The sequence below is a fragment of the Nocardia sp. NPDC005366 genome, from assembly GCF_040606855.1.
Taxonomy (GTDB): domain Bacteria; phylum Actinomycetota; class Actinomycetes; order Mycobacteriales; family Mycobacteriaceae; genus Nocardia.
This window is the reverse complement of record NZ_JBEXFQ010000004.1, coordinates 1-57,671: the sequence shown is the minus strand read 5'-3', so window position 1 is coordinate 57,671 and position 57,671 is coordinate 1. Positions and strand designations below refer to the sequence as shown.

At 67.5% G+C, this 57,671-nt stretch carries 32 protein-coding genes and 1 pseudogene (1 of these 33 running past the window's edge); 6 read left to right on the top strand and 27 right to left on the bottom strand.

Going from position 1 to position 57,671, the window contains the following annotated elements; genetic code table 11:
- The 5 genes from ABZS43_RS06205 to ABZS43_RS06185 all read right to left on the bottom strand — a co-directional run.
- On the bottom strand, positions 1-23,341 hold the 5' portion of the coding sequence (locus tag ABZS43_RS06205; RefSeq protein WP_355034742.1) for a C2 family cysteine protease. 16,592 nt of this gene lie to the left of the window's left edge; the window shows 23,341 of its 39,933 coding nt (coding positions 1-23,341); the start codon lies at positions 23,339-23,341; the stop codon falls past the left edge of the window.
- Positions 23,305-24,504 carry a hypothetical protein gene (locus tag ABZS43_RS06200; protein WP_355034741.1) on the bottom strand — a complete coding sequence of 400 codons (1,200 nt, stop codon included), beginning with the start codon at positions 24,502-24,504 and terminating at the stop codon, positions 23,305-23,307. The genes ABZS43_RS06205 and ABZS43_RS06200 overlap by 37 nt, the downstream gene beginning before the upstream one ends.
- A gap of 166 nt (positions 24,505-24,670) precedes the next feature.
- Complete coding sequence (locus tag ABZS43_RS06195) at positions 24,671-26,119, bottom strand: HAMP domain-containing sensor histidine kinase (protein WP_355034740.1); 1,449 nt, start codon at positions 26,117-26,119, stop codon at positions 24,671-24,673.
- 12 nt (positions 26,120-26,131) lie between these two features.
- Entirely contained in the window at positions 26,132-26,791 is a 660-nt protein-coding gene (locus ABZS43_RS06190; protein ID WP_355034739.1) for a response regulator transcription factor, read from the bottom strand.
- Positions 26,792-26,998: 207 nt separating this feature from the next.
- Complete coding sequence (locus ABZS43_RS06185; RefSeq protein ID WP_355034738.1) at positions 26,999-27,259, bottom strand: hypothetical protein; 261 nt, start codon at positions 27,257-27,259, stop codon at positions 26,999-27,001.
- 775 nt (positions 27,260-28,034) lie between these two features.
- Between ABZS43_RS06185 and ABZS43_RS06180 the strand changes: the two genes are divergently transcribed.
- Positions 28,035-28,733 carry an SGNH/GDSL hydrolase family protein gene (locus ABZS43_RS06180; protein WP_355034737.1) on the top strand — a complete coding sequence of 233 codons (699 nt, stop codon included), beginning with the start codon at positions 28,035-28,037 and terminating at the stop codon, positions 28,731-28,733.
- 34 nt (positions 28,734-28,767) lie between these two features.
- On the opposite strand, the gene ABZS43_RS06175 is transcribed toward ABZS43_RS06180, so the two are convergent.
- The 4 genes from ABZS43_RS06175 to ABZS43_RS06160 all read right to left on the bottom strand — a co-directional run bounded on the left by ABZS43_RS06175 (position 28,768) and on the right by ABZS43_RS06160 (position 35,752).
- Positions 28,768-30,378, bottom strand: coding sequence for an MFS transporter (locus tag ABZS43_RS06175; protein WP_355034736.1), 1,611 nt, complete (start codon positions 30,376-30,378; stop codon positions 28,768-28,770).
- A gap of 43 nt (positions 30,379-30,421) precedes the next feature.
- The gene (locus ABZS43_RS06170; protein WP_355034735.1) at positions 30,422-31,840 is read right to left on the bottom strand and encodes an aspartate ammonia-lyase; all 1,419 of its coding nucleotides are present in this window, start codon (positions 31,838-31,840) and stop codon (positions 30,422-30,424) included.
- Positions 31,841-31,919: 79 nt separating this feature from the next.
- Positions 31,920-34,088, bottom strand: coding sequence for a tetratricopeptide repeat protein (locus ABZS43_RS06165; RefSeq protein ID WP_355034734.1), 2,169 nt, complete (start codon positions 34,086-34,088; stop codon positions 31,920-31,922).
- 116 nt (positions 34,089-34,204) lie between these two features.
- A complete protein-coding gene (locus ABZS43_RS06160; RefSeq protein WP_355034733.1) occupies positions 34,205-35,752 on the bottom strand; it encodes an amino acid permease in 1,548 nt (515 codons plus the stop codon).
- 283 nt (positions 35,753-36,035) lie between these two features.
- Between ABZS43_RS06160 and ABZS43_RS06155 the strand changes: the two genes are divergently transcribed.
- The 4 genes from ABZS43_RS06155 to ABZS43_RS06140 all read left to right on the top strand — a co-directional run bounded on the left by ABZS43_RS06155 (position 36,036) and on the right by ABZS43_RS06140 (position 41,608).
- On the top strand, positions 36,036-36,782 hold the full coding sequence (locus ABZS43_RS06155; RefSeq protein ID WP_355034732.1) for a MerR family transcriptional regulator: 747 nt from the start codon (positions 36,036-36,038) through the stop codon (positions 36,780-36,782).
- A gap of 160 nt (positions 36,783-36,942) precedes the next feature.
- Complete coding sequence (locus ABZS43_RS06150; protein WP_355034731.1) at positions 36,943-37,257, top strand: hypothetical protein; 315 nt, start codon at positions 36,943-36,945, stop codon at positions 37,255-37,257.
- Positions 37,258-37,266: 9 nt separating this feature from the next.
- The gene (locus ABZS43_RS06145; RefSeq protein ID WP_355034730.1) at positions 37,267-40,413 is read left to right on the top strand and encodes a hypothetical protein; all 3,147 of its coding nucleotides are present in this window, start codon (positions 37,267-37,269) and stop codon (positions 40,411-40,413) included.
- Positions 40,340-41,608 carry a hypothetical protein gene (locus tag ABZS43_RS06140; RefSeq protein ID WP_355034729.1) on the top strand — a complete coding sequence of 423 codons (1,269 nt, stop codon included), beginning with the start codon at positions 40,340-40,342 and terminating at the stop codon, positions 41,606-41,608. The genes ABZS43_RS06145 and ABZS43_RS06140 overlap by 74 nt, the downstream gene beginning before the upstream one ends.
- 41 nt (positions 41,609-41,649) lie before the next feature.
- Here the strand turns inward: ABZS43_RS06140 and ABZS43_RS06135 are convergent, their stop codons facing one another.
- From ABZS43_RS06135 to eccB, 4 genes are all read right to left on the bottom strand, one after another.
- The gene (locus ABZS43_RS06135; protein WP_355034728.1) at positions 41,650-42,006 is read right to left on the bottom strand and encodes a YbaB/EbfC family nucleoid-associated protein; all 357 of its coding nucleotides are present in this window, start codon (positions 42,004-42,006) and stop codon (positions 41,650-41,652) included.
- A gap of 37 nt (positions 42,007-42,043) precedes the next feature.
- Complete coding sequence (locus ABZS43_RS06130; RefSeq protein WP_355034727.1) at positions 42,044-42,511, bottom strand: YbaB/EbfC family nucleoid-associated protein; 468 nt, start codon at positions 42,509-42,511, stop codon at positions 42,044-42,046.
- A 20-nt stretch (positions 42,512-42,531) separates the two neighbouring features.
- Positions 42,532-43,629, bottom strand: coding sequence for a hypothetical protein (locus ABZS43_RS06125; protein ID WP_355034726.1), 1,098 nt, complete (start codon positions 43,627-43,629; stop codon positions 42,532-42,534).
- 147 nt (positions 43,630-43,776) lie between these two features.
- A complete protein-coding gene (gene eccB, locus ABZS43_RS06120) occupies positions 43,777-45,183 on the bottom strand; it encodes a type VII secretion protein EccB (protein WP_355034725.1) in 1,407 nt (468 codons plus the stop codon).
- A gap of 111 nt (positions 45,184-45,294) precedes the next feature.
- Here eccB and eccE point away from each other — a divergent pair, with 111 nt between their 5' ends.
- A complete protein-coding gene (gene eccE / locus ABZS43_RS06115) occupies positions 45,295-47,154 on the top strand; it encodes a type VII secretion protein EccE (RefSeq protein WP_355034724.1) in 1,860 nt (619 codons plus the stop codon).
- 70 nt (positions 47,155-47,224) lie between these two features.
- On the opposite strand, the gene ABZS43_RS06110 is transcribed toward eccE, so the two are convergent.
- From ABZS43_RS06110 to ABZS43_RS06045, 14 genes and pseudogenes are all read right to left on the bottom strand, one after another.
- On the bottom strand, positions 47,225-47,521 hold the full coding sequence (locus ABZS43_RS06110; protein ID WP_355034723.1) for a hypothetical protein: 297 nt from the start codon (positions 47,519-47,521) through the stop codon (positions 47,225-47,227).
- Between the two features lie 76 nt (positions 47,522-47,597).
- Positions 47,598-47,921 carry a WXG100 family type VII secretion target gene (locus ABZS43_RS06105; RefSeq protein ID WP_355034722.1) on the bottom strand — a complete coding sequence of 108 codons (324 nt, stop codon included), beginning with the start codon at positions 47,919-47,921 and terminating at the stop codon, positions 47,598-47,600.
- Between the two features lie 102 nt (positions 47,922-48,023).
- Positions 48,024-48,809 carry an ESX secretion-associated protein EspG gene (locus tag ABZS43_RS06100; RefSeq protein WP_355034721.1) on the bottom strand — a complete coding sequence of 262 codons (786 nt, stop codon included), beginning with the start codon at positions 48,807-48,809 and terminating at the stop codon, positions 48,024-48,026.
- A gap of 51 nt (positions 48,810-48,860) precedes the next feature.
- A complete protein-coding gene (locus ABZS43_RS06095) occupies positions 48,861-49,862 on the bottom strand; it encodes a PPE domain-containing protein (RefSeq protein WP_355034720.1) in 1,002 nt (333 codons plus the stop codon).
- A 49-nt stretch (positions 49,863-49,911) separates the two neighbouring features.
- Positions 49,912-50,217: a PE domain-containing protein gene (locus ABZS43_RS06090; protein ID WP_355034719.1), complete on the bottom strand. Its 306-nt coding sequence runs from the start codon at positions 50,215-50,217 to the stop codon at positions 49,912-49,914.
- Positions 50,218-50,229: 12 nt separating this feature from the next.
- Positions 50,230-51,540, bottom strand: a complete 1,311-nt coding sequence (locus ABZS43_RS06085) for a hypothetical protein (RefSeq protein WP_355034718.1) — start codon at positions 51,538-51,540, stop codon at positions 50,230-50,232.
- Positions 51,537-51,857 carry a type VII secretion target gene (locus tag ABZS43_RS06080; RefSeq protein WP_355034717.1) on the bottom strand — a complete coding sequence of 107 codons (321 nt, stop codon included), beginning with the start codon at positions 51,855-51,857 and terminating at the stop codon, positions 51,537-51,539. The genes ABZS43_RS06085 and ABZS43_RS06080 overlap by 4 nt, the downstream gene beginning before the upstream one ends.
- Before the next feature lie 249 nt (positions 51,858-52,106).
- Positions 52,107-52,391 (bottom strand): YbaB/EbfC family DNA-binding protein, encoded by a 285-nt coding sequence (locus ABZS43_RS06075; protein WP_355034716.1) that lies wholly within the window; start codon positions 52,389-52,391, stop codon positions 52,107-52,109.
- Positions 52,388-52,990, bottom strand: coding sequence for a hypothetical protein (locus ABZS43_RS06070; RefSeq protein ID WP_355034715.1), 603 nt, complete (start codon positions 52,988-52,990; stop codon positions 52,388-52,390). Before ABZS43_RS06070 ends, ABZS43_RS06075 begins: the two co-directional genes overlap by 4 nt.
- On the bottom strand, positions 52,983-53,762 hold the full coding sequence (locus tag ABZS43_RS06065) for an ESX secretion-associated protein EspG (RefSeq protein WP_355034714.1): 780 nt from the start codon (positions 53,760-53,762) through the stop codon (positions 52,983-52,985). Before ABZS43_RS06065 ends, ABZS43_RS06070 begins: the two co-directional genes overlap by 8 nt.
- Positions 53,759-55,351 (bottom strand): hypothetical protein, encoded by a 1,593-nt coding sequence (locus ABZS43_RS06060; protein WP_355034713.1) that lies wholly within the window; start codon positions 55,349-55,351, stop codon positions 53,759-53,761. Before ABZS43_RS06060 ends, ABZS43_RS06065 begins: the two co-directional genes overlap by 4 nt.
- 40 nt (positions 55,352-55,391) lie before the next feature.
- Complete coding sequence (locus tag ABZS43_RS06055) at positions 55,392-56,237, bottom strand: YbaB/EbfC family nucleoid-associated protein (RefSeq protein ID WP_355034712.1); 846 nt, start codon at positions 56,235-56,237, stop codon at positions 55,392-55,394.
- Positions 56,238-56,258: 21 nt separating this feature from the next.
- Positions 56,259-57,092 (bottom strand): ESX secretion-associated protein EspG, encoded by an 834-nt coding sequence (locus tag ABZS43_RS06050; protein ID WP_355034711.1) that lies wholly within the window; start codon positions 57,090-57,092, stop codon positions 56,259-56,261.
- Positions 57,089-57,671, bottom strand: a pseudogene (locus ABZS43_RS06045) (hypothetical protein); the annotation flags it as partial. The gene ABZS43_RS06050 and the pseudogene ABZS43_RS06045, both read right to left, overlap by 4 nt.

Sequence of the window (57,671 nt, the reverse complement as noted above, 5' to 3'; positions counted from 1 at the left end):
GGTAGCCCATCTCCCCGCCGTAGGCTACGGCCCAGGCCTTCTCGATGACGGCGGGCCACAGCGCCTGTCCCTCGACATGGGCGGCATAGGCCATACCGGTGTCGTAGTGGTAGAACTGCCGGTCCACGGCGACGCGGATCACGCTGCCGTCCGGCCGGGTGAATCGAACCTCGAAATTGCCGTCCGAACGTTCCCGCACCATCCGACGGACCCAGTCCGGATACCGCCGGGCCAGCGATATCAGGCTCGCGAGCAGGTAACACGTACCGACATTGCCCTGCACCACATCCTCGACCCGCGCAACGCCGTCCTCCCGGAAAAGCGCCCCTTCGACCCTCCGCAGACGCGGTACCGCAACACCCAGCGCGTCGGTGGACACCCGGTACCACCGCGCCTTGGTGGCATCCTCGGCCCTCGCGTACACCGACACCACGCCGGAAGCGTTGTCGCGCACATCGATCCCGACCATCGAGCCGCCGACCAGTCGCACGGTGCTCCCGCCGGGCACGTCGAACGTGACGCCGCCGACCGGGACGCTGATCGCTGCCGCGGGCTGGGCCAGTCGATGGTTCAGTGGCCGATCGAGACGGCGCCCGTCTGCGACGCTGCCGCCCTCCGACTCCGATCTCTCGTCGTAGACCTCGACCTTCGGTAGATCGTCCGGCCCGAGCAGGCGCGCGGTGTCGAAGGCGGCCAACGCGTCACGCAAGCGGTCGGCGCCACGGCCGAGCAACGACTCGACCGCCCGGCCGAGTCGTAGGAACGAACCGTTCCCGCGCGTGGCCCCGTCGTCGAGCCAGATGACGGTCGCGACCTGAGCGGAGGGGTCCTGCTGCAACGCGGCCGCATACAGATCCATGCCGCGTACCAGTGCGGTGCGCATCGAGGAGATCGAGGTGTCCAAGCCGGGGACATGCCAGACGACCGAGGTCGCGGAATCGGTACTGCCGAAACTCAATACGACCGAGCCACGCCCCCTGAACGCGTCCGGGTCGTATCTCAGCAGATGAACGGGCGGAACGTCGTTACCCGACAGCGCCGCCACGATACGAGCCTCCAACTCGGCCTCGTACAGGTCGGTCAGCGTCTGCTCCAGCGCGAGCCGCCGCTGGAAGCTGGCGCCACGGGTGACATCCATCAGCGGCAGGAGTTCGCACCGGAGATAACTTCGATTCAGCGTGTCGCGCACTTCGGCGGGAATGCCCTCGGAATCACGCAGCATCGGGAAGTCGGTGATCAAGCGGTGCTGCGCTTCCCGGGACAGGGTCGAGAATCGCAGATCGTTCCACCACTGGCGGCCGTGCTCGTTCCACCACCGCGCCGAACGGGTGACCGCCTCCAGCGCGCCGTCGGTCGACGTAACCGAATCTTGCAGTCTCTCCGGCAGATTCGGCGGCTCGATCCGATTCCACGGTCCACTCGGCCGCGGCCGCGACCAGATGCCGTCGAGCAGCGCCGACGGGCGAACCTGCCCGCGTTGCAGCGTCTTCCACCAGTCGTCGAGATCTTTGCGCTCATCGCGCAGTGCGTGCCGCTCATCGCTGAGTATGGCGCGCACCTGCGCGGTGGCGACGCCGCGCCGCAGGCGGGCGGAGACGGTCGTCTCCCGGTACTGCAGCATCACCCGACGCTCGTCGACCTCGACTCGTTGCCGCGCCAACTCGTCGACCCGCTCCCGCGACGGACCATCGAGTCCCGTCGGTTCGTAGGAATTGTCGTGCGCCCGGCGCTGGAAATCGTTGCCCAGCGCGAGACCGCGCTGTCGGAGCAGGTCGAGGGCGTGATCGTTCATCCTCGGATCGAGCCGGCGATGGGTGGTGTGATCCGACATCACCTGTAGCGTGCCCTGGTCGACGACGAGGTGGCCTGCCGCGCTGACCGGGAGACCCCCCAGGAACGACGTATGACTTGTCACGGTCGGATCGGAGTTGTCGGCGGCGTAGAGGTTTCCGTTGGTGTCCATCACGAACTTCGCATTCGCCGTGTGGACCACCGTGGCGTCTTTCGCGTGATACAGCTTTCCGTCCTCGCCCACGAACAGCCGGTGGGATTCCAGCAATTCGGGCCGCATCGGCACATCCGGTGCGTGGCGAGGGCTCATGAGCAGCGTCCGGTCCAGAAGCCGCAGGACTCCGGTGGACACATCGGTGCGCAGCGGCTGGGGAACCAGAGCGTTCGCCGGGCCGGTGCCGTCGGACGCGATCTCCGGCTCCGGCTCCGGTGCGGGGGTCAGGTCGTGAGTTTCCGGCAGCACGTCGTCGCCATAGGCCCCACGCGCGCCCACACCGGAGGAAACGAGGACGCTGAACCCGTTGAGGTGGCTGGCCGGGACCACGATACGGGTCGACGCGTCGGCCAGGTCGGTATTCGGGTCCGCGACTATCACACCGGTGGTCTTCCCGGTGACGGTGTCGGTCACGAGGTCGAGCAGCGTGTAGCCGTGTGAATCGACCAAGCCGGCCTCGGCGCGGGCCGTAGAGATTCCCTGCGTCGTCAGCAGGCCCATGGCATCGCCGCGGTCGAACAGATAGGTGATGCGTTCGAGAACCCACCGCAGTACGACCGAGCGAAGTCTCAGCGGCTCACCGGATTCCCAGTCGCGCATCTCGGCCCACATCGGCGCCAGATGTCGGTCGAGCCGCTCGAACTCGGTCTCGGACAATGTCGTCTGCAGGAATCGCCGGAAACCCAGCGACGAGCGCGCGTCGTGCTCGAGCATCCACTGGCGGAATTGCCCGCCGCGCTCGACATCCGAAAGATGAGCCAGGGCGTGCCAGGCATCGTCGGCCCTGTTCCAGGTATCCGGATTGTCCCAGCTCGTCATCCACTCACGCCACGCCCCATCGAGTTTCAACAGCTCACGGGCGATCTGGCTACTGCCGAGCAGATCCGTCAGCACGTCGAGACCCAGGGTCATCGGATGCGCGAATATCCGGTCGGCGGAGGTTTGGAACACCTGTTCTCGACCGGTGTTACTCCATATCTCGGCGGGCGTCAGCATGGCTGCCACCGCACCGGCCGAGCCACCGACGATCCCGGCATACCCTTCCTCACGACCGACATGGATCGCGTAGGCCTTCTCGATGATCGCGGGCCACATCGGCTGCCCCGGTAGCTGGGCGGCATACGCGATGGCGTCCGCGCCGAAGGGGCCGCGATAGGCGTAGAAGCGCCGGTCGACGGGAACCCAGACGTAGCCGGACGGCCCGGTGAATCGCACCAGGAATTCATCGTCGCGTTCCCGCACGGACTGTTGGATCCACTCGGGATGCCGCGCCGCCAGACCGCGGAGCATCGCGTGCAGATAGCACGTTCCGAGGCCACCCTGTACGACGTCTTCCGCTTTGGGAATACCGTCACCGTCGAACAGCGGTCCGGAGACCCGCACGAGATGCGGCAGCAATACACCCAGCGACCGCAGTACCGTCGCGCTCCCTCGGTGCCAGCCGGACGTACCCGGCCCGTTGATCTCGATCAGATCGGCGTCGTCGCCCTCGACCCAGCGCATCGCGACCGACGTTCCGCCGACCAGCCGTACGGTCGCGCCGCCCGATTCGAACGTGATGCCGCCGAGCGGGATATCGACATTCGCGGCGGGCACCTCGGCCCCCGGTCCGTCGATCGCCGCAGGGGCGATCGCCGGGACGAAACCGCGTGCGGGCAGCAATGCGGGTTCGATCGGGTCCTCGGCCACCTCGATGGCTTCGAGACCGTCGATCATCGCACGGCCGTCTTCGGGCCTGCCGCCCTCGAACTCGAATGCTCCCTCCTGCGGAACTCCGTCCAACCATTCGGCGACCCGCGTGTGCAGCGCCTGCTGGTCGTCGCCCGACTTCGCGATGGGCACCCACACTCCGGCCTCGGGATCGTATTCCGCGTCTCGCGACGCACGGTGCACATCGCGCCGCTCTTCCTCGTCGCGCAGGGCGGCGTATGCCTCCAGGACGAAGACGGGCCATACCGGATCGTCCTGCGTGCCGAGGAAATCCAGCGAACTGAAGCGACTCACCCGCACCCACTGCGGACGACCGTCCACCATGAGCAGCACGTCGACCCGATCCGGCGACTCGGATTTCACCATCGAGCGGACGGCGCCCGGATCACCGGAGACGAGTTCACGAAGCTGGGCGAGGGCCGAGGAATCGGCCTCGAGGAGTTCGAGGTCATCGACCCGAGGACCGGTCGGGCCGAAAAGCGGTCCCGTCACCGGTCGCCTCGGACGAAGTCCCCAGCTCGCCGCCATCTGTGCGGGCATCGAGATCGTTTGTTCGGCATCGGCTTTGAGCAACAGCACGCCATCGCGATCCCGCGCGTCCGGCATCACACGGACCTGCTCACCCACGCCGAAGTAGACCGGGCCCGCATCGGTGCTCACGCCGAGTCGCAGGACGAAATGTCCGGCGGCCGAGTCCTGGACATAGCTCCCGTCGATCAACGCGCGGCGAGTGACCCAGTCGCTGCCGTTCGCGCCGGTCACGAAATACCAGGTCGTCCCGTGCTCGTCGACACGCTTCATCCCTGGTGCGGTGCCGTACCGGAGCACACCTCCCGGCAGCGGCTCGAGCGGAATTCCTCGATCCGTTTCGACACTGTGGAACGCGCTGTCGCGCAACCGGATTCGGCTGCCCTCGTGTCCGGGTTCGATCAGTAGACGACTCGTCGCGCCGACGGGCGCCAGCGGAATGGGACGAACAATCGCCGGATTCCTGTCTCGGGTCACCGGTTCCCGGCCGTGCGAATCGAGTACCCGTTCCGGATTCAAGTCCTCCTCCAGCCACGAAAGCGCCTCGCTCGGCGTTCCCTCGGCGGCGAGGTAGCCTATGCGCCGGAAATCCGGGTGCAGGGCGAGCCCGATTCCGGGATCGGTGAGATATTCCAGCGCGGCGCCGTTCAGTTCGTCCTCCGCGTCGTACTCCCCGACGAGTTCGGCCATCACCGTGAGCACACCCGCGCGAACCTCGACGACCGCCGCGGATGCGGCGGGCGCTCCGCCGAGAAGTGCTGCGGGAGAAAGGAATTTCTTCAGCCTCTGCGCTATCGATACCGCGTACATATTGCCGTAGATATCCATCGCGAAGATCGCGCGGCGATCGCCCGAATTCTGCGTCCGCTGCCCTCGTAGCTGGTCGAGATCGCCGCCCACCATGCGCCCTTCCCAGGTGGTGTCGAGGAGACTGCCGTCGACGGCGCGGTACAGACGACCGCCCGGACCGACCACGATGCGATATTCCTCGCGCCGGACGAGCGACAGCTCCACGAATTCGGTGAGAGGTTCCAACTGTGCGCCGACGAATTTCGGCTCGGCGGTAGTCAGACGCGCGGGGACCGGAATATCGGTGCCGACGAAAACCGGTCGCGGGTCGGTAGTCCGGAACGCGTCGGCGGCGGCGCGCTGTTCTTCGGTGAGCATGGGGCCGAAATCGGGTGTCTCGCTCGATGAATCGTCGGCGTGCGCCACCACGGCCGGTGCCGGTCCCGTCTCGTCGCTGCCCGGGCCGGGGAGTTCGCTGTGCTGATCGGGCGAGGCCGCCACGCCGCGCGAGTTCAGCGAGTCGGCCACTTCGTCCCGGCCGTACACGAACCGGCCTCCCGGTCCGAACGACGAGAGCAACATGAACTGGTTGAGATGTTTCGCCGGGATGGTGATGCCGCCGGGGAGCTGCTTCCGGTGCGGGTCGGCCAGCCGCAGACCTGTCACCCGCCCGGTGCCCGGCTCGGTGACGACACCGAGGACGTAATACGCGTGTCTCACCATCAGGTCGGTGTGGCGGTGCCGAGTCGACCCGTCGGCGAGCACGCGGGTGCCCAATACCACGGTGTCGCCGCGTTCGAACAACTGCGCGACGCGGTCGAGCACCCACTGGGTCACCACCGAATCGTTCAGCGGTTCGACCGATTCCCACCGGCGCATCTCGGTCAGCATCGGTGCCAGAGCGGCCTCCAGTTCCGCGAAACGGACCGGACCCAGCGTGTGCCGGAGGAATTCGGCGAAACCGGTCGAACGCGCCGGGTCGCGGTCGATCAACCACCGGATGAGTCGGGCACCGCGTTCAGCGCGGGTCAGTGCGAGTCCGGCGAGCCGGACCTTTTCCGCATTGAAGAGAGGCCAGCGCTCCGGCGAACTCCACGTCACGTGCTGTTCGAGCCATGTCGACTGTAGATCCAGCAGCTCACGCGCGATCTCGAGGCTGCCGACCAACTCCGCCAGAGCGTCGATACCGAGCATGATCGGATGCGCGAAGGCAAGGTCGTCCACACCACGTGCGAGCTGTGTCCGACCGGCCGAACCCGAGGGGTCGGCGGGCCACAGTGCGGCCGCGATCACCGCGGGCTTCGCGCTTTCGATCCCCGCGTAGCCGCTGTCCCCGCCCTGGAAGATCGCCCACGCCTTCTCGATCACCGAGGGCCACAACGGCTGCCCCGGTACGTGCAACGCATAGGCCATCCGACCGGCATAGGCGTAGAACCGCGAATCGACCGGCACCCACACCTCACGACGAACCGGCTCGCCGACCTGCACTACACCGTCGGACGAGGTCTTTCGCCCGTTCGCGATCTCCTCGAAGAACCGCACCTCGAGATCACCGTCGGCGCGCTGACGAATCATCTGCCGCACCATGTCCGGATGCTGCTGCGCCAGACCGATCAGATCGGCCAGCAAAGCGCACGTCCCGGCCTCGCCCTGTCGCACATCCATGACGCCAGGCAGGCCCGTCGGCCCGTAGAGCGGGCTTGTCACCCGAACGAGCGCCGGAAGGATCACACCGGCGTCGGTGAACAACCGCCGCGAGACCGTATGCCATCTCGACGCACGCTGCCAGCTCGCGGGGACGAGAACCTGTATCAGGTCGGGTCCGACACCGTCCAGACGTATCGCGACCGTCGTCGCGGCGGCCAGGGTCACCACAGCACCGTCGTCGGCGGTGAACTGGATCGCGGCGGTCCTTGGTATCCGCACCAGCGCCGCCGGGAGCCGCTCGGCCGCGTGCGGCTCATCGGTCACCGATGCTGTCACGGCCGCGACCACCGGCCCGCCCCTGCCGGAACCAGCGCCGAGCGTGTCCACGTTCGACTGCGGGTCCGGATAGCCCTCGAGCCCGAGCACCGGCGCGAACTCCGGGGTCGGCTCGGAGAACACCGTCACCGCCGCGCGCTCGCCCGGTGGGATATCCCGGTATTCCGCCGGGATATCGTCGGCCCAGCCGTGCTCACGCGCGAACCCGTCTTCGGAAATCCCGCGCAACCATTCCTCGACGCCGGTGCTCAGCACTTCGAATCTCTCGCCGGACAGACCCGCGAAAACCCACGCGCCGGTTCGCTCGTCGTAGGTCCTGTCCCGCCGACCCAACCGATAGTCGTGTTGCAGATCGTCGGCCTCCACGGCCGCGGCCGCCGCCAGGATCACCACCGGCCAGATCGGAGTATCCGCGTCCGCCGCGAACGGCAGATCGGTCGATCGACCCACCCGGACCCACCGCGGTCGGTGACGCACCGTCAACAAGATCTCGATCTCGCCGGGCCGTGACTCACGCACCATGCGCCGGATGGTTTCCGCGCCCCTGTCACCACCGACGAGGGCACGCAACTGTGCCTTCTGCGCGGCCCCTGCGAAGGATTCCACCGCAGCCACATCCGCGGGCACCGGCCCGTCCACCCCGAACAGCGGACCCGTCAGCGGACGAGACACCCGCAAGCCGTATCGCTCGGCCACCTCGGCGCTGATCGCCACCGGCGCGGCGCCCGCGCGTCGCACCAGCACCTTCTGCGCGTTGTCGGGATCTTCCGTCACCGCGACCTGCTCGTTCACCTCGAGCGTGAGCGAACCAGGCCCGAGGGGGATTTCGATCCGAAGGACGAAACGGCGATCTTCGTCGCGGAATCGGTATCCGCGAGTTCGCATGCGTTCCTTCAGAACCCACCCGGTTCCGTTCGACCCCGTCACGAAGAACAGGACTCTTTTTCGTTCGTCCAGCCTGCGACCCGCGGGACTGCCGCTGTGCCGCAGGAAACCCCCCGGCAGCGGTGCGAGCCACCGGCCATCGATCGTCGGCACGTGATGCCACCGGGCGGGCATTCGCACCCGCGCCCCCTCCGGCGTCGGCGTCCACACCGAATCACTCGACACGCCGGGCGTGACGACGGGGATCGGGCCGGGCAGGATCGGATTCACGGGACCACGCACGACCGGCCCGGTGTCGGGCTCGAACGCGCCCGCCGCATCGAACGCCCCCACCGGATCGAACGCCCCCACCGGATCGAACGCCCCCACCGGATCGAACGCCCCCGCCGGATCGAACTCAGCGAGCTCCCACTCCGATTCCTCCCGCTCCGATTCCCGCTGCGCGAAACTCACATGCCGGAAATCCCGGTCGACGACCAAACCCGTTGTCCCCGAACGCAAGAACTCCAACGCGTCCGCGTTCATCTCGTGGGTGACCGGGTAGCGCCCGTCGAAATCCGCCAGGGCAGTCGGCACCCCGCCACGCACCTCGATCAACGCCACCGCGGCCGCGGGACCACCGGCGAGCAACGAGCCCGCCGTGATCGACTCGCGACGCCACTGCGATTCCGCCCTGGTGATCGCGTACATGTTGCCGTGCACATCCATCACCAGCAGCGCTCGGCGGTTGTCGGAATTGCGGGCACCGTACCGGTCGCTGTCCGCCGTGTGCTCCCACGCGCTCGCGGCGTCCAAGGTGGTGTCGAACAGCACACCGTCGACAGCCCGGTACAGACGGCCGTCCGGCCCGACCACGATCCGCAACTCCTCGCGCCGAGCCGGGGAGATCGCGGTGTACTGCCAGCCGGGGCCCGCAGTCATCTCGACCCCGACGATCTCCGGCGCACCGGTCGACCGATGCGGCACGGGAATACCGGTACCCGCGAACACCGGGCGATGTTCGGGCATCACCTCTGGTTCGGCATCCCCGAACCACATGTCGGCGAACGCCTCCGCCATATCGGGAACCTCACGGAGCGAGGCCACCCGGTGCGCGTATTCCGCCCGCACGGCGGCCTGCGCCTCCAGGAAATAGACCGGCCACGATGACGTGGCCTCGGACATGATCACGGGGAGATCGGTGAGACCGTCCACCCGCACCCACCGCGGCTGTCCGGCCACCATCAGCAAGACGTCAATGTGCCCCGCGGGGTCGCGGCGCACCATATCCGGTATCGCGGCCGGATGGTCGCGAACCAGTTCGCTCAACTGCCGCAGCGCGTCGTCATGGCCGGTCACGAGTTCGTCGGTGAGCAACGCGATCACATCCGATGGCCGGGGCGCACCCGCTCCGAAGAAGTCCCCCACGATCGGTCCCGCGACATTCGATGCCGACTGTCGCGGGACCGGAACGAATACCTCGTCGGCGCCCTGGAGTCCGATGGGCACCAACGCGAGTGGACCATCGGGCGCGGACATGGGCATCGGCTCGTCGGATTCCATCCCGATCGTGATCGCCGCGTAGTCGCCGAAGGATGACGAGTCCGGCTCGCTCGACATGGAGATATCACCATCCGATATCTCCGATGTCCGCGATCGGTCACCGAGGCGATCCCGGCCGACCCGGTCCGTATCTCCGTTGTCGTCGAAGTCCGGGCGCAACGATCTCGGCGCCGAAACCTCGGTCGACCTGTTCCACGCCGGATCACCGTCCTGTCCCAGTTCGTCGTGCCTGACAAGCACCGACTCGTCCTCGGTCGGAAACTCGTCGCTGTCGGCATCCTCGGATTCGAAAACTCTGACGACGGAGAGATTGTTCGCGATCGCGAAGGCCACGATGCTCTGGCCGAAGAGTTCGACCCGCCGGTCGAGGTGATCGAAGACTTCCAGGTGGGCGCCCGACGCGGATAGGCGGACGACGTAGCGCAGATAGGCGTCGTCGCCCAACAGTACCTCGCTACCGTGTTCGAAATCGCAGCCGCCGATATCGTCGACTGTGATATCACGGAGCGAACCCTGGTAGAAGTTCGGCAGACTCGCGCCGTCCCAGCGGTGCGGCGACATATCCCCACCGGTCACCGCTGCGGGCTCCCCGGTGTCATCCGGATTCGCGGCGAGCGGACCTGGCACGGCGGTGACAGGTAGCGACGTGTTCTCCACCGGCATACTGTTGTCGGAAGGGATTTGGGCCAAACGCGTTCGCAGCGCCGCCACGGCCGCGTTCGTGCCCGACGCCGCGACCGCGGCATGGGCCTCGAGGATCAGGGCAGGCCAGTCGGGCCCGGTCCCGATCCATTCCGACGGCACAGCGGTCGTCACGCCGACCCGCACCCATTGGGGACGTCCCGCCACCACCAGCATGACCTCGTCACCCGCTATATTGCCGTCGGCGCCGATGACCGGGCGAAGCATGTGTTCGAGCGCGCGCGAATCCCCGGCCATCTCGCGCAACTGCCGGACCGCCGGGATATCCGGATAATCCCGCAGATCCGCGACCACGGGCCCATTCGGCCCGAAAGTGTAGCCTCGCAACCTATTCGGGCGATGCAGGCCCAGAATCGACGCCTCGTCCTCGGTGAACCAATGCTGCCCACCCCCGACGTGCACCAACACCCATCCGGCAAAGTCGGTCCGCGGATCGACCACAACCCGCTGATGTTCGAACAACACCGGCCTGTTCGGCAGCGACACCGCCCGCGCCCACCACCCGTTCGCCTGATCCCACACGAACCCGGCTGCCGTCAACGCCGCGCCGGAGACGTAATGATCACCGTTGTGCCCGACGACCCGAGCATTGGCCGGACCCTCGGACGCAGCGCCGAGAGGCAGCAGGATTCCACCGGGATACGGCACGATCGGCTCGCCGCTGTCCGACAGCAGTTCCCGGTGCGGCACGTCGACGCGCACACCCCAGGCGGGCAGTCCGTTCGGCGGCAGCATCACCTCGTCGCTGTGCGCACCGGAGGCGACGACGGGAATCGGTACACCAGAGTCGAACCAGACGGGATGGCCGACCGATTTTCTTCCACTGCCCGTACCGAATTGAGCCGAATGCACATAACGCTGATCGGCCTCCGAAATCGGCTGCACCAGTGTCAGATTCAGTGCCTGTTCGGCGGGCTGCGCGTCGTCCGGGGCCACCGGCGCGGCGCTGGACTCGAGCGGTACGGAATTCGATGCGGCCCAACTGTCGTTCAGTCCCGCGATCAGACCGACCTGGGCGGCCTGACGAGCGACGTTCGTCTGTATCTCCCGCACCGCCGCGTCCCTGTCGAACGCCACGACCGCGGCGTGGGCCTCGAGGATCAGGGTCGGCCAGATGGGCCTGGTCCCGATCCACTCCGACGGCACGACGGCCGTCAAGTCCACCCGTACCCATTGTGGACGCCCCGCCACCACCAACAGGATCTCGGCGCCGGTCATCGTGCCGTCGGCGGCGGTGACCGGGCGAATCATCCGACGGATCGCCCCCGGATCCGTCGAGACCAGTTCGCGCAACTGCCGGACCATCGCCGAATCGCGATGATCCCGCAAATCGTCTTCCACCGGTCCATTCACCCCGAAAACGAAGCCTTGCAAGGTATTCGGACGATGCAATCCCAAACTCGCGGCCTCGTCCTCGGTGAACCAATGCTGCTCACCCCCGACGTGCAGCAACACCCATCCGGGAAAGTCGGTCCGCGGATCGACCACAACCCGCTGATGTTCGAACAACACCGGTCTGTTCGGCAGCGACACCGCCCGCGCCCACCACCCGTTCGCCTGATCCCACACGAACCCGGCTGCCGTCAACGCCGTATCGGGGACGTAATGATTACCGCTGCGCCCGGCTACCGCGGCGATGCCGACGCCCTCTAGGCCGAGATTCCACAGCAGGATTCCGCCGTGATGCGGCACGATCGGCACGTCACTGTTCGACATCAGCACGGTATCGGGCACCTGAATGTAGACACCCCAGCGCGACAGCCCATTCGGCGCCAGCACCACCTCGTCGCCGTGCGCACCGGACGGCGCGATCGAAATGGGCGAACCGGCGGCGATATGGACGGGCAAAGCCTGCGGCCACGGATCCGGATCGGGTGCGAACAATCTCCCGGCGGCGGAGTCGTTCTCGGCGGCCGGAACCGCGACTCCCGTATCCGCCACGTCACCCGAGGCCTCCTCGGGGATCGTCTGCTTCAGGACCGGCTCCACCGCGGTCGCATCGCTCGCGTCCGTCTGCACCCTGGTCAAGCCATCCGCGACCGGCTCCCCGTCGGTCGCGTCCCCGAACGCCGTCACCGATACGGCGACGTCGCTCACTACCGCCTGATCCCTGACGACGGTCTCCTCCACGAATATGGTGACAACGACCTCGTCCGTGTCGATCGTCTCGACCGACGACGCCACCGGGGTCTCGACGACAGCCGTCGGAATCGCCGATACCTCGCGGTACGGGGGCGGGTCCTCCTCCGAGACGGGAGTAGTCGTTTCGACGGACCTTCCCCCGTCGACCTCGACCTCGGTGAGCGGAGTGAGCGGTGGACCGCTGTAGGCGGGCGTGGGCGCTTGCGGCAGGACGGCACCCGCCAATGCCTGTGTGGCGGCGAGCTTCTGCAACGTCCGCGCCCCCGCGATCGCCTCGAGGATCAGAATCGGCCAGACCGGGATCGCCGGGTCGAACGGGACCGGCATCTCGGTGGAGCGCTCGACGCGCACCCACCGCGGCACACCGTCGACGGTCAGCAGCACATCGGCGCCGATGACATTGCTGTTGCCGAAGATCAATTCCCCGGCACTGTTGAACGCGTTACCGAAGGCGTCGAAAGTATTTCCGTCGGTGACCGCCACCTCGCCGCTGAACGTGCGAAGGCCACCGTTCTCGGCGACGACAACGCGCATCATGCTCGCGATGCCCCCCGGCATGGACGCGCGCGCCCGCAACTGGTCGACGACCGGTGAATCCGGAAGATTGCGCAGATCCTCGGGTTTCGGACCGCCGGTCGCGAACAAGGCACCGACCAACTGACGCGCGGGAGACAGACCGACACGTCGAGCCGCGCTCTCCGATATCGAGTGCCGTGCCCCGTCGAAGTACACCGGGACACCCCCCGACCCATCCCGTGTCTGGTCGACGAAGACGTCCCGGTGCTCGGGGTACTCCAGGTGATGGGTCACGGTGATCGACCGCGCGTACCACCCTTTCGCGTCATCCCACACGTACCCGGCCTCGGCCAGGTTCCGAGCGGAAACCAGGTGCTCCCCATCGAGTCCGGAGACCCTGATGTGCGTCGCGTCGATCCGCCGATCGCCATCGGCCTCGGTGAGCAGGATGCCGCCCGGATTCGGCTCGACCACCACATTCCGCGTCGAGATCAGCGGCGGGCCCGCGGCGTCGCGCATGACCCTGCCGCTGGGGCGGAACATGCCACGACGTTGCGCTTCATCCTCCGTCATCTGGATTTGCCGATCGCCGACATCCACGATGACCTGTCCCGGAGGCGCTGATCTCGGGCTGACAATCATCGGCTCGAACTCGAACAGCGTCGCGCCACCGTCCAGCGTGACAGCGCGCGCGTACCAATTGTTCGTGGCGTCCCATACGTACCCGGCGGTGGCGAGCGCCTGGGTGGTCGTCGTCGTGGACATATTGCACCCGCGCAGCTTGACCAGGACTGTTCCGTCCTCGGCACGGATATGCGTCGGCCCCGCGCTGTCATCGAGGTGCAGAATGCCGCCGACGAACGGCTCGAGCACCACTCCCGCCCCGCCGGTGAGATTGGGGTACCCGTGAACCATCCGCGTTCGGCCTTCGGCCACGGTCAGCACGGCCTCATCGCTGGCGGGGCCGAGATACGACTCGTTCCACGGGATGGTGAGGTCGTCGGCGAACCGAGCGGTGAACCAGGACTGCACCCCGGTCACCCGGCGAACCTCACGTCGGCTGGATTCGTGCACGACCAGGGAGGTGAATTGGTTGAAGTGCTTCGCGGGCACGGTGATCGTGCTTCCGTCGCGATCGATCAGTTCGACCGCGATCACATCGCCGTACGCATCGTCCGCGCGCACCGCCGACACCTTGTAGGTGCAGTCGCCGAGCAGTCCGGTATCGGAGGGACTCCAGGGGAACGTCGGTCGAGTACTGACGAACAATGTGCGGCTGTGCTCGAACAGATAGGTGATCTGCGCTCCCACCGAAGCGTGCGACGAGGCATCGTAATTCGGGCGATCGGACTGCCAACCGGCCATTGCCCGCCACAGCCGCGACAGGTCGTCCCGGATGACGCCGTAGCCGGCTCGCCCGATCATCTCCCGCAGGAACGCGTCGAAACCGGTCGGGGTGGCGACATCGTGGCGCCGCATCCATTCCGCGAATCGCTGTCTCGATCCGTCGCTGGAATCGGTCGTTCGCATGCGGTGCATGGTGGGGTACCACACGCGCGACGACCACGCTTGCGACTCGATCAGATGTCGCCGCAGACGCCACAGCGGAGTGGCCAGCCCGTCGTACGTCGGGCCGAGTATGGACTTCAGCAGCCGTTCGAAGCGATCCGCGCCGCGGAAGTTGCCCGCCCTCATCCAGCGGATGAATCGGTCGATGGCGGCGGCGCTGTCGGGTGCGCGCACGAGGGCGTAGCGCGCGCGCTCCCACACCTGGTGATCACCCATTGTCCTCATGCGCGCATACCAGAGACTCCGGCAGGACGACAGCACGCGGGCCGCATCCGGTCCGACCAGTTCGCGCAATTCGACGTCGGTCATATTCATGGGGTGCGCGAGATCGCGGTACTCGTCGCCGCAGATCGCCCGCTGCGCGTGCGCGGGATTCCACCCGCGGGGCGGTCGCACCGCCGCCTCCGCGTCCGTCAGCTCGAAGCCCTGGTAGATCGTCCACGCCTTCTCGATCACCGCGGGCCACAATGGCTGCCCCTGCTGATTCGCCCCGTAGGCCATCCGGCCGTCGTAGGAATAGAAATTCCGGTCGACCGCGACACGCACCGCGGTGCCGTCGGTTTTCGTGAACCGGACCTCGAAATCGCCATCCGCGCGTTCACGCACCATATGACGCACCCAGCCGGGACGCTCCCGCACCAAGGTGAGCAGCACCTCGCGCAGCGGTGGTGGCACGTCCGGATCCACCGTCACATCGCTCGGCCGGGGGAGGCCGTCGTCACCGAACAACGGACCCTCGGCACGTTCCAGGCGCGTCTGGACGTCTGCGCCCAGCCTTGTCGGATCCAGCACCGCGGGTCCACGGTAATGCGGCCGATCGAGACGATGACGCGGGCGCGTGAAGCGATCGTCTCTATCGGCCATCCCCCACATGTCATCGACCACGTCGATACGCAACGGGCGCCCGCGCACTGAACGCGCCGCGCGAAACGAGCGAACAGCGTCCTGGAGTCGTCTGCCGTCCGTCGGCGCTGTCATCCATTTCTTCATCGACTCGGTGGCGACCGTGGGACGGTCCATCCAGATGACGATCGCGTTTTCGGCGTCGAGGTCTTCCTGGGTGGCCGCCGCGTACATCTCGACCGCGGTATCCACCGCGCCGCTCGCGGCCACCGCCGCTCCCGGCACATGCCAGGTGACCGACTTGGCGGTGCTGACATTTCCGATGGCGATCACCACCGAACCGGTTCCTTCGAACGCGTCGGGCTCGAATCTCAGCAGATGAATGGGCGGACTGGCGATTCCGGAGCGCTGCGGAAACAGCCGGGTCTGTGTCTTCGCCGTCGTCAGAGCCTCGCGGACCGACCGCGCGAAAGCGAGCCGCGTGCGGTCACGCGCTTCCAGCGGTTGCCCCTGCTGTTCGGCGGTGGTCAGTCGCTGATACTCGGCATCGAGATAGGTCCGATTCAGCTTGTTCCGGACACTCGGGGAAATACCGTCGACCTTGCGCAGCCGAGGGAAATCGGTCGCCAGTCGCAGCTGCTCACGCGGCGACAACGTCGCGAATTCGAGTTTGTTCCACCATGCTCGTCCGTGGTCGATCCACCACAGTGCCGCGTCCTTGGCCCGTTCCCGACGAATGACGAAAGTACCGCGCACGGTCAGGGAATTCGGGAAATGCGGCGGTGGCGTGTACCGCCGTTCGTCGGCCGTGGCGGACGGGCGATCCGCTTGCCGCGTATTCCTCGGCACGCCGAACAGCTCCGCGGCGCTCGGCCGCGCGCCGGGATCGCCGGACGCGCCGCTGGCGGGCGACGAACCGAAGGCGGACAACGCGCCCGGTCCCGACGAACTGATCGTGGCGAACTGGTTGAGATTCGCCACGGGCACCCGGATCTCGAGGTCGCCCGCGTTCGGGTCGGCGACCACGACGGCGGTCGGCACGCCGAGCCCGGTCGAAGCCATACCCGACCGCGTCGGGATGGAACGCTCCACGCGCACAACGGAATAGGCGTGCCGCGGTGCCAGCTCGACCCCGCCGGGACGATCGGCGCCGAACCGCTGTTTCGTGCCGAGGCTCACCACATCGCCGTGCCCGAGCAGCCGATCGATCCGCTCGGCGATCCACCGCGCGACCGTGGTGTCGGCCAATTCGGCATCGCCGACCCAGGCATCCAACCGGCTTTCGAGTTCGGCGCGCGCGTCGCGCCATTCGGTGTCGAGGAAGCTCAGGAATTTCTGAACGTCATCGGCGTTGGCGTCGGAATCCCACCGGGCCACGACCTCCACCACGGCATCGACCAGTTCGGCACGGCCCTCGAGAAGCGTGGTCAGGTCGGTGCGGCTCAGCCGCTTCAGATCCGACGGGACCAACGACCGGCCACCCGCGTCGGCCGATCCCGAATCGGCCCGGACCAGTTGCCACCCGCGCGGTCCTCCGGCGGAGGTATCGCCCGATTCCGGACCGGTCGCCACCAATCGCCAGTTCTTCAGTCCCGCTTCGACCCGCGCCAGCGCGGAACGCGATTCCTTGTCCAGCACGGCGGCGAATTCCCGGCGGATCGCCGACGCGGAACCGGTGAGTTCGGTTTCCCACGACAGGACCATCCTGGCGAAACCGGTATCTCCCACCACCTCGGTCAAGGTGTCCAGATCCAGCTGGAACGGATGCGCGAACACCGGCTCGTCCAGGCTGCGGGTGGGCTGGACCCGGCCGCCACCCGCCCGCCGCACCGGCGGAACCAACTGCGCGGCCGTCTCCCCCGCACGCCCGAATCCGATACCCCAATAACCGTCCTCGCCGCCACGGAAAACCGCCCACGCCTTCTCCACCACCGCGGGCCACAACGGACACACACCGTCATGCACCGCGTACTTCATCCCACCGCGCTCATCGACATAGAACACGTCGTCCACCGCGACCCACACCCAACGATCACGCGCCGGATCGAAGAACCGCACATCGAACCGACGCACCCCATCGACCACAGACTCCCGGACCATATCCCTGATCAGATCCGGACTCCCCGCCGCCAAACCCCGCAACGTCGACATCAGATAGCAGTCATCGGCACCACCCTGACGCACATCCTCCGGCAACGGACCCTCGGCACCGACCCGATACAGCGGACCGGTCGCCCGCGCGGTGCGGATCCCGGTGCGGCTCGCATCGATCGGCAGCCAATGTCCCGGACTCACCAACATTTGCGCGGTGGCCGCGTCGAGCGGATCGGGGCGGACCAGCGACGTACGCGTCGGCGTGTGCGTGACGGTGCCCGCACCATCGAGATACCACACGCCGGCCCCGGCCGGGACGAGCCGAATCGAACCATCGGGCGAGGTCGAGCGTGTGAACGCCGCGGCGACCAGGTCATCGCGCAATGTCGCGACAGTGTCGTCGGGCAGGCGAACCTCGTGAACGAGCACGCCTCCCTCGACCCGGCTCGCCTGGATGCGACCGGATTTCACGAGGACGAGACGCCCTTCGGCATCGGTCACCAGCAGACCCGAATCCGCAGCGGTGGTCACCGCGACCGGCATGGTGACCACCGTGCCCTCCGGCGCGGCGAATTCCGAGCCGGCTGGCTCGCGCGCGGCCGACTCGAATGCCACCTGCTCCACGGCGACGCCTACCGGTACCGGCTCACCGTGGAACAACAACTCCAACTCGTCACCGGTGAACCGATCCCACAGATCATCGGTTCCGACCGGCTGCTCGAACTGGGACATCCAGTCGTCGGCCGACACCTCGCGCACCGAGTCGTCGGTCGACCCGGTGCGCTGATCAGCCTCGGAATCGGGGTCCTGTGCGTCGGTGTCGGGGGACGGCGGGATTTCCTGTTCGAGATCCGGGAATTCCACCGCCGCCTGAGTATTCGGCGCCAGTGCCGAGAGCAGCGATGGCGCGATACCACCGGAGACCAGACGTTCGGCATTGTGAACCTGCAACCGTGTCGCCAACGACTTCAACTCGGTTTCCGCGTCGGCGCGCGCGGTCCGCGCCAGCTCGAGGTTCTGCTCCGCGGTGCGCAGTTCGACGTCGGCGTTGTCGCGGGTGATCCGCGCGCTGTCGAGCGCGGACCGCGTCGAGTCGCCCGGCTGTTCCTCGTGGGCGTTGCGCGCGGCGTCGAACGCCGTGTCCGCGGTCTCGTAGTCGGTGCGCGCGGTCTGGTGCCGGGTGAGCGCGGTCTCGTGCGCGCCGACCGCCTCGGTATAGCGGATGATGGTCTGGGCGTGTTCGGGCGCGTGGGTGAACAGCGCGTCGTCGGGGGCCAGGTAGTAGCGGACACTGCCTTCCTGGTTGGCGCGCGCGGCGCGATTCTCGGCCTGGATGTCGATATCGCGCAGGTTCGATTTGCTCGTGATACTCACGTGCAGACCGCCGAGTTCACTGACGTCCTCGCTCACCGGGATGTCGACGCCTCGGCCACCTTGCCGGTTGATGACCAGCACGCTGCCCGCTCGGCCTGCCTCGTCGAAGATCTTCTGCAAGCGCACTTCGGCGTGCGTGCCGTTGTCGAGGAACCATCGCGCGTCGACCGCCTGATGTTCGATTCCGGCCTCGGTCAGCAATGCCGACAGCTGCGCGACCTCGCTGTTGCGGTTGGCGATCACCAGTTGCGGGCGCGCGAGAGCGTCACGGGGCGTGTGCGCCGCGACGATATCGTCGGCGATCATCCGGAGTTTTTCGGCCTGGCCGGTCGCGACCGCGGCCTCGTGGGTGATCAGTTTCGAATCGGCGAAACGAGGAATGCGGACAACCTCGTTCAGGCCGAACCGCTCGGTCAGCAGACGCGAGACCCCCTCGGCGGTGCCGGAAGCACCGGTCAGCGATCGGTAGTTGCCTTCCGGGCCGGTCGCACCGGGACCTGGATCGATCGAGAACATCTCACCCGCGGTCAGCGTCCTCGAGTTCGCCGAATCGGCGCGGGCCCGCAGACCGTGCTTGACCTCGATCGCCTGCGCCAGACCGCCGTTCCACCGGCTCTCGGTGGAGGTCTCCGGATCGAACAGCACCTTGTGGGAGGTCTGATCGATGATGAAGACCTTCCCCGTGACCTCGTCGACGATGTAGTGGTCGTTCTCGATGAACTCCCACCGCGCCGTCGCGGCGGAATCCACCAGGCGCACCACCTCGTCGAGCCCGAGGCGGGTCAGCGCCTGCCACTGCGCGCCCTCGGCGGCCCCCTGCGGGGTATGCGGGAGCAAACTCTCCAGCGTGGCGATACCGGCCTCGGTCAATTTCGCGGGGCCGCCGACCTGGTCGTCGGTCCGGCCGAAATGTTCGGGAGTCAGAGTGCCCGCTTCGAGATTGTCCCGCAGGAAGTCCCGAGCGTGGACGACGCTCGCGGCGACATCGGCGGGCGCGTGCTCGGCCGCGCCGTCGGAGATGATCCAGGTGGTGTCCGCGTGGACCAGCGCTTCGTCGATCTCGTCGAGAACAGCCACCCGGCCGGGCACCACCTTGCCGCGCAAGCGTCCGAAGGCCACGTCGTTCGGGGTGCCGATGTAGATCGTCGAATCATCTTCCAGCGGTTCGGCGTACGCGTGTTCCTGGCCCTCGTCCGGGCTCATCCGGATCACCTTGAACCCGTACGGTCCCAGCACCCGCTCGTACAGATCGAAGGCGTCCTTGGCGAGGCTGTCGCGTGTGGTGAACACCTGCACCGGTTCGCCGGACGACGCCTTCAGCATGGCGTCGGCCAGGAATGTGAGTGTCTTGCCCTCACCGGCGTCCATATTGATCGGACCGCCGCGCATCGCCATCGCCGCCATCACCTGCGTCCAGCGCAGCGTCTTGCCGGTCTCCCGCCTGATCACTTCGACCGTGGCTGTCACCGCCTCGTGGTATTCGGCGAGGTGATCGGGATCGCCGTGGAAGGTGCTGCCCTGCAACAGCTCCTTCAGCTCGGTCTTCGGTATACCCGCCCATACCTCGGGGTCGTATCGGTCGAGCAGATCCTTGGCGTCCTGCGCGAGATCGCGCACCACTTCCGCGGCGGGTGGACGCTCGGTCGTGAGCACCGAGTCCGCATCCCCCGCCGAATCATCCCGAACTCCCTCATGATCCGAATCGGACCTCGGGTTCACGGTGGCCGCGTCGTCCTGGGCAGAAACGTCGGCGTCATCGGCTCGGTCCGCGTCGCTCGTTCTCCCTGGGGTGCGCTCGGCCGCCTGGGGCCATTCCCGCTGCTGCTCCGGCGTGTACTTCCGCCCGTGCTGGTCGTAGTGGTCGATACCGTCGTAGTGCTCGCCCAGCGCCTCCTTGACCCGGGCGGGGGCGGGCCGATAAGCGCCCGCGGCATCGAAGACCGCGGTCAGCTTCCCGTCGCGGAACGCGGCCTTGAACGCCGTGTACACCCCGGCGTTATGGAACGCCTCGTGCGGCAGATCGCTGACATACCAGTTGCCCTCGTGGTCGCCGACCACGGTGCGCATGATCGGAGCCGTGCTCGGGGACCACCGTTTCAGGATCGGTCCCATACGCGGCACCGGCGTCTGGGGATCGGAGACCATATCGGTGACCGGACTCGAATCCGCGGTGCCGCGCAGCGTGACGGCATCATCGGACTCGGACCCGCCGCGCACCGACCCGGCACCGTCCTCGGAATCCGCCCCGCCGGATTTCGGCGCGTTCGACGGCTCGTGCCTGGACCACTGACCGTCCGGCGAGATCGTGAACCGATGCTCGGCCCGCTCCGATTCGTTCAGCCGTTTCAGCCCGCGCGAGAACGGCTTGTCGTAACCGGGGACCGGTTCGCTGTTCGCACCACCGTCCGTGGGGCGCTCAGGGGGTTTCTTCTGGCCGAACCCGGAACGCAAGGGCAGATCGTTACCCTCGGGCTGCCGGAACACCTCCCGATCCTCGTGCGGGGATTTGCCGCCTCTGAACAGCTCCACCGTCTGCTGGAAACCGACGATTTCCCGCAGGAATCGGCCCGCGCCCGGCCACACCGGGCCCAGCAGGTTCGCGTCGACCCGACGCCACCGCGCGCCCGAGGACGGCTCCGTGACCGCCGTATCCGCCCGGAAATCGCCGGCCCGCTTCGGGTTTCCCTCGGCTTCGGTGCGCGTACGCGCCGTGACCGAACTGTGTGAGGATTCGCTGTCGGAATCCCGGCGAGCGGCGGGAAGGCTACGATCGGCGACCGGATCGGGTTCGGGCCGCGACGACGGCGAACGGTCGACGCGCGGTCGGACGTTCGCGGTGTCGTTGCGAACGGGTGTTTCGGCCGTCGAAAGTCTCGACGGCTGAGTGGCGTTCGTACTCGTACTCGTACTCGTCGGCGCCGCAGCCGGAGCCGCAGCCGCGGCCGAAGCCGACGATCCGGACACGACGACAGGCTCCGCGTCGCTTCCGCCGGCAGCGGACGGATCGCGCCGAACCTCGTCCGCGGAGGTCCTCGCCTCGACTCCGTCGGGAACATCCTCGTTCGAATTCGACGACGACCGCAGCTGCGAGCGAGTGGTTTCCGGGCTGCCGGGCGCGGACTCGTGCTCCGGGGAGCGGATGGTCTCCGACGACGAAATGTTCTCGTGCACCGCCGTTTCGGCGGCATTGTTCGCGGACGGCCGCCGGTCCGCCGTCCTCGCGGTGTCGACCGCACCGGAACTCGGCCTGCCCGATCCCCTCGCCTCGTTGGGCGCATGGGCTGCGGCAGAAGCATTGCTCGGCTGGTGCCCAGCGACGACGACCGCGCCTTCTTCGCGGATCGAGTTCGCCGACTCGTCGCCGGTGGACACCGGATCACGGTGCGGCAGTATGTCGTTCCGGCTCGATGCATCCCGGTCGCCGACGGTCGAGGGCGAGTCGTCGTCGACGACCACCGACGCATCGAGCTCCGTCCTCAGCCGAACGGGTTCACCGGAATCGATAACCGATCCGTCCTCGCCCGCTCCCGAGTGCTGTTCGGCGTCGAGCCGCACATGGTCCTCGCCCGGGCCCGACGCACCGCCGTTGTGCTCGGGACCATTGCCGGGAACCGGATTCGGACCGTCTCCGTGCTCGGACGGCGGCGGCACCGCACCCTCTGGCAACTTCGTCGCGCCGAGATCGACCTTGTCGGGATCCACGTGAACTTCCACACCGGAACTGCGCCAACCGCGCGCACCACCGCTGAACGCGCCGGCCACACCGGCGCCGAGCTGCCTGGGATCCAGCACGAACGGGCCGCCGTTGACGATCTGATTGGCGACACCACCGCCGACCATACCGCCCACACCACCCGCGCCACCCAGCACGGCGCCGCGCATCACCTGCTGCAACCGGCTGTCGAACTCCGAACGGGTGATCTTTCCGCCGACGAAGTGGAACATATCGCCGGCGATCTTCCCGAACAGATGACCGAACGCACCGCCGAGCGCACCGCCGAGCGCGAACTGCAACAGCTCGTGGCTGTCGAAACCGTCACGGTGGTGGGCGGCCATCTGGCCGAGCTGGATCGCGATGTCCAGGATCACCTGCTGCGCCATGGCGTGCAGCGCGGCCGTCACCGTTTCCATGAGCAGTTTCTTCAACCAGTGGAAGAACAGGCGGTACCACTCGATCAGCACCACCTCTTGGGCGGGAGCGGTCACCGGGGAAAGCCACGCCAGCATGATCTCCCAGACCAGCTGCACCAGCCCGACGATGATCATGATCTTGTTTTCCTGAATCGCGCAGCCGACCTTGTTGCACGATTTCGCCAGCTGTGCCAGCGAATCAGCGATCGACGGCAGCGACGAGGTGCTCGACTCGTCGGTCAGCGCTTTCAGCGTCCGCGCCATCGAGGAGTCCTTGGCCGACGGATACGCCGCCAGCACCTCGGCGATCGCGTCCTCGATACCCTCGACCAGCCCCGACAGCTCCGCCGAGGCGTCCGACCATGCGGTGGCGAGGGCGAACATGCCGTTCTCGCTGCCCTCGGGCCACGCGCCGCCCGCGACGTAACTGACCCAATGCAGTTCGGAGGGCAGACGGATATCGGACTGCGCGACGGCGTCGGGAACGGCCATCACCGGCCCCCGGTGGGCCAGCCGAACCGCTGCCACGGGTCACCGTCGACCGGCTCGCCCTCACGACCTTCCGGGCGAGCGTCGCCCGTGCGCCGCTCCCGACGCTTCCCCTTGCCCTCCGAGGCGCCCGTACCCGCCGCACCACCCGGCATGCTCGGCACGCTCGGGGTCATCGCCCCGCTGCCGAGGGTGCTGCGCGTCCCCGGTCCGGGCTTGGTCGATTTGTCGCCGTCGCCCGCGGTCCGGGTCACCGGCGTACCCAGCCCGTTCGTCGGCGTGCCCGCACCGCTCGCGCCAGTCGGCACCACCGGACCGCCGGTCCTGCCCGGCGATTCACCGGTGCGCGGATCGCCGCCCGAGGGCACGAACCCGTTGGGGCCGAGCGCACCCGGCAGCGCGGAGACCTCCGGATCGGGGATGCCGTCCAAATACGACGTTCCCGGCCCGGTGGTCGTGCTGTACGGGGTATCGGGATTCATATCGGGATTCGACGGATCGATGCCGGAACTCAGCGCCCGCGCCGACGATGGATCCGGTGTCGGCGCCTTGTAGGGGTCGGGTAGCGCGGTCAGGTCATCCGGGCCTGGTGCGCCCGGCACCGATCCCCCCGGATTCGTACCCCCACCACTGTTCTCCCGGTACTGCGGGCTCCCCGTCGGTCCCGTCTTGTCACCGCTGCCACCGCCAGTGCCAGTGCCACTGCCGCTGCCACCGCCGCTGCCACCCTTACCGAACTCCGGATCGGAACTGAGCGGACCCGTGTACGGCCCGGGGTTGCCGTGCGCGTCAGCGTCGATGTAGCTCTTGAGGATCCACTGGGCGTAGAGATCCTCGCCTCCGGCAAACGCCTTACCCGCTTCGGTGATCGTGGTTCCGTAGTTGACCAGCAATTGCGCGTACACCGGAATCGCGCCTGTCGCGTCCGACCCGTGGCTCGCGTTGCCGACCAGCGAGTCCACCGCGGAAAGATAGCCCGACGCGCCCTCTGAGAAGTGTTTCCCGAGTTCGTCATCGCCCCACGGCTGCCCGAGAGACCGCAGGGCGCCGCTCAACTTGTCGAGTATGTCGAACAGGCCGTGCGCCACGCCGGGCAGATCGGCCAACTTCTGCCCCTTGTCGATCAGGGCGTCCGGATCGACCCGCACGGTGGAGCCCCCATTCGACCCGCTGCCACCCTCGTTCGGTGTGGTCGATGTCACGGGTCCTCCTGGTGTCTCGGTTGTCAGCGGCCCGGCCGTTGCTCCGACCAGAGATCCACGACACCGCTACGGCGCGATCCTGCCGTATCCACCCCGCGATCCCGAGTGCCCGCGGCGCAGAGTTCACCCCCTCTTCAGCAGTTCACCGAACCGTAAGGTGGCCGGGTCAAACGATTTCGGGGCCGCCGGATGCCGCCGGGAAACTCACCGTCACGATCAGACCGTGGGGGTCGGCGGATTCGATGAAGAACAGACCGCCGTGCTGTCCGGCCAAGGTCGCCGCGATCGGCAGACCGAGTCCGGAGCCGCCGGGGGCGGCGTTCGCGCCACGGAAGAAACGCGTGGTGAGCCGGTCGATCTCCTCCTCAGGAACACCGACACCGGTGTCACGCACCGATACCACCACCGAGTCGGACTCCCGGTTCACCGCGACCGTCGCCCACGATCCGGTTCCGGCGTAGCGCGAGGAATTGCTCAGCGCGACATCGAGGATCTGCGTCAGGATCTGCCCGGATACCTTCGCAGCGGCGGTGGGGGCCGCCAGTTCGATCGTGAGGTCCATTCCGGCTCGGACGAACGCGGCGCGCCAGGCATCGACCCGGTTGCGTGCCACGCTCACCGCGTCGCACCACGTCGGGGCCGGGGCTGATGTCGAGTCTGGTGTCGAAGCCGACGCGAGAGCCGAACGCGCCGCGCCACCTTCTTTTTCGGCATCGGCGACCGCGACCGCCAACAGACCGTCGAGCATGGCCGTCAGTCGATCGACTTCGCTGACGACGCTGTCGAAGATGACTTCGGCCCCGCCGCCCGCGATCACCGGGTGTAGCGCTTCCAGCCGTACCGCCAAGGCGGCCAACGGATTACGCATGGAATGCGCGGTATCGGCGACATTGCGCCGCTCCGCGGTGGCGAACTCGGCCACCGCGTGGGTCAACGCCTCGACCGCGGCCGCGAGTTCCAGGATCTCTCTCGGCCCATCACCGGTGCTCGGCGTGCGGCGCGGCTGTCCGCCCGACGCGGGCAGTGTCGCGGTCAGCGCGTCGACCGCGCGCAGCAGTCCGGACACCGGTCGCAGGATCCATCCCGACACCAGCAGGGCAAGGCCGCCGAACACCAGCAGCGCGGTGGCCGTCACACACGCCAGTTGTATCCATCCGTCGCTGATCACGGCGGTGGTCTCGAAGGTCGAGACCGCGATGACGACGACGCCCGCGGCCACCGGCGGCGCTCCGACCGGGCGAGCCACCAGCATCGTGCCTCGATGCCACGGGTAGAGCGTTTCGGGCATGGGCGTTGGCTCGAACCGCCGGGCTCGTTCGATGACATCGACGACGGCCGGATCATCACGATTCACGCCGAGATCGCACCGGACAGCGCCTTCGGCATCGATGATCAGGACACCGCTGCGATTGCGCTCGTAATAGCTGCGGACCTCATCGGACAGAGCGGAGGGATCGTCGACGGACAGCGCGGCGAAGCGATCCGCGTCGCCCATCCGGTCGATCATCAATCCGCGGGTCCGGCTGGAGGCGAGCTCGCCGCCGATCCCGACGGCGAATCCGGTCAAGCAGATCGCAGCGAACACCGTGAACGCCATCAGCAGTCGGCTGCGCATCGGAGGTAGTCCTCACCTGTCCCATCTGTAGCCGAAGCCGTGGATGGTGGTGATCAGGCCGGGCCGGTTCAGTTTGGCGCGCAACCCGCCCACGTGTACGTCGAGTGAACGGGAGATGGACGGGTTCTTCTTACCCCAGATCTCCTCCATCAATTCCTCGCGCCCGACCGCGGCGCCCGCGCGTTCGGCCAGCACGCGCGCGACGGCGAATTCCTTCTGGGTCAACGCGATCGGCAGTCCCGCCACCTCCACACTGCGGGCGCGAAGGTCTACTCGCACGTCACCGGCGACGACGACCTCGGGACGGCGATCATCGGCGTGCCGCCTCCGTGTGACCACTTCCAGGCGGGCGGCCAATTCGTTCACCCTGGCCGGCTTGACGACATAGTCGTCGGCCCCCGCTCGTAAACAGGAGACCACGGCGAGTTCATCGTTCTCGGCGGTCAGGACCACCACGGGTACCGAGCTGACCTTGCGCAATTGGCGCAGAACGAGATACCCACTGACGTCGGGCAGACCCAGGTCGAGAATGATGACGTCGTAGTTCTCGTGGGAAGTGAGCAGGTCCAGCCCGTGGGACAGATGATCGACCGAATCGAATCCTCGGATCCGGAGTCCGTCGACGAGGGCGCCGGCCAGCCCCGCATCATCCTCCACCACCACCACACGCACGACCGCGGGCCCCTTCCGTAGCGCAGAGGCTGAATAAACAGAAGGGGAGAATACCGCAAGTCAACGGGGCTTCACTCGCCGCGCCGAACGTGATCATCGTTACTCGTCATCGGGTGCGGAATGACGCGGTTCCCGCAATGATCGCCGCCGACCCGTCTGTCGGCCTTCTCTTGCGGGAAGCGGGGATTCGATGTGACGGCGGGTGCCTCACGCGGTGGCGCGCCCGGAGCCGGGGCGCGGAGCGGCGGCCGGAACCGGCGCGACGCCCATCGGCGGGAAAACCGTCGGCCTCGGCACAGGCGGAAGGCTCGGGAAACGGCGGCGCAGACCGTTCAGATTGCGGTAGACCTCCCGCAACTCTTCGTGTAGGAGCCGCATTTCCTCGTGCAACTGATCCACTTCGTCGATCAGGACGGCGTGGAACACCCGCGCCTGTTCGAGCTGAGCCCGCTCCGCGCGCGAGCGCATCAGCACTTCCTCGGCGGAGGAACGCGATGTCGACGGCCGCGCGGCCGCGCGGCTGATGGGGCGGCAACCGGCCCCGGCGCCATTTTCCGAGTTCCGCATGACTGACATCAGCCTTTCGATCACAGTGCGCTGAATGGATCGATCCAACGGTACAAGGTCGATCTCGCATAAGCGAGACAAAAGGAAGTTTCCAAATTTATCGCCCAATTATCCTCATAAAAAAAGCAAGCTTGCAAGAAATCTTGTCGACCTTGAGGATTTCTTGATATTTCGAGGCTTTCTCGAGGAATGCGAGGAACGCGTGACTATCGCGAAAGATCGCGGATGCCGAGCGGAACGAACCGACCCAGAGGCCAGAAACACGCCCTGAACTGTGCGATGTGTTTCCGACGGTCCGCGCTCACCCCCGCGTGCGAGTCGTCGTGGTCGCGCGACCATCGGCAATCGAATCACCCGGCAATCGGTCGACATTCGGAATTCGAATATAAAGCGATCAAGAATAACTGCGACATGGGTCACATATCGTTTCCGGCAGTCGCACGGACGACTTTTCGAATCTAGCCTTCCATTCTAGGCGCGATCGGCAACAGCCCGATATATCCCCATACGGAAATATTGCGCCGCAAATATTCGATTCCGCAACGCCGCCGTGGAGAACACGAACTCCATACCCGGATTCGTGCGCTCCTGACGCGGCACGACCTTCGCCTGATGTGGCGCCGACGGTGCCGCCACCACCACCTGGCCCCCGGATCATCTCGAAGGAGAACACGAAATGAACATCATCGAACCAACCATGATCGGTCGCGGCGAGAACACCGATCCATTGTGTCTGCCCACCCCGTGGGCAGTGCGCCTGCTATCGCATTCCCCGTGGCGGCGATTCGCCGTCGTCGGCGATTCCCTCGCCGAGGGAATCGGTGACCCGGTGCCCGGTTACCGCCCGCTCGTATGGGGCGACCGTATCGCCGAGGCCTTCGCTACGACGAACACGGAGTTCACCTACTTGAACACCGGCAAGATGTTCGCCACGATCAGCGAGGTCATGGACAACCAACTGCCGGCGGTGCGGGCGTTCGAGCCGGACCTGGTCCACGTCATCTGCGGCGCGAACGACGTACTACGCCCGGGCGCCGACCCGTGCGTGATCGAGGACCAACTCGAGCGGCTGTTCGGTGAGATCCGGGCCACGGGCGCGCAGATTTCGACGTTCACGTTGTCGGACACCTTCGGTGGCCGCAAGAAGCTCGCCGCCGTTCGCGACATGCTCATCGAACTCAACGACATCATCCGCCGGACCGCCGCCCGGCACGACGCGATCACGGTGGAATTGTGGGAGCATCCGGCTCGCTTGCGGCACGACTGGCTCAGCGCCGACCGCATGCACCCGTCGATGAGCGGACAGGCCGTGATCGCCACCGAACTCATCTACGCGCTGTCGCGCCACAGTGTGCCCGCCGCCGTGGCCAGCTGATCCCGTCCCGAAACGACCGGCGTGGGCCACATTCTCACCGGGTGTGGCCCACCCGACCGTGTTCGATGGAACGGCGCGTGAGCGCATAGGAGACCAGTACCGCGACGATCGCCGTCGCGATGATGCCCATGGTGGTGAACAATCCGTGCCGGTACCCGGTCAGGAACGCGCTGCGCACGGCGTCCGCCAGCCGTGTCCCGGTATGCGTGCCCACCGAAGCCGCCACCGCCAGACCTTTACCGAGTGAATCGTTGCCCACCACGGCGCCATCGGCCGAGACGACGACCGACGGCACGAGCAGACGGTCGTGATAGCCCCGATCGACGAAACTGCCCACCACCGCCAGGCCGAGCAGCCCGCCCAGTTGCACGACGGATATGGGTGCGGCCCAAGCCATTCCGAGGCCAGAACTCGGCATGGCCACGCTCAACACGTAGAGTGCGGCACTGGCCACCATGCCGAAACCGATGCTGGCGGCGGTCACCATCATGACGATCGGGGCGAGTTCTCCCCCGGCTCCAGCGGTCAGACCGATGGCCAGACCGTCGAGGATCGCGGTCAACCCCACCGTGAGTGTCGCACCGACGCTGTATCTGGTGCGCACCGCCCGTCCCCATCTCGCGCCGAGCACCGCCGCACCACAGGACGGCAGGAACACGATCGCGCCCGCGACGACCGGCGGACCGGATCGCACCGCCTGCAGATACTGCACGACCAGGAACACGATGCCCGACAGCGCCACCGTTGCCGCCGTCAGCCCGAACATGGCCATCCGCACACACCAGCCCGCGCGGATCAGGCAGTCGTGCGGCAAGGAGCCGCCGCATCGGATGATCGCCGCCGAACACCACAGCACGGCCGCCGCCGCCATCGGCCCGGCGACCGAAGGTGTGGTCCATCCCCACTTCGGTGCCATGATGAGGGCGAACGCCGCCAGACCGGACGCGGTCGCCGCGGTGAGCGTCGCCGGCCACGCCGTCGGCGACATCTCGACCGGTTCGGACGCCACGGGGGGAACGAACAAGACGACCATGATCAGCAGAATCGTTCCGATGAGCCAGACCGCCGCGGCCACCTGGCCCAATCTGGCACCGTTGAGAAATACGCCGCTGATCAACGGAATGATCGTCACACCCGCTCCACAGAAGCCACCCCACAGCGTGACCACCCTGGCCCGCTCGGGTCCGGGCTGGGTCATGGCGACGAGGATCGTCAGACTGGCCGGGATCGCGGCCGCGACGCCGATGCCCATCGTCACCCGGGTGAGACCCAACGGGATCTGGGTGAACGACAGCGGAATATGCGCCAGGAGACCGCCGAGGTACAGCAGGTAGCCGCCGATCAGGACGCGCTTGGCGCCCAGCCGATCGATGAGCATGCCCCCGATCACGAGCATCGCGATGAAGGCGAGCAGATACACCCTCGGAATCCACTGCGTTCTGTGCAGGAATTCGGGGCGCCCGAGTTGCTGCAGCAAGGTTGGCACCGCGATGCTGTGCAGCGAGGTGTCGAAGCTGAGCAGAAAACTCGTGCCGCACAACGCGATCAGTGTCAGGACCCGGTGCCGTGGGCTGACCAGGACGGGCGTGGCGGCCGATCCCGCGTGCTCACCCCCGCGAGCGAGAGAGCCGATCCTGACGGTCATAGTTCGCCTTCAATCACCATTGCCGACCGTCCACACGATCCGCTCAAGACGAAGTTTCTGCTATTGGAGGCAAACCCGCCAACCGACGTGGTGAAAGCAACTCTTCGGCTTGCTCACAATCGAGAACTCGCTCCGCGACCGCTATTTCGGCGACCGACCGACCGGTGGCGAGCGCCTGCGCGGCGATCCGCGCAGAGGCCGGATAGCCGATCCGCGGCACCAGTGCGGTGACGACGCCGACCGAGTGGCGCACCCCGTCCTCCAGGTGGGCTCGATTGGCCGTGATCCCGTCGACGCAATCGGTGGCCAGGGTGCCGACGGCGGCGGTCAGATGGGTGATCGAGCGCAGCAGGCTGTAGACGATGATCGGTTCGAAGGCGTTGAGCTGGAGCTGACCAGCTTCGGCCGCCAGGGTCACGGTCGTATCGTTGCCGATCACCTCGAAGGCCACCTGGTTGACGAGTTCGGGCACCACCGGGTTGACCTTGCTGGGCATGATCGACGAACCGGCCTGCACGGCAGGAAGATTGATCTCGTGCAGACCGACCGTCGGACCGGAGGACAGCAGCCGCAGATCGTTGCAGATCTTGGACAGCACGACCGCCACCCGCTTGACGATCCCCGACACCTGGACGAAATCCCCGCAGTCCTGGGTGGCCGCGATCGGATCGGCGGCCAAGGACATCGGCTCGCCGGAGATCTCCGCCAGGTAGCGGCAGGCCAGTCCCGCGTAGTCGGGATGACCATTGATGCCGGTGCCGATGGCGGTACCACCGATATTGCAGCTCAGCAGTAGCCGAATGCCCTCACCGAGCCGTTCACAGCCCTCGCGCACCATCGTCGAGTAGGTTCCGAACTCCCGGCCCAGCGTCATCGGCACGGCGTCCTGCAGTTGCGTACGCCCCATCTTGATCACGTCGGCGAATTCGACGGATTTCCGGTCGAAGGATGCGCCGAGCCCGCGCAGCGCGTCGATCAGTTCCCGGAGATAGGCGATGAGGCACAGTTTGATCGCGGTCGGATAGACGTCGTTGGTCGACTGGCCGAGATTGACGTGGGCGATCGGACCGAGCCGGGAGTAGTCGCCGCGATCGAAGCCGAGAATCTCCAGCGCGCGGTTGGCGATGACCTCGTTGGCGTTCATATTCGACGAGGTGCCCGCGCCGCCCTGGATGAGATCGATCGGGAACTGGTCGAGCAAGCGCCCCGCCCGTATCTCGGTGCACGCGGTCACGATGGCGTTCGCCCGTTCGTCGTCGAGCAGCCCGAGATCGCGATTCGCTTGACACGCCGCCTGTTTCACGGTCGCGAGCGCGCGGATCAACGCCGGATAGCTGCCCATCACCGATCCGGTCACGCGAAAGTTCGCCATCGCGCGGGCGGTATGGACTCCGTAATAAGCGTGCGCCGCGACAGCGAGTTCGCCCAGCGAATCCCTTTCTGTCCGTAACTCGTCGGCCATGGGAGATCTCCTTTTGTTCTTGCTGTTGTCGAGAGTGTCGGATCTTGGGAGGCGGAACGGAGATGTGGGAGCAGGGATGTCAGAACCAGGAGCGGGGGCGCACCGCATTGGCCCGGTCCACCAACGCGAAACGAACCAGGCTGTCCGGCGTGGCGTAGGCGACCGCCCGCAGCGCCGACTCCAGTCCTTTGCGCAGACCGCGGTCGGTGTAGACACAGCCGAGGATCGTGTCGGCCGGGCTGTCGGGCCGCCCGCCGGCGCAGAACCACCGCAGCGCGCTGTCCAATACGGCGGCGCGCAATTCGAGCACACGCCGTTCCGTCGGCAGCCCGTGCAGCCGGTTCGCCGCCTCGTCCAGCCGGTCCTGGGTCAACTGCGCGGACGGCGGCGATACCAGCAGCAGCGCGAGCGTCATACGAGCGGCGTCGTAGTTGCGCGAGGAGGATCGAACCTGCCGCAAGGTCTCGATCGCCGACGCCGGATCACCCGCGCGGACGAACAGTCGCGCCAAGCCGAACGCCGCGGTGACCACGCCGTGATCGGTCTGCCACACCGCCCGGTAGTGCTGGGCGGCCAACTGCTGCCAGCGATCACGGTCCGCGAGGTCGGTGACATCTCGAGCCAGCATCTCGGCGGTCGCCGCGAGCGCGAGCAACGGCGCGAGTTCCCCCGGAACCACGGCGCTCACCGCGTCGAACCGCTCGTAGGCTCGCTCGAGCCGCCCGGTGATCAGGTCGATGATCGCGTCGAACCAGCCGATTCGCCAGTCGGGAGGCTGCTCGTCGCGGAACCGGTCGAGCACCTCGCACGCGGCGATCAACGTGCCGTGGTCCAGGTACGCCCTGGTCTCGATCAGCGCGCATTCCAGCTCGAAGGATTCGGGCAGGTCGAACGCACCCGTCCGCATGCCCTCGCGCTTGATCCGCAATGCCTCCAGCGCGTGGTCGGGATCGGCGTGGGAGCGGGCGAACAGGAACTCGAAACTGGGATCGTCCGGATCGACCATCGGGATCGGCAGGGCGGCGGCCAGATCGGCCGCGTCCAGTCGCGGTGCGGGGCTGTCGCCGATCGTGAGATCCAGCCGGCTCAGCAGCACATCGGCGCCGAAATCGGCACGCACGGCGCCGAACATCGTCGAGACCTGCGGATGTTCGCGTCCGGTCTGCTCGGCCACCACCATTCGCAGGACACCACCGAGCTGGCGGTACATGGCGGCCGCGGAGGGAAAGCGCGCGGCCGGATCCTCGGCGGTCGCCCGGCGCAGCAGTTTCGCGAAGGCCGGATGTCTGCGCAGGATGGGCTCGTCGTCCGATACCGGGCAACGAGATCCGCCCGGCAGGGCCAGCGCCGCCAGCGTCCGGCCCACGGTGTAGATGTCCGACGCCACCGTCGGGCCGGTCCGGTGCACCTCGGGCGCCTGGTAGCCCGGCGTGCCGTAGAGACTCCCACCGGAACGCAGTGCCGCCACCGCTCCGAGATCGATGAGTTTGACCTCGTCGCGGCTGACCATGATGTTGTCCGGCTTGAGGTCGTTGTAGGCGAGCCCGAGCGAGTGCAGATAGTCCAGCGCCGGCAGGATCTCCAGCATGTAGGCGATCGCCTCCGCCACCGGAATCGGCTCGGGCAGTCGCTGTTCGAGCATGGCGCCCAGCGATCTGCCGCCGAGATACTCCATGACGATGTACCCTGCGGCGCCGCCGTCGGCGGATCGGTGGGTGACGAAATTGAAGATCTTGACGATGGCCGGGTGAATCACCTCCGCCAGGAACTGCCGCTCCGCCAGCGCGGCCACGTGCGCCTCGATGTCATTCGGATTCTGCAGACCCTTCAACACCACCGAGCGCCCGCCGACATGGCGATCACGGGCCAGGAACACCCACCCGATCCCGCCGTAGGCCAGGCACCCTCGGATCTCGTACTGACCGGCGACGACATCGCCCGCGGCGAGCGCGGGGCGGAAATTGAACAGCGCCCGGCAGTTTCCGCAGGCACCCGCGGTCGCGCCCGGTTCGCTCCCGTCGCCGCGCCCTACCGGCACGCGACACTTCCAGCAGAAGCGTTTCTCCTCGGGCACTTCGACTTTCGCCAGTACCGCGGCCTCCGGCTCGATCGGGCGCACCTCGGGTATCGCGACCAGCCCGAAGCCACGGTGCAGCGCATTCCGGCGCGCGGGCCCGGAGCGCCTCGTCACCGACTGCCCCACAGTGGAATCGGATGCGACGGCGACATCCGCAACAGTATTCTTCACACCTACCACGCCTTTTCCTCTGTCGAGACCGGGTCGCCACGCGACCGGCCGGGCATATCGGGCCGGGGGAGGCCGATCCGTACACCGCGCGGTGCGGCTATGGGATCGGCCCGTCGTCACCGTGTGTGCGTCTGCTCGTGGACCTTCTCGTCCGCGACGCTCGGCACGTCGAGGGGCCGGTGTCCCAGCGCCCGCTCGGCCAGGACCGGGAGCTGGCCGGTGTAGCCCTCTCGCGCCTCGGCGATCGCCGAGACCCGACCACGGACCAGGTACCAGCCGACGATCATCAGCGGCACCACGACGACGCCCATCGCGATCACGGCGCCGCGCTGGGTCTCGTCGCGGCCGAACAGCATGATCCCGAGCACCCCCACCAGGAACAGCAGCGAGGCGATGCTGGTGTAGGGCGCGCCCATCAGACGGAACTTCGGTCGCTCGATCCGGCCCTGCTGCGACCACTTCCACAGCTTGAGCTGGCAGATCAGAATCGCGCCCCACGCCGCGATGGTGCCCATCGCCGACATGTTCAACACGATCTCGAAGGCCTTCTCCGGGACGATCGCGTTGAGCCCGACACCGGCGAGCGCGACCGTGGCGGTGGCGAGAATGCCGACGTAGGGCACGCCGCCCTTGGTCATCCGCGCGGCCACGGCGGGGGCGCTGCCGTTCACCGCCATCGAGCGCAGGATGCGCCCGGTCGAGTACAGGCCCGCGTTGAGGCTGGAGAATGCCGCGGTGAGCACGATCAGGTTCATCACCGACCCGGCACCGCCGACACCGAGTGCGGCGAAGAAGGTCACGAACGGGCTGGTGCCGGATTTGAACGCGGTGTAGGGCAGCAGCATCGCCAGCAGCACCAGCGAACCGACGTAGAACAGCGCGATGCGGGCGATGACGGAGTTGATCGCGCGCGGCATGATCTTCTCCGCGTTCTCGGCCTCACCGGCCGCCGTGCCGACGAGTTCCACCGCGGCGTAGGCGAATACGACACCGGTGGTCGTGAGCACCAGGGGCACAACACCGTTCGGGAACAGTCCGCCGTGCGCGGAGATCACGCCGGGACCGGTCGCCTCACCCTGGATCTTGAACCGGCCGAGGAGGAAGACCAGCCCGATGACCAGGAAGGCGACCAGCGCGACCACCTTGATCATCGCGGCCCAGAACTCCATCTCGCCGAACCACTTCACCGACACCATGTTGATCGCCACCACGATCACCAGTGCCGCGAGCGCGATCGTCCACTGCGGTATCACCTTGGTCGCACCCCAGTAGTGCACGTAGGCGGCGATAGCGGTGATATCGACGATGCCGGTCATGCACCAGTGGAAGAAGTACATCCAGCCGACGCCGAAAGCCAGCTTCTCACCGTAGAATTCGCGTGCGTAGGACACGAACGATCCGGAAGACGGACGGTGCAGCACCAGCTCGCCCAGCGCCCGGAGTATGAAGAAGACGAAGACTCCGCAGATCGCGTAGGCGATGAACAGGCCTGCGCCCGCGGTATGCAGTCGCCCGCCCGCACCGAGGAACAGTCCGGTGCCGATGGCGCCGCCGATGGCGATCATCTGTAGCTGACGTGGGCGCAACACCTTGTGATATCCGGCGTCTTCACCGGCGATCCCGGCGGCCGTCGCCGGAGGTTCTTGCGGTCGAATGGTTTTCATGACTCGGCCTTCCTCATTTCGATATGTGCCATTGATTGACGGAATGTACCGTCAATCAATGGCACATAACAAGAGGCGGTCGGGACTGTAACCTGGAGGAAATCTGCCCCGTCGCATCGGCAGGGGACCTCCGGTCTCGAACGCCGCCTCGGCATTCGCGCATCGCAGCGTGGCCGAGTGGATGCCAGGCGGCGATGTTGTGGCGATTGAACCAGCGGCACCCCGGCGTGGATACTGCACGCGAGCGAGTCGGATAACTGTTCATCTGTGGTTTCCTGGAGGCATGGCGGTGGATGCGGAGCTGACGATCAACGACCTGGCCCAGCAGGCGGGCATGACGGTTCGGACACTGCGCGACTACAACGAGCGCGGCCTGCTGCCGCCGCCGAAGATGAAGGGGCGCACCGGGTTCTACGGCGAGGAACACCTGAACCGGATCCGCATCGTCGAGCGACTGCTCGAACGCGGCATCACACTCAACGGAGTGCGCGGGCTACTCGAGGCCTGGGACAGAGGCGAGGACCTCGCCGACGTGCTCGGCGTCGCCGCGACAACAACTCCCCCGCCGTCCCCGCACAGCGCCGACGTCGGCCTGATCACCGCGGCGGACCTGGCGCGACGATTCGACGACCTGCCCGGCGGTTTGGCCAGGGCCGTCACGGCGGGCCTCTACGAGCCGGTGGACGCGACCACCTACCGCGCGCTGGAACCAGCGTTGATCGAGGTCTTCGATCGACTGGTCGAGGCGGGCGTGCCGGTGGCGCGCGCACTCGACGAAATCGACCAACTACGCACCGATTGCGACCACATCGCCCGGCAGTTCACCGACATCTTCCTGCGCACCGCCGTCCGGACCTTCCGCCAATCCGATCGCACACGTCGCGACGTCGATCGCCTGAGCGCGCAACTCGACTCCACCCGCGAGCTGCCCAGCCGGGTGGCCGCGGACGTGATCGACCGATTCGTCGACAGGTATCTCAACGCGATGGTCCGACGGGAACTCGGTGACGTCCTACCCGGCGAGGCGTAACCTCCCCGCGATATACCTGAAAACTCCGGTATACACCGTCAGATTATGGTAGATAAATTCCGAGAGCGACGGCACCACCGAACCGGATCGCCGAGGTGGTTCGTCGTATCGAGGCAGCTCATCTAGCCCGTGACGTGAATATCGACGTGAAACGAGTGTCATGCCGGAACAGATTGTCATCGCGCCGAGCGCGATCGAAGCCGCCGGCCTAGAACTGCACACCGCGGCTTCCATGTTCGAGAGAATCATCGATACGCTCGCGAAATCGGCCTTTTCGAACGGGTCGGAGACGTGGGGAAACGATTCGTACGGGCATCAATTCGCCGACGGATCGAACGGCTACATCAGTTCCCGCGACAACCTCGTACGCGGCGGCCGGGACATGGCGGAGACCATCACCCAGTTCGGCACGGGAATGATCGACGCGTCGATGAAGATGACCGGCACCGAATTCGGCAACGCCGCGGCGTTCTGATCCGCTCCCGTGTCCCTGTATTGGCCGCCGGACCTGCGATTCCTGACCTACGTGGTGGGATCGGTGTGGCCGGACGGCGACGAGGACCGCATGTTCGCGATGGCCCAGGCCTGGCTGGACGCCGCGGACGAACTCGACCGGCAGGTGGTTCCGGTCATCCGCGCGGCGGAGAACCTCGCACTCAGCGGGTACGCATCCGGCGCGGGCCGTGACCGAATCGCCTCGGCCCTGGACGAACTCGTCTCCGGCGAGCACTCGATCGAACAGCTGGCCGAGGACTTCCGTCGCATCGGCACGTCGACCCGGAACGCCGCGGTGACGATCGAAGAGACCAAACTCATGATCATCTTGGCGGTGACGATCCTGGCCGCGCAGATCGCAGGCGCCTGGCTGTGGCCGCCCACCGCTCCGGCGGTCGAAGCCGCCGCGATCGGCGCGACGCGCGCATCGGTCTACCGAATCGCCAACGCCGCGCTGGATGCGCTCGCCCGGATTCCGCATATCGGCGAATACCTGGTCAAGGTACTCCGATATCTCCCGCGTCTGCCGGACGAACCGGGGCGGATCGCACGCCTCGTCGCGCAACCGGTGTCATCGATGATGTCGAAAGCCACGCCCACGCTGTATCGCTCGTTGATCGATGCGGGATTCAGAGACTCCACCGCGCTCATGCTCGCCGAACTGCCGGTGAGCACGGTCGAATTCCTGATCGGGAAAGGCGTCAACAATGTGATCTGGGCGGGCGGCCTCGATCTGATGGTGCAGGAAGTCCAGATCGCGAAAGGCCATCGCGACACCATCGACGGAACGAAAATCGGCATGTCGATATCCGCCTCGGTGGTCGGTTGGTACGCGGGCGCGTTCGTCGCGACCAATCTGGAGAAATTCGGCGGCAAGCTGTTGACCGGTTGGGGCAAGGACCCCACCGCGGGTGTATGGGGTGCCGGACTTGGCATTGCGGCCGGAACTGTTCCGACCATCGCGAGCACTCTGGTCGGTGGCGGCGTGGCCTCGTTGTTCACCGGGACATTCGACCCGCGGATCGGGCTGATCGGCGCGGTGTCCAGCAATTCGATCATGGGTGCGCAGCGCGGCTACATCGGTATGCTCGGCCGGGAACCGGCGGCGACCCGGTTCGACCGGGATCCGTTGCAGGAGAACGGGTTCCAGCATTCGCTGGAGGTGCCGGGGCGGTCACGGTCGGCGTCGCCGGCTCTGAGCGAGCACAGCGGCACCTCGTCGGAGCGGTCGGGTGCGGTCGACACGCCACCATCGGCGCGGTCGAACTCGTCGAACGGGCCGGTCAAATCCTCGGCCGAGTTGCTCGAAGAGATCCGGCAGCGCGACGTCCCCGGATATCGCACCGCCCGTGCGCAGGACCGGGCCCACACCGGCGATCGCCAGCCCGACGGAGTACCGCGCGATCCCCGGGCCTTCCGCGACGCGCACATCGAGCGGCAGCGCAGCCTCGTTCGCGACCTCACCGGCACGCGGCGGGAGGTGCTGCAGGCGGAACTGGACCACGTCCGGGCGCGCGGCCGGGCCGCCGCGGCGCCAACGGATCCGGCGGCGCGCGATGCCGTGACCACCACCAGGCAGCGGCTGGACACCGCGCTGGCCGCGGACACCGCGACGCGCGCACACATCCAACACAAGTTGGCGACCGCCGATCCCGCCGAGACGAACGTCGCCGTTCGACCCGATGGCGACGACATATCGACACACAGGGATTCGACACACAGCGATCCGACCGAACAGCCGTCGCGAACCGATATCTCGGAGGACAGCCAGGTGTCGGTGAGCACAAGGTCGTCCATCGACGGCGATCGCCGCTCCGTCGACGAAATCAGCGAACACGGGATCAACGAGCGCGCCGACTCGAGCCGGCACAGCGACGCGGCGTCGCACGACGGTCCGGATGAGCGCCCCAGCGGTGTCCGGCCCACGGTGGAGGATCCGAGCGTGACCACGGTGCGCAATAAACTCACCGTGCTCGACGAGCGCATCGCAGAGCTGAAAACCGCCAACGACCTCGTCTCCCGGGCCCACATCAGGGCGGACCGGCGGGGCCTGAGCACGCTCAACGAATATCGTGCGACGGAGCGGGAAGCCCTGGCGACCGCGAAATCCAACCGGGACACCACCCGGGAAGAATTGGCCGGATTGCGCAACCGGCACGACGAGACGCCCGACGAGCGAGCCATGACCAGGGACAGGATCGCCGAACTCGAAAAGACACTGAAAATCCAGGAGAAGGAGGTGGCCGACCGGACAGCGCAATCGGCGATCACCGACCGCGAGCTGAACTCCGTACGCGGCGACCTGGACAAGGCGATGGGCAGGCAGGATCGGGCGATGGCGGCCACGCAGAAGGCCATCGGCGACGTGGACGACGCCAGCCGGACCGCGGGCGCGGCCCGCGACCAGCATCGGTCCGAACTCGACCGTCCCCTCGGCCGAAGCGAGCATCCGGCCGAGGACACCCGGCCCCCGTTCGCCGATCTGGCGCGGCTCGAACACGAAGTCCAGCAGCGCCATGCGGATTTCGAGAGAATGCGGGCCGATCGCGAGGATCTGCTGATGAAATCGGGGATCGCCGAGAAACGGCTGCAAGCGCAGCTCAGCCGGCTCGACGACAGCGTCGCGACCGAGCGGTCGTTGCTGGACGGCGGCTACATGAGCGGTAAGCCGAGACCGCGCCGATGGCCGCTGGACCACGGGATGCCGGACCCGTTCACCGCGCCGCCACCCCCGGACGAGGACTTCTGGCTGACGGGAGGAATTGATGAACAGCCACACGAGGACGACCCAGGACGACCCGGCCAACCACCCAGCCAGCCAGGACAACCGGGTCAACCACCGACCCAGCCCGGACAACCCGGCATTCCGCGAGATGATGTGGTCGGCCCGCGCCACCCCGGCGACCCCCGACGCCCCGGCGACCCGAGGCAACCCGGCGATCCGCGATTCCCCGGCGATCCACGACAACCAGGAGACCCACGACAGCCGGGTGACCCACGATTCAGCGGCGACCCGCGACAACCGGGCGACCCACGGCTCCCCGGCGACCCACGCCAACCGGGTGATCCCAGACAACCCGGCGACCCACGGTTCCCCGGCGACCCCTGGCAGCCCGGCGACCCCGACAGGCCATGACGACGAACTCCCCGCCGCCGACGACAGCCCGGATTTCTCGCTCTCGCTGTTCACCGAATTCGGCCCCGGATCGCTCACCCCCCTGACGCCCGTGGCCGCCGCGGACGACCGTGCCGATAGTCGGCGTTCGGTCGACAAACTCGCCCGCGACATCGTCGCACTGCTGATGCCCGCAGCCCCGCCGGACTGGGACCGGCTGGGTCTTGCCTTCTCGGTGACCGTCTCGATGGTTACCGCGGACGCGGTTTTCGTTCTCGGTGACGGGGAGCGCGTGCCGGTCGAGGTGCCCGCGGCGGCAGCGGAACTGGTCCAGGTGCTGCGGACTGTGACCGCCCCGCTCGAGGAGCGGATGTGGTGGCAGGTCGTGCTCCACCACGATCGGGAGGGGACCACCGAGTGCGAATTCGGTTACGGCGATCATCCGTTCCCCTCGAATCGGCTGCTGCCCGCGGCCGCCTATCGCGCCGATCTCGAGCAGTTTCCCCGCGATCGGCTGCCGGTCTGGCTGGCCGCGCGGCTCGCCGTCGATGACGGACGGCAGCGGTTACCGCGCCTGCTCGCCCTGGCCCGGCTCGACAGCGGCAGAGCCGCGCGGCCGGTCGAATTCCTCGAACCGGCCACGGTATGGGCGCGGTGGGCGACAGTGGCCGCCGCGGCTGTCGCGATCCGCACCGAATGGGGTCCGCGCATCGTCGGATCCACCGCCGTCTTCGAGGCCAGCAACGGCGGCGGCTCGACACTGCAACTGCTCCCGGCAGGGCGCGCGGTACTGTCCGGCGGTATCTGGAACGCACCCGAACTCGATGCCGCCTACAACGACGGGCTGCCGGTCCCGGAGTACTACGCGGGCATCCCGGACTGGCTCGACGGTTCGGTGCTGAACCATCGATCGCTCACCGGTCAGTTGTCGTTCTGCTACTGGTGGGACCGCGGCACATGGTCGTGCGGGGACTCACCCGCCCCGACCGGGATCGGTGCCGCGATTCCGGGACTGTGGACACCGGAGACGGTGACCGACATCGTGTGCCGGGTGCTGGGCGGGTCCGCTTCCCGCCCCGCGGTCGCCGACCTGGTGACAGCGGCCGAATCCGGCACGGTCACCAGGGATCTGGCGCTGTCCGCCTTCGATACCGACGAGGACACCGACCTGGCCGAGGCGTGGACCCAGCTCGCGCTCGCCGGAGTTACCCGCTGACGCTCGCCGGACTCACCCGCTGACGCTCGCCGGAGTCGAAGTCAACGCAGCTGATCGCGCAGCGAATCCAGCGCCGGGGCAACGCCGTCCATCGGACCGGCGCTGCGCTCGACCGCGAGCGTTGCCATCACTTCCCTTCTGCGGTCGGCTATGTCGCGTACCGCGGCGCGGGAGGCCTTGGTGACCGCCGCGGCGATCTCGTCGTATCCCAGATCGCCGATGTCGGAGGAGAACTTGACGTCGATGACGATGCCGTCGGCGTTCACGGTGACCCGCACCCGGCGGCGTTCCGCGCTCCTCGTGGACGTCAGCTGCGCGCATTCCTCCTGCAGCCGTGCCACTTCGGCGATTCTGGCCTGGAAATCGCCCATGGCACTGTCGAAGTCGTCGTCCGACATACCGAAACTCCTTTTCTCGAGGGGTTACTCGTGTGGCTCAGCGGTCCAGAATCCGATGACTGTTGCCCTCGCGCGGCACCGCGTCGCCGTACTCGGGACCGGTGGCCCCGGAACGCTCCGAGGGGGCGGTGAGCGGCGCGGGGAGCGGCCGGGGCAACTGGTCGCGCAGGGCGGCCAGTTCGCCGAACATGTCCTCCGGCTTCGGCAGACGGTCCCGCAACTCGGTGAGCGGAGCGAGCAGCTCTTGCCTCTTGCGCGCGACCTCCGCGGCCGCCGCCTGCGCGGCCCGCACGGTGGCGCGCGCGATCTGGGCGTAACCGAGATCGGCGATATCCTCGGAGTACACCGTGCGCACGACGGATCCGGAAGCGTTGACCACGACGGTGACTCGGCCGCGCTCCACCGATGCCGACGCGGTCAAGGCGTCGCGGGCCGCACGGGCTTCCATCATCCGGCCCAGCGCGTTCGTGAGGACGTCGACCACCTCTGCGGCTTCCCCGGCCACTCGCCGGTTCTCCGGTTGTATCACGACGCTGACACCTCCGCTGCCGCTTCCTCCAGCCCTTCGGATTCCACGCGCAGGTCCGCGTATCGCGACAGATAGGCGGCGACCTCCGCGGCGTCCTGCTGATCGTCGAGGTCGGGCAGCAGTACCAGAAAGCGATTCGGGTTGTACCCGTCCTCCCCCACCAACGCCACCAATTGCCCGCCGCGCAGACGCAGCACCAGCAGGGGCTGATCGTCGGCATCCACATCGGGGAATGCCGACTTCACCGCCCACTCCAGATCCGAGATGGCGATGTCGACCCACCCGATCGGTCTGCTGGAACCCATCGACGGCCACGTCGCCGGATCCACCGTCACCAGCGGCGGATCCGGCCAGGGCCGCCGCCGGTCCAGTTCGGCGGTGAGCCGCCCGAAGAAGTCCAGGATGTCGTTCGCGTCGAAACCGTCGGCAAGTTCCACCGCCGAGTCCGGCACGGTGTGCGCCGTGACCGCCCGCGTCAGCGCCGGATAGAACTCCTCCACCGTGGCCAGGTAGCTCATACGATCGATCAGATCCTCGGCCGCGTCCGCGACGATCTCGTCACCGGAGAGATCGTCCACGTAGACCATGGACGCGCACAGTTGCAGGAGCAGATGCGGCTCCTCGTCACCGGAGGCGCCGAGAGCTGCGGCCTCGGAACTCTCCCCGGCGACCGATCCGGCCGGTGACGGCACGGCGAGACGATCGAGCGAGAACGGGCGGTCCACCGCCTGCGAGGCGAACGGATTCGGGTACTCGTCACCGGTGTCCGGACGATAGCGCAGATACAGTTCGGCCTCCCCGCTGCTGAGCCCGGGTCGCTCACTGTGGCCGGACACGCCCTCGACGAAACCGACTTCCCATTCCAGTAGCGCCCGAATCTGGTCCGCCGACAATAGATCCGGTGGCATCGGCTCGTCGGTCGCGGCGAAACCCGGCTCCGCGCCCGCCGCGCTCACCAATGCGATTCGCAGGTCCGAAGGTGCTGTCGCGCACTGCCCCTCGGCGTCGAGCGCATCCGGCTCGACGACCGCGCACACCCCGCCGACGGCGACCACGATCCCGCCGTTCGCATACCTGCCCACTATTCGTGGCATAAGCCCACCTTTCACATCCGGCGCCTCGCGCCGACTCACCGGTTGATACCGAGAAAACGATGTGTCGACCACGCGTCCGGGGCACTCTCACCCGGAATACGTCCGTAGTTCATGTTCCTGTCACTGTGACGCCGAGACCGCGCGGTCTCACCGAACGGAATCGTCCGCACGGACGACGTCGCGGGCGGTCAGGGCGGACTGCCGATCCAACATGGGACCGGCGGGCAGTTGGCCGACCATCTGCCACGGCGCGAGTTTCGGCTGGGTCAACCCGAGCACAGCCGCAGTGGCGGAGTCGGGGATGCCGAACCGGACCCCGGTATCGGTGACATAGAACAAGCTGTCGCGCCGGGTGCTGTCCGGCTCGATACCGGTCACCTGTACGAATTCGCCGGTGCCGGTGGGGATGTAGGCGGAGTCGGCCGCCTCGCCCACGACCAGTTCCATCGGCTGCGCCCCGGCCGCGAGGGGCAGCCGGGTGCCTATCAGCACCTGCAACCGCGCCACCTGGTCGTGGGCGCCCCGCTCCCAGGACGCGCAGGCCACCGGCTTGGTGTCCACCGAAACGATGCCCGGTCGGACGGCGGGGAACTGGTCCACCGGCAGGGTGTGCACGATCGGCACCCCGCTGATCGCGTCCGGTGACAGTAGCGGGATCGCGGTGAGCCCCATCGAGTTCGCGGTGCGCAGTACCTCGGCGGTGAACATGGATATCTTCTGCAGGCCGTCGGCGAGCACCACGTACGGAGTCGCTCCCGTGAGCCCCTCGACCCGGATCACCGAACCGACCGCGAAACCGCCGCGCACCGCGCTCGGCGCCCCGAGATTCGGGATCGCGGGCACCGCGAGGTCGGGTGCCGCGACCGTGGCGTTGAGCAGTCCGGTCCCGATTTGTCGCGGCCGCACGTCGTGCACCTGGAGCGCGGACACGATCGCGTTGTCGCCCATCTCGATTCGCGCGTGTTTTCCCTCGTAGACGAGATAGGTCGCGCCGTCCGCGGCCACCAGCAGAGCCTCGTTCGCCGTGGCCGCGCGGACCTGCGGGCCCACCTGTGGGGTGCCGTCCAGCACAGTGGTTTTCAGACCCGCCGTCAGGTCGTCGCACAGCGTCCATTCCGAACGGTCGGTGACAGCCGGACTCGGTAGCGACGCCGGTGCGCCGGGAATGCCGAGCAGCGGACCGCGGGGCGATGCCGCGAGTTTGGCATCCTTGACCGACTTGGGCGATTCGGCGCTACCGGCTATCAATCGAGCCGACGCCAGATTCAACACCGGGTGCAGGCTGTCGTTGACCACCACGTACAGCGCGCCGCTACCCGAACCCGTGACGATCTTGGCATCGCCGACCTGCCCCTGCGGGCGCAGGAAACCCAGCACGGCACACCCGGCGGTGACCAGCAACGCCAGCACCAGCCCGGTGATCATCGACCGGAATTGAATTCGCATGGGATCGTGCAACATGCGCACATCACGACGAATCAGGGCATGCTCGAAGCGCCGCAACAAGAACCTGTAACCATTGACCTGGGCCCGGGTTGTCAATTGTGCGGGCACATCGAACTCCTTCACGTGCGAGTGAACACCGCGCGCACGAACACGCATATTCGGCCGGCTTGTGAGACGCTACCCGCGCACAGGGGTCCGCGCTGAACGGAGATACGTCGAATGAACGACAGGGATAAAACGCAAAGAAATAATCCGGCCACCACAGATATACCGCCGCTGCGCTGGGGCCCGCGGGGATTGTTCGGTCGGCTGCCGTTACCGGTGGTGCTTCCCTCGACTGCGGCGGGCGCTGCTGCGGGAACTGCGACGACGGCTTTCGGCGGACCGCTGTGGGCAACCCTCGGCACCGGTCTCGGAATTACGATGCTCAGCGCGGCCCGGACGCGCGGAACCAATATCTGGCGAATTCTCGGAATTGATGTCGCGCTGCGGTGGCGCAATTGGCGCGGCCCTGTTATCGAGCCCCGTCCCGAACCGTTCGACATCACCGTCGCGGGCTCCGGTGGCTCCCCGTGCGGAATGCGATGGGACAACGGCCACCTGATCACCATGCTGCGGGTGGACCGCACCGATATGACACCCTCCCTGCTCAGCGCCACGGAGATCCGTACCGGCGCCGCAGTATCGCTCACCGAGGTGGCGCGCTGCCTGGCGCAGTTCGATATCCGGCTGGCCGCCGTCGACGTCGTCACTCTCGGCGCACGGACCCGGGGCCCGGACGAAGTGGTCCGGTACTACGAACGGCTGCTCGGGCCGCTGCCTGCGGTGGCGACCCGAACCGTGTGGCTGGTCCTGCGATTCGACCCGTTGGACAACGCCGACGCCATCGCCAATCGCGGGGGCGGCAGGGAGGGGGTGATCCGCACGGCGCTGGTCGCTACCCAGCGTGTCACGACGCGCCTGAGCGCCAAGGGCGTCCGGATCTCCGTGCTGACCGCCGCCGAACTGGCCGCCGCCGAGGCCGAGCTGCTGCACGACACGGACCCGCGCGAGTGGACCGAGCGGCGGCGCGCGCTGCGGTGCGGTGACCTCGAACTGGCCGGCTACGCCGTCCCCCCCGAGAAATTGGACTCCGGCGCGCTGGCGGCGGTGTGGACAGTCGCGGGCACGGCCACCATGACGAGATTCCGGCTGACCCCGGCGCGCGAGCCGGATCTGTCCGGGCGGCACACCGACGAGGTGGCGCTGACCGCGCTGGTGCGCCACGACACGACCGCGGATCGGCGTCGGGACACCGACCGGAGCACCGACGAGCTGGGATTGCGGGCGCTGAACGGACGACAGCGGCGGGTACTGCTCGACGGCGGGCAGCTCCCAGCGGCCGATGCCGCCTGCGGCTCACCCTCGGCCCTGGCCCGTTTCACGGTGCCCGCGGGTGGGTGCGGCCAGGTGATCGGCGCCACCGATGACGGCTTCGGCGTGGCGATACCGCTGTTCGGTCCGACGGTCCGGCAGGTGAAGATCCTCACCAGCCTGCGACTGGCCCAGTCGACGATTCTCCGCTCGATCGCCGTCGGCGCCCGCGTGATCGTGCACAGCACGCGGCCGCACGAGTGGGAACACATGGTCCGGGTAGTCGACGCGCCGGAGATACTGTCCCTTTCATCCCAGGGCGGGGACGCGCAGCATACGGCTGCGGCCACGATGATCGTCTACGACGGGGTCAGCTCCGCCGGGCACGTCGCCGAGGGAACCGTCGTCCACATCCGTTCGGCCACGGATGCCTCTGTCACTGATTCCCCTGTCACTGATTCCCCTGCCACTGATTCCCCTGCCACGGATTTCCCTGCCACTGATTCCCCGGCCCACGACGCCGACGTCGTGCTGTGGGAGTCCCCGGACAATCCGGCCGAGCTGCGGGTAAGGACCGCGAGCGGCGAATTGACGATCGCGGCGGTGTCGATTCCCGAGGAGTCCCGCTACCTCGTCGCGGCGGAACCGGTCGCCGAGACCGCGGGCGCACCCGCGGCGGAATCCGTCGGCGAACCGGCGACGGAATCGGCATTGCAGCCCGCGTGAACCGGGGCCACCGACCGAATATGGGCCCGCCGCCCCGAGGCGGCGGGCCCATATACCGGTCCGTGGCGAGCTACCAGGTGAAGTCGTCGGCCACCTGCTGATCGGTCCGCATAGCCTTGGCCAGCGCGTCCTCGACGTGCTGCTTTCCCTTCGCCAGTACACGCAGCAGATCGTCCAGGTCGGTCATCAGGGTGTCGTGCTTCTGCCGGAATGCAGCCGAGGCGCCGCCGTCGTTACCGCTCTGCCATGCCTCGGCCAGCAGTTTGTTCGCCGCGTCGCGGGCATTGGTCTGCTCGCCGGTGAGCGTCGTGTGATAGGAACCCAGATCGGTGATCAGAGCGTTGACGCTCGTCGGGTCGTACAGCATTGTGATGTTCCGTTCTCGAATGAGTTGTGTTTCATGGATGGCGCCGACCGGTGCATCGGCGGCCGTACTCGTGCGATCAGCTGTAGCTGGTGCTCAACGTCGTGAATCCGCTCATACTTTCGTTATCCGAATTCGCGACCTGCTTCTCGCCGGTATTCAGCGCATCGGATACCAGACCGAGATCCTTGTTCACCTTGCGAATCCTTTCTTCCAGATCGATGGCGAATCGGGTGAACGCGTCGTTGGCGTCACCCATCCATCCGGATTTCGCCGCTTCGACCGAGTCACGCAAGTTGTCCACGGTCTTGTTGATGGGCGCGATGACGGCCGCGTAGGAGTTCGCGTACTTCTGGAAAGTCGCGAAATCGAGGTGCAAAGCCGATGAACTCGTTCCTGACATGGGATGTCCTCTCGAACAATGGTTGTGTGAAAAAGCCGGAGTCATGGCTCCGGACGATCGGGGAATTCACGGGTCGCGCGGTCCGGTACCGGCGGCGCCGATTCACGGCATCCATCTGCCTTCCGGCAACGCCTCGATCTGGGCCGCGACGGCATGCGCCAATCGGCGATCACTGCCCGGGGCCAGGGTGGTCCATGCTCGTCCGTCGGCGGCGACACTGCCCCCGCCGATGATCCGGCCGACCGCGGTGTCGTACACGGCGGTGGTGGCGCCGGAACGGGTGGCGCACCCGTCGCGGTGCGAGTAGCAGACCAATTCGGCGACCGAATTCGATTGCCGCAGTGCCGATCCGAGATCCATCGCGGCGGCCTCCGGCATGCCGAGGCGGAAGGCCGCCGAGGCCGGATCGGTTCCGGGTTCGTCGAGGCGCTGCTGGAGTTCGGCCGTTGGGGCGGTGAACGCGGGGATGTCGGCGGGCGCGCACGGCCCGAGTTCGGCCAGCATCGGACGAGCCAGCGCCACCGGATCCTCGTCACCCCACACCGTGCGCACCCGCACCTGCTCGCCGACGCGAACCGCGACCGCGTGGTCGGTTCCCCGGCGGACCAAACACATCCGGCGCAGCGTGCCGTCGCGCCGAATGCGCAGGACCAGTTGCCGATCGGGCCTGGCCAGCGCGAACAAGGCCGCGGCGAGTTCGTCGTCGAGCACGGCGCCGTCGTCGTCGAGCACCCCTCGCGCGCGCAGATCCCGCAACGAGGTGGTCCGGTCGGCGGCCGACCGGGCCCGGTCGGCGGTGTGTGGCCGCAGCGCGAGCACCGCCGGGAGCGTCTGCACGCCGAGCGCGTCCGCTACCGCCAGCACACTGTCGCTGGTCAACGTCGTCATTCGGCACTCCTGCCGCGCCACATCGGTGGCCGAAGTATGAACCGCACGTGATCAGTCCTGTCCCGCGGCGGCCACCGGCGCAGCGGGCCTGCTGTCCGCGGTGACACCAAGAACCGCAGGCGCGGTGACGAATCCGGTGTCGACCACGATCCGGCCACTGATGTCGCCCGCGTCGGCGCCGAGGGCACGGGCAGCGGGAGGACGCGGTTCGGGCTCGGCGACGGGGGCAGGCAGAATCGGCGGCGGGGCAGGCGGCGTCGCCACCGCCACGGGCGGCGCCGCGACCACGCTCTGCGCGATGTTCACCGCGAACGGCGGCACCGGTGTCACCACCAACGATTCGCCGCCGACGGTGACAGTCGGCTGCGGCGCGATATCCGGCAGGACGAGGTCGACCGCGTGCGGCAGTTGCAGCGCGGGTTGCTGCACCACCGGCGTGTTCGCGGACAGGTCGCGGGCGGGTGGCGCTGACTGCTCGGCGAGCAGGGCTGCGCCCGCCGAGACCTCCGGTGCCTGGTCGTGCTGCCACGGCGCGGCCAGCGTCGCACTGGCCGCCTCATAGGTGCGCATCACCTGCGCGGCCTGTTCGCGCAACGCCTCCAGTTGGAGTTCGACGGTGTCGAGCAGACCGGCCAACGGCGCGCCGAGCAGGCTACCGCGCACCATGTCCTCCACTGTGTGCGCGGCCTGCGCCACCTCGGTCACATGCGGCATCGTGACCCGAGCGATCTCATAGGATGCCGCCTGCTGCGCGGCGGTCGCGGCGTTGTCCCTGGCCGCGGTCGAGGTGTCCTCCAGCCAATCCGCCAGCCGGGCCAGTTGCGCCAGCCCGTCCTCGTTGGAATGCGAGCCCCATGCCTCACCGATGACCGCGAGCACGGCGCGAAATTCCGCGGCGGCCCCGCCCAGTCCCGCGGCGAGCGCCGTGTAGGCCAGCCCGGCCTCGGCCATCGGGCCAGGGCCGGGTCCGCTGGTCAACTCGTGCGCGAGTTGTTCGGCCGGGACAGCGTCCCATATGGTGCCGGTGAAACCGGCTTCCGGTGATTCGACCATCGCGTCAAACCTCGCTCTCGGTGTCGGCCCACCCGCGCCGGATGCGCGGCTACATCAGGGGGCGGAACAACTCGACAGCGTCGCCGTCGGCGTTCTCGTGCAGGTCGGCGTGCGAACGCAGGTTCGCGGCGACTTTGCGCAGTTCTCCGACGCCGCCCAGATACGCGTCGAGGAAGGAGTCGCCGACCGCGCCGAGTGTCTGCGCGGACTGCACCGACACCGGGTCCTGCGCGGCGGCCCGGGGGCGCAGCGCGGCGGTCGCGCCGCCGAGGTCGCCTTCCAGGCTGTCGGCCAATGTGTCGAGCCGACCGGCTGCCAGCCGGGCCAGTTCGTGGTCGAATGCTATGCGGCTCATGGCTGTTCTCCTCTACGGGTGGAGCGGGGTTTCGGGGTCACCGGTCACGGCGCCGCCGATGACCGGTGCGGTCGTGTCGTCGAGTCCGCTCCCGACGAGTTCGTCGCCGTAGCGGACATCGACCGGGAGAGCGGAGGTGTACGCGGTCGAACGGAGGCGGCCGTCGCCGATCGGCCCGGCCGCCGGAACCATGGGTGACATCGTCTCGTCGGCCACGATCGTGATCGCGGTGGGAGCTGTCACGAGTTCGACCGGACCGGGTACCGATTCGACGATGTTCCCGGCCTGCCATCGGCCGAGCGGTGCGGCGGCCGGGCCGGTCGGCGCGCCGCCGGATCCGGTCGTCGCCGCCGTGCCGGAGACACCGGCGTGGACCGGGACCATCGGCGGCAACGGCAGACCGCCGAGACCCGCATGCGTCGGGAAGGCGGCCGAGGCGTCGTGCCCGAGCTGTTGCGCGACCGACGCCAGCGGCTGCACCACCTGCCACAACTCCGAAAGCAGGCGCGCCAGCTCCGGCACGGTATGGCTACCCGTGGCAGCGGATGCCGGTCCTGGTTCGACACCCCCGAGCGAGGCCGTCACGGGCTGCGCCGTCGCACGAAGTGCCCGGGAGCTCGGCAGATGCGCGGTCTGCACCCGAGTACCCGCCTCGTCCATCTGCGCCTGGTGCGCGGCGAGCTCGGCCTTGGTCTGCGCGGTGATGGCGACCGCCTCCGAACCGGCCTCCACCGCGGAGGCCAGCAGCGCGGCCTGCCCGGGCGGGGTGACCAAGGTCGGCCCCAACCCCGCGGCGGTCAGCGCGAATCGTGCTGCCACCGAAGCCAATCGGGCATACCCGACGGCAACTGTCGAGGCCGCAGCGCCCAGTGTCAGATGTATCTGCGCGCCCTGTGTCGAAATCGCCGCCGAGGCGACCTGAGTGAGCGCTCCCGTGCCGGCCGCCGCCACCGCGCCCGCGCTCTGCATCGTCTGCAACAGTTGGATGCCCTGGGCCGCCCACTGCATCGCGGTTTCGACCGCCCGGAGCACATTCTGCAGCAGTACCTGCGGATTGAGCGTCCCGCCGTTGTTCAGGTTCCCGTCACCGAACCCGCTGAACAGATCGGTGATCGGCTTGGCGAGCGCGACGGGGTCGAGCGGCGGCAACGCGGGCAGCCCCGGCAGCGGCGGCAGGGCCACGGGCTGGGGCAACCCTGGCAGTCCCATTCCCGCCAGCACCTGCTCGACCGGCAGCCCGAGCAGCGGTGCGACGGGGTTGTCGCGCAACGCGTCCAGGACGGTGGGATGCACCGAGCCCCCGGGCGATTCGGCGGGGGTCATCGCTCGCTGTCGGCCGATGGGGTGAAAGTCTGCGCGCTGGCCTGCTCGGTCAGTTCGAATGCCTGGGCGGCCGCGTGGGAGGTGACCGCGGTGGTGGCGAAGGATTCGACCAGTTCGGCCAGCGCCGCGAAGTGGTTGACCTGTGCGCAGGCGAAACTGGCCAGGAACTCCTGGCCGATCAACCCGAAAACGGGAACTGCGGCGGCGATGGCCGCGGTGATATCGGCGGCACCGGCGGCGGCGACCGTCGCGGCCATTCCCTCGGAAATCTCACCGTATTGCCGGAATGTTTGCGGTTGCACATTGAGAACGTCCATCGCGGCACCCTCCTGGGCTGATCTGCGAACTCGATACCTATGCGGTTCAGTCAGAAATGTAATGAGCTCGACGGGTTCGGCAAGCTCTGCGCGAGCCGCGGCTCCTACTGTTCACCTTGCCGTCGATTGCGCTGCTCAGGGTGCCCGCGGAGGTAGTTCGTGCTACGCAGCGAAAACGGCGCACCGCCGATATCGGTGCACCGTCGCGATTTTCGGTACCGGGTGCCTGCCGCAGGTCCGGCTGTTCACCTATCCGTTGAATTCCTCGATCCGGCTGCCGCGCATATCCAGTGCCCGCCGCGCCGCCGCGGCGGCCGTTTCGACCACGGCGCACTCGAATTCGGCCGGGGAAATCAGTGAAATCCCCTCGGACAATCGCAGGCCGATCAGGCGGGCGGATCCGTCGACGGTCGCCGTGATCGTCGCGTCGTCATTCGTATGCTCGACCCGGATCACGGCGAGATCGTCGACGAGCCCGCGAATCCGATCCACCTGTGCCCTGGCAGCGGCTTCGAGCGTGTCGAAGTCGGTCACCACGGGTCCGCATCTTCGAGCCAACTGCGCGGTTCGTACTCGCGTTCGGCCTCGTCCGCGATCTCGGACCGTTCCACCGTCTCCCGATCGGGTAGCCCCAGTCGGTTCAGCGTCTGTTCCGACAGTCCGAGCCCGCTCAGGTAGCCACGGCGTTGCAGTCCGGCACGGCTGGCGGCCAGCCTGCACAGCCGCAGCAGGTCTGCCGCGAGATCGTCCGGGTCACGCCGCAATTGCTCGGATGTGACCCGGACCGCGAGCGGGAGACCGGAATCGGTGGCGCTCACCACGATATCGCCCCCGCGCGAGGACGCTTCACCCACCGAGTAGGTGGCGAATGTCGAATTCTGCTGTGCCGCAGCGTGTTCACTACCGGCATCGAGTGGGCTCGTGCCACCGTGGCCATCCCGCGGCACCGAGTCGGAGGCAGCGCCTTCGTCCACGGCGCCTTCGTCCACGGCGCTGTCGTCCACGGCGCTGTCGTACACCGCGCTGTCGTACACCGCGCCTTCGTACACCGCGCTGTCGTGGATCGCGCTGCCGGATGTCGCGTCCAGCGATCGGAAAGTGTCATCGATGCGACGTCGGTACCGATCAGCCACTGCGCTCGTCCTCCAGAGTTTGCATCACCTTGGTGATTTCGGCGGTGATCATGGCAGCGAGCCGTTTCTCGTCGATCGCTCTGGCGATCGACGGCGCGGTTCCGATCACCGCGTAGCGGCCGTCTCCAGCCAGATCGCACCAGTCGATCCGATACGACGTGACGCCGCGCGGCCCGAATATCGAACTGCCCTGGTGAATTTCGATCACGCCCACGCGGTCCGCCGAGCGCGACATCCACGCCGCGCTGCACCGGTCGGCTTCGGAATAGCTCTCCCGCACCGGTGACCGACCGTAGTGGTGATCGGTCCCGGAGTCGTCGGTCACCAGCGGGGTGTCCGGGAGTCGCCCCGGCTCCCGGACGGGCAGCGCACCGGCCACCGCCGCGGCGAGCCAATCCGCGTCCCCCATGCTGACGACGAATCCGGCGCTGTGCCAGATGGTTTCGCCGGGCAGCTGATCGATCAGGGCGGCCACCGCACCTCGGCGTCCACCCAGCATCCGTATCGGACTGTCGCGAACCCGCGGGTCGCGCGGGTCGATGGCTTGGACGCAGACCCGGACCTCGGCCTCGGCGACCCGGGCGAGCGCATCGTGCAGGGCACCGTCGTCGCGGGCGCGGATCCCGCCCCTGGCCTCGGCGGCCAATCTCGCCCAGTCCTCGGCGTTCTCGCCGCGATACTGCGCGAACAACGGCGCGGGCAGCCGGTCCTTGAACAGATCGTCCCACAGCACGATCAGCTCGACATCGGTGAGATTCCAGGTGCGGCTCACCTGTCCAGCACCGGCTTCACACCGCGCCCCGGCCCGCCGAGCGCCTCGGCGAGGTACTCGCCCGAGTTCAGGTATTCGGACTTCTTGCGTTCCTTCTCCTCGTTCTTCGTCGCACCCGGCACGCCACCGAGCGGGAATCCTGATCCACGCCCGTTGCCCGGCCCGGCCCGGCCCACCGGTTCCCCTTCCGGCGAGAGAACGGCGCGGGGAAACAGTTTCGACTTCTCGACCAGTCCCCTGGGTCCCGCGCTCGGTCCGCCGGACCCGCTCTTGACACTGAACCCGCCCCGACCCGACGAGCCGCCGCCACTGCCGCCGGACAACACCGGGCTGTGCAGCACCGTCGGCGGATCGTTCGACGGCCCGGTCGACAGTTCGGTCGGCGACTCCGGAGGCGACAGCACCTGGTTCTCCGGTCCCGGCAGGCCAGATGCCGGATCCGAGCCTGCGGGCTGGTTCTCACCGGACGGTGTGTACCCTCCGGTCGGATCGTTGCCGCCGCCTTCGGGATCGAACCCGTTCGGCGTGTTCAGGCTCGTGCCCTCTGGATCGCGGACCGACCCGTAGGCGACCGGGGCGCCCGAGGGACCACCGTCGAGAGTGTTCCCCCCGATATCCATGCCTGGAACCGGCGCTTCGTCCGGCTGCGGCAATGACACGACGTGCTCGGTGGCGTGCGTGAAATTCTCGGCGTAGTAGGTCTGGAAGTTCGCCTGGTATCGAAGCAGGTCGGTCTGGTTTCTGGTCTGCTGCGCGACGGTGGTGGCGGTGGGCGGCTCCGGCGTCGACGGCATTCCGTTCTTGGTCTGCTGCAGCCAGCCGGAGGTGTAGACCAACAAGTCGCCGAGCAGGTTCATATCACCGGTCAGCTGTCGGGAGGCGCCCACATACTGTTGGGTCGCCAGAATCGCCGACTGCGAGCCCTGGCCCACCCAGTCGGCGGTCACCGCCGAAATGCTCGACCGCAGCGTACGGAAACCGGTGTCCAGGGTCTGCGACAGCCAGTACCAGACCCCCGCCGCATTGGCGACGGCCTGCGAGTCGATCGACTCGCCGATCGTGTACAGCGTCTCCCATCCGAGCTGGGCGCCCATCTCGGGCCCGAAAGAGAAACTGTCGTAAGAACTCCCGGTGTTCGGCTTCCGTGGATGGGTCGGGATCGGAACCGGCTCGGGTGCGCCCGGCGGCGGTGTGCCCGTCGGGTTGTCGAAGGAGATCTCCTGGAAACGCGTCGTCGAATCGTGCTCGGTGGCCTGATACTTCTTACCCGCCTCGACAAAGGTGTTGCCCATGTTGGTGAGGATGTTGCGGTGCCGATCCATGCGCTCTTCGAACTCGGTGGCGATTTTCTGGATGAACACCGTGCGCAGCAGTTCGGCCGACACCAGCGGCACGGCGATGACCGGCCCCGCCGCGGCGAAGTTCTGCTGCACCCAGCTGTGCACCCCCACGACGACGCCGAGCATGTCCTCGACGTGCCCGGCGCACTTCTCGGCCGTTCCCGGCTCGAGCATCAACTCCCCGTTGCCCACCGCGGTGGGCAGATCCGCCCAGACAGTGTTGTCCGAGACATCCGGATCAAGTGCCATGTCCACACTCCCACGTGCTGATTGTCGAACTTCGGCGCGGTCAGCGCAGTTGGTCGCGAAATCGTCCGAGATCGGCCAGCGTCGCGCTCGCGCCCGGATAGCGCGGCCGCTCGCCGGTGATCGGCGTGAACAGCGCGGTGACCATACGCGCGACCTCCCGCACCGCCGCATGCGATGCCGCCGTGATCGCGTCGGCGATCTCGTCGTAGTCGAGATCCCCGATCGCCGGGGAGAACTCGAGGTCGATCATGACGCCGTCGGCGTTCACCGCGACCATGACCCGGCGCCCGCGTGCCGCGCCGGTCGTGTAGAGCCCGGCACGCCGGCTCTGGAGTCGGATGATCTCGGCGGTCGGGTCGCCGTCGCCGCTGCCCGGCGCGTCCGGTCCCGGCTCGACCGGCACCTCGCTCGGCGGCGGCGCGTCCAACGGCCCCGCGACATCGTCACCGAAGGCCGGGACGCGCTCGCGGGGCGGGGTCAGCAGCGCGGGCGGTGGCGGTGGGATCTCGTCGGACACCGCCGCCCGGTCGGGAGTACGCGCGTCGAGAAAGTCCGACAGTTTCGGCAGTCGCGCCAGCGCCGTCCGCAGCGGCGTGAGCAGCTCGTCGGATTTGTCCTTCGCCGCGTTCGCCGCCTGCTGGGCGGCACGCACGGTAGCCGTGGCGATCCGGTGGTAACCGAGATTCTCGACGCCATCGCCGAAGACGACTTCGGCCACGGCACCGGATGCGTCGGCGATCACGACGATTCGCCCGTTCTCGGCCGATCCCGATGCCGTCAGCCGCCGGTGGCCGCGCTGCGCGTCGGCCAATCCGGTGACGATCTGCGCGACATCGTCGAGCACCTGGGCCACCTCGATTCGCAGACGATCATTCGACCCGGTCACGACTGGTCCTCGCGTTTCGTGTCAACGGCCGTCATCGAAGACGCTTTCCCTGATGACCCCTCGGCGCGACTCGTCCGCACCGACCAGGAGCAGCTCACCGCAGTGCCGGTCGATGAGTTTGCCCAATGCGTCGGCGTCGGTCGCGACGGCGGCTATCGGCGGTTCGAGGTCGACGACATAGCGGCCGTCGTCGGGGTGGTCCTCCCAGAAGATGTACTTGGTGACCTGTCCACTCGGGCCGAAAGCGGAGCGGCCCTGGGTGATCACGATCCGGCCGACGGTCGATTTCGGGGCGGCCTGCCACATCCGGCTGCGGATGTCGACATCGCGATCGTCGTCCCCGTCGAAGTAGGAACTGCGACCGTGCCAGTGATCGAACGAGTCCTGTTTGTCGGTGCTCAGCAGTTCCACCCTGGGTTGGGAACCGGCATCCATCGGCGGCAGTCTGTCGACTATCGAACGGGAAAGCGAAGCGGCGTCGCACTCGGTGATCTCGATCTCGTCGTGACTTTCCGGTGACGACCCGACGAACCCTTCGATCAGCACGCCACGTTCGCCGAAACGCTTGCCCACCATCACTTTACGGTCGGCGAAACCATTCGTCGCACCCTTGTCCTCGGCGTGGGCGACCATCCGTATGTCGGCGTTGAGCGACTTCACCAGTACATCGGCCAGCGCCGGATCCCATTCGGCTTGCAGTTCACCCCACACCCGAGCCTTCGCGAACTCGAAATCGTAGTAGCCGCGAATATCGGAGATATAGCTGAACGGCCAATTCTGTCTGCGGCCGACGAGACGCTCGCGCATCACCAGGTATTGCAGACCGGTCAACCGCCAGCTACGTTTCCCTGTCACATTCCCTCCTGCGTGAGCTTGGGCGCCACGGGCGACATCGGAACGACGATCGGCTCGGTGCGGGGCATGGCGTTTGTGAAGTCCTCGATGGTTCCCGGCTGGTGACTTCCGGCCCGGCCGGGCGATTCGGGCTGTTCCCGCGGCTCCTCATTCGGGGGCGGGAAAAGTTCGAGCGACAGTTCGAGCGGTCCGGTCGCGCCGAGGGTGGAGAACTTGTCCCCGATCCGTTTCACTTCCGACCCGATGCGGTTCGAGGCTTCGTCGATCGCCTGTTTCACGGTCATCGTGCCGTCCACGACGGCCTTGGCCAACGCCTGCAGCCCCGGACCGAGTTGCGCGGCCAGCTCGTTGCCCAGCTTTTCCAGCAGCGGCAGCCCCGAGGTGATGAGCTGCAATACCTCGGAGAAGAGGCTCAGCAGGTCCTGGCCGGTCATCGCGCCACTGGCACCGCCGGTACCGAAACCCGTGCTACCCGGATCGTGTGCGTTCGGGCCGCCGGTGGGTGATGTGGAGCCTGTTGAACCGCCGTTGCCTTTGCCGTTGCCGTTGCCGCTGCCTTTGCCGTTGCCGTCGCCGGTG

Excerpts from the sequence above, each read along its gene's own strand:
- ABZS43_RS06105 (WP_355034722.1), bottom strand. The coding sequence starts at position 47,921 with ATGTCAGGAACGAGTTCATCGGCTTTGCACCTCGATTTCGCGACTTTC.
- ABZS43_RS06170 (WP_355034735.1), bottom strand. The coding sequence starts at position 31,840 with ATGGCCGACGAGTTACGGACAGAAAGGGATTCGCTGGGCGAACTCGCT.
- ABZS43_RS06060 (WP_355034713.1), bottom strand. The coding sequence starts at position 55,351 with ATGGCACTTGATCCGGATGTCTCGGACAACACTGTCTGGGCGGATCTG.
- ABZS43_RS06125 (WP_355034726.1), bottom strand. The coding sequence starts at position 43,629 with ATGCCACGAATAGTGGGCAGGTATGCGAACGGCGGGATCGTGGTCGCC.
- ABZS43_RS06135 (WP_355034728.1), bottom strand. The coding sequence starts at position 42,006 with ATGTCGGACGACGACTTCGACAGTGCCATGGGCGATTTCCAGGCCAGA.
- ABZS43_RS06185 (WP_355034738.1), bottom strand. The coding sequence starts at position 27,259 with ATGCGCTCGCGCGCGGAGCGGGCTCAGCTCGAACAGGCGCGGGTGTTC.
- ABZS43_RS06155 (WP_355034732.1), top strand. The coding sequence starts at position 36,036 with ATGGCGGTGGATGCGGAGCTGACGATCAACGACCTGGCCCAGCAGGCG.
- ABZS43_RS06085 (WP_355034718.1), bottom strand. The coding sequence starts at position 51,540 with ATGACCCCCGCCGAATCGCCCGGGGGCTCGGTGCATCCCACCGTCCTG.
- eccE (WP_355034724.1), top strand. The coding sequence starts at position 45,295 with ATGAACGACAGGGATAAAACGCAAAGAAATAATCCGGCCACCACAGAT.
- ABZS43_RS06160 (WP_355034733.1), bottom strand. The coding sequence starts at position 35,752 with ATGAAAACCATTCGACCGCAAGAACCTCCGGCGACGGCCGCCGGGATC.
- ABZS43_RS06090 (WP_355034719.1), bottom strand. The coding sequence starts at position 50,217 with ATGAGCCGCATAGCATTCGACCACGAACTGGCCCGGCTGGCAGCCGGT.
- ABZS43_RS06100 (WP_355034721.1), bottom strand. The coding sequence starts at position 48,809 with ATGACGACGTTGACCAGCGACAGTGTGCTGGCGGTAGCGGACGCGCTC.
- ABZS43_RS06175 (WP_355034736.1), bottom strand. The coding sequence starts at position 30,378 with ATGACCGTCAGGATCGGCTCTCTCGCTCGCGGGGGTGAGCACGCGGGA.
- ABZS43_RS06110 (WP_355034723.1), bottom strand. The coding sequence starts at position 47,521 with ATGCTGTACGACCCGACGAGCGTCAACGCTCTGATCACCGATCTGGGT.
- ABZS43_RS06080 (WP_355034717.1), bottom strand. The coding sequence starts at position 51,857 with ATGGACGTTCTCAATGTGCAACCGCAAACATTCCGGCAATACGGTGAG.
- ABZS43_RS06180 (WP_355034737.1), top strand. The coding sequence starts at position 28,035 with ATGAACATCATCGAACCAACCATGATCGGTCGCGGCGAGAACACCGAT.
- ABZS43_RS06195 (WP_355034740.1), bottom strand. The coding sequence starts at position 26,119 with ATGCGCAGCCGACTGCTGATGGCGTTCACGGTGTTCGCTGCGATCTGC.
- ABZS43_RS06095 (WP_355034720.1), bottom strand. The coding sequence starts at position 49,862 with ATGGTCGAATCACCGGAAGCCGGTTTCACCGGCACCATATGGGACGCT.
- ABZS43_RS06150 (WP_355034731.1), top strand. The coding sequence starts at position 36,943 with ATGCCGGAACAGATTGTCATCGCGCCGAGCGCGATCGAAGCCGCCGGC.